Annotated in this window: 38 protein-coding genes (2 of these 38 only partly in view); 19 read left to right on the top strand and 19 right to left on the bottom strand. The window is 59.6% G+C overall.

Features of this window, described 5'->3' with window-relative positions; all coding sequences use genetic code 11:
• The 6 genes from phoU to ACIPZE_RS15845 all read right to left on the bottom strand — a co-directional run.
• A protein-coding gene (gene phoU / locus ACIPZE_RS15870) for a phosphate signaling complex protein PhoU (RefSeq protein ID WP_007954334.1) crosses the window boundary here: on the bottom strand, nucleotides 1–491 show its 5' portion. Its footprint begins 271 nt before the window's first position; only the first 491 of its 762 coding nucleotides appear in the window; the start codon lies at nucleotides 489–491; its stop codon lies off the left edge, out of view.
• A 71-nt stretch (nucleotides 492–562) separates the two neighbouring features.
• Entirely contained in the window at nucleotides 563–1396 is an 834-nt protein-coding gene (gene pstB, locus ACIPZE_RS15865; RefSeq protein WP_129386683.1) for a phosphate ABC transporter ATP-binding protein PstB, read from the bottom strand.
• 132 nt (nucleotides 1397–1528) lie between these two features.
• Entirely contained in the window at nucleotides 1529–3199 is a 1671-nt protein-coding gene (pstA, locus tag ACIPZE_RS15860) for a phosphate ABC transporter permease PstA (protein WP_283438294.1), read from the bottom strand.
• A gap of 16 nt (nucleotides 3200–3215) precedes the next feature.
• Nucleotides 3216–5501, bottom strand: coding sequence for an ABC transporter permease subunit (locus ACIPZE_RS15855; RefSeq protein WP_400773752.1), 2286 nt, complete (start codon nucleotides 5499–5501; stop codon nucleotides 3216–3218).
• A gap of 285 nt (nucleotides 5502–5786) precedes the next feature.
• Nucleotides 5787–6788: a phosphate ABC transporter substrate-binding protein PstS gene (locus tag ACIPZE_RS15850; protein WP_085708814.1), complete on the bottom strand. Its 1002-nt coding sequence runs from the start codon at nucleotides 6786–6788 to the stop codon at nucleotides 5787–5789.
• A gap of 240 nt (nucleotides 6789–7028) precedes the next feature.
• Entirely contained in the window at nucleotides 7029–8327 is a 1299-nt protein-coding gene (locus ACIPZE_RS15845) for an MFS transporter (protein WP_283438293.1), read from the bottom strand.
• A gap of 376 nt (nucleotides 8328–8703) precedes the next feature.
• Here ACIPZE_RS15845 and ACIPZE_RS15840 point away from each other — a divergent pair, with 376 nt between their 5' ends.
• Both ACIPZE_RS15840 and ACIPZE_RS15835 read left to right on the top strand, forming a co-directional pair.
• Nucleotides 8704–9108 (top strand): acyl-CoA thioesterase, encoded by a 405-nt coding sequence (locus ACIPZE_RS15840; RefSeq protein WP_003229628.1) that lies wholly within the window; start codon nucleotides 8704–8706, stop codon nucleotides 9106–9108.
• A gap of 57 nt (nucleotides 9109–9165) precedes the next feature.
• Nucleotides 9166–10065 (top strand): D-hexose-6-phosphate mutarotase, encoded by a 900-nt coding sequence (locus ACIPZE_RS15835; protein ID WP_283438292.1) that lies wholly within the window; start codon nucleotides 9166–9168, stop codon nucleotides 10063–10065.
• Between the two features lie 83 nt (nucleotides 10066–10148).
• Here the strand turns inward: ACIPZE_RS15835 and ACIPZE_RS15830 are convergent, their stop codons facing one another.
• The 5 genes from ACIPZE_RS15830 to ACIPZE_RS15810 all read right to left on the bottom strand — a co-directional run bounded on the left by ACIPZE_RS15830 (nucleotide 10149) and on the right by ACIPZE_RS15810 (nucleotide 13959).
• Nucleotides 10149–10685 carry a DUF3299 domain-containing protein gene (locus ACIPZE_RS15830; RefSeq protein WP_400773749.1) on the bottom strand — a complete coding sequence of 179 codons (537 nt, stop codon included), beginning with the start codon at nucleotides 10683–10685 and terminating at the stop codon, nucleotides 10149–10151.
• A 93-nt stretch (nucleotides 10686–10778) separates the two neighbouring features.
• Nucleotides 10779–11024 carry a GlsB/YeaQ/YmgE family stress response membrane protein gene (locus tag ACIPZE_RS15825; protein WP_003229635.1) on the bottom strand — a complete coding sequence of 82 codons (246 nt, stop codon included), beginning with the start codon at nucleotides 11022–11024 and terminating at the stop codon, nucleotides 10779–10781.
• A 110-nt stretch (nucleotides 11025–11134) separates the two neighbouring features.
• Nucleotides 11135–12217, bottom strand: a complete 1083-nt coding sequence (locus ACIPZE_RS15820; RefSeq protein WP_283438290.1) for a 5-(carboxyamino)imidazole ribonucleotide synthase — start codon at nucleotides 12215–12217, stop codon at nucleotides 11135–11137.
• Between the two features lie 10 nt (nucleotides 12218–12227).
• Entirely contained in the window at nucleotides 12228–12719 is a 492-nt protein-coding gene (purE, locus tag ACIPZE_RS15815; RefSeq protein WP_007954291.1) for a 5-(carboxyamino)imidazole ribonucleotide mutase, read from the bottom strand.
• 331 nt (nucleotides 12720–13050) lie between these two features.
• The gene (locus ACIPZE_RS15810) at nucleotides 13051–13959 is read right to left on the bottom strand and encodes a LysR substrate-binding domain-containing protein (RefSeq protein ID WP_129386702.1); all 909 of its coding nucleotides are present in this window, start codon (nucleotides 13957–13959) and stop codon (nucleotides 13051–13053) included.
• A 180-nt stretch (nucleotides 13960–14139) separates the two neighbouring features.
• Here ACIPZE_RS15810 and ACIPZE_RS15805 point away from each other — a divergent pair, with 180 nt between their 5' ends.
• The 9 genes from ACIPZE_RS15805 (at nucleotide 14140) to ACIPZE_RS15765 (ending at nucleotide 36324) form a co-directional block, all read left to right on the top strand.
• Entirely contained in the window at nucleotides 14140–15564 is a 1425-nt protein-coding gene (locus ACIPZE_RS15805; protein ID WP_129386705.1) for an aspartate ammonia-lyase, read from the top strand.
• A 486-nt stretch (nucleotides 15565–16050) separates the two neighbouring features.
• The gene (locus ACIPZE_RS15800; RefSeq protein ID WP_400773745.1) at nucleotides 16051–17496 is read left to right on the top strand and encodes an alanine/glycine:cation symporter family protein; all 1446 of its coding nucleotides are present in this window, start codon (nucleotides 16051–16053) and stop codon (nucleotides 17494–17496) included.
• A 170-nt stretch (nucleotides 17497–17666) separates the two neighbouring features.
• On the top strand, nucleotides 17667–18671 hold the full coding sequence (locus ACIPZE_RS15795) for an asparaginase (RefSeq protein ID WP_400773743.1): 1005 nt from the start codon (nucleotides 17667–17669) through the stop codon (nucleotides 18669–18671).
• Between the two features lie 131 nt (nucleotides 18672–18802).
• Nucleotides 18803–23443 carry a hypothetical protein gene (locus ACIPZE_RS15790; protein WP_400773740.1) on the top strand — a complete coding sequence of 1547 codons (4641 nt, stop codon included), beginning with the start codon at nucleotides 18803–18805 and terminating at the stop codon, nucleotides 23441–23443.
• Between the two features lie 96 nt (nucleotides 23444–23539).
• Nucleotides 23540–24532: an AraC family transcriptional regulator gene (locus tag ACIPZE_RS15785; protein WP_400773738.1), complete on the top strand. Its 993-nt coding sequence runs from the start codon at nucleotides 23540–23542 to the stop codon at nucleotides 24530–24532.
• A gap of 205 nt (nucleotides 24533–24737) precedes the next feature.
• A complete protein-coding gene (locus tag ACIPZE_RS15780; protein ID WP_283438285.1) occupies nucleotides 24738–25763 on the top strand; it encodes a histone deacetylase family protein in 1026 nt (341 codons plus the stop codon).
• On the top strand, nucleotides 25760–26860 hold the full coding sequence (locus tag ACIPZE_RS15775; protein WP_283438284.1) for a polyamine ABC transporter substrate-binding protein: 1101 nt from the start codon (nucleotides 25760–25762) through the stop codon (nucleotides 26858–26860). Before ACIPZE_RS15780 ends, ACIPZE_RS15775 begins: the two co-directional genes overlap by 4 nt.
• A 149-nt stretch (nucleotides 26861–27009) precedes the next feature.
• The gene (locus ACIPZE_RS15770; RefSeq protein ID WP_400773735.1) at nucleotides 27010–31584 is read left to right on the top strand and encodes a dermonecrotic toxin domain-containing protein; all 4575 of its coding nucleotides are present in this window, start codon (nucleotides 27010–27012) and stop codon (nucleotides 31582–31584) included.
• 141 nt (nucleotides 31585–31725) lie between these two features.
• The gene (locus ACIPZE_RS15765) at nucleotides 31726–36324 is read left to right on the top strand and encodes a hypothetical protein (RefSeq protein WP_400773732.1); all 4599 of its coding nucleotides are present in this window, start codon (nucleotides 31726–31728) and stop codon (nucleotides 36322–36324) included.
• Nucleotides 36325–36337: 13 nt separating this feature from the next.
• On the opposite strand, the gene ACIPZE_RS15760 is transcribed toward ACIPZE_RS15765, so the two are convergent.
• Complete coding sequence (locus tag ACIPZE_RS15760) at nucleotides 36338–37891, bottom strand: PLP-dependent aminotransferase family protein (RefSeq protein WP_400773730.1); 1554 nt, start codon at nucleotides 37889–37891, stop codon at nucleotides 36338–36340.
• 92 nt (nucleotides 37892–37983) lie between these two features.
• On the opposite strand from ACIPZE_RS15760, the gene ACIPZE_RS15755 reads away from it, so the two are divergent.
• The 3 genes from ACIPZE_RS15755 to ACIPZE_RS15745 are packed head-to-tail and all read left to right on the top strand — an operon-like array spanning nucleotide 37984 to nucleotide 39754.
• Nucleotides 37984–38607: an FMN-binding negative transcriptional regulator gene (locus ACIPZE_RS15755; protein WP_283438280.1), complete on the top strand. Its 624-nt coding sequence runs from the start codon at nucleotides 37984–37986 to the stop codon at nucleotides 38605–38607.
• A gap of 10 nt (nucleotides 38608–38617) precedes the next feature.
• Nucleotides 38618–39064: a GNAT family N-acetyltransferase gene (locus ACIPZE_RS15750; RefSeq protein ID WP_283438279.1), complete on the top strand. Its 447-nt coding sequence runs from the start codon at nucleotides 38618–38620 to the stop codon at nucleotides 39062–39064.
• A gap of 12 nt (nucleotides 39065–39076) precedes the next feature.
• The gene (locus tag ACIPZE_RS15745) at nucleotides 39077–39754 is read left to right on the top strand and encodes a GNAT family N-acetyltransferase (protein WP_283438278.1); all 678 of its coding nucleotides are present in this window, start codon (nucleotides 39077–39079) and stop codon (nucleotides 39752–39754) included.
• Here the strand turns inward: ACIPZE_RS15745 and ACIPZE_RS15740 are convergent, their stop codons facing one another.
• Together ACIPZE_RS15740 and ACIPZE_RS15735 are read right to left on the bottom strand one after the other, a co-directional pair.
• Nucleotides 39755–40051: a helix-turn-helix domain-containing protein gene (locus tag ACIPZE_RS15740; RefSeq protein ID WP_400773725.1), complete on the bottom strand. Its 297-nt coding sequence runs from the start codon at nucleotides 40049–40051 to the stop codon at nucleotides 39755–39757. It lies immediately after the preceding gene.
• Nucleotides 40048–41400 (bottom strand): HipA domain-containing protein, encoded by a 1353-nt coding sequence (locus tag ACIPZE_RS15735; RefSeq protein ID WP_400773723.1) that lies wholly within the window; start codon nucleotides 41398–41400, stop codon nucleotides 40048–40050. The genes ACIPZE_RS15740 and ACIPZE_RS15735 overlap by 4 nt, the downstream gene beginning before the upstream one ends.
• 228 nt (nucleotides 41401–41628) lie before the next feature.
• Between ACIPZE_RS15735 and ACIPZE_RS15730 the strand changes: the two genes are divergently transcribed.
• On the top strand, nucleotides 41629–44586 hold the full coding sequence (locus ACIPZE_RS15730) for an autotransporter domain-containing protein (RefSeq protein WP_400773722.1): 2958 nt from the start codon (nucleotides 41629–41631) through the stop codon (nucleotides 44584–44586).
• Nucleotides 44587–44785: 199 nt separating this feature from the next.
• Nucleotides 44786–46231, top strand: a complete 1446-nt coding sequence (locus ACIPZE_RS15725; RefSeq protein ID WP_400773720.1) for an autotransporter domain-containing protein — start codon at nucleotides 44786–44788, stop codon at nucleotides 46229–46231.
• A 179-nt stretch (nucleotides 46232–46410) separates the two neighbouring features.
• Here the strand turns inward: ACIPZE_RS15725 and oadA are convergent, their stop codons facing one another.
• Nucleotides 46411–48219, bottom strand: a complete 1809-nt coding sequence (gene oadA / locus ACIPZE_RS15720; protein ID WP_283438274.1) for a sodium-extruding oxaloacetate decarboxylase subunit alpha — start codon at nucleotides 48217–48219, stop codon at nucleotides 46411–46413.
• A gap of 101 nt (nucleotides 48220–48320) precedes the next feature.
• Nucleotides 48321–49736 carry an acetyl-CoA carboxylase biotin carboxylase subunit gene (locus ACIPZE_RS15715; RefSeq protein WP_053125176.1) on the bottom strand — a complete coding sequence of 472 codons (1416 nt, stop codon included), beginning with the start codon at nucleotides 49734–49736 and terminating at the stop codon, nucleotides 48321–48323.
• A 190-nt stretch (nucleotides 49737–49926) separates the two neighbouring features.
• Between ACIPZE_RS15715 and ACIPZE_RS15710 the strand changes: the two genes are divergently transcribed.
• On the top strand, nucleotides 49927–50889 hold the full coding sequence (locus ACIPZE_RS15710) for a LysR family transcriptional regulator (protein ID WP_283438273.1): 963 nt from the start codon (nucleotides 49927–49929) through the stop codon (nucleotides 50887–50889).
• Here the strand turns inward: ACIPZE_RS15710 and ACIPZE_RS15705 are convergent.
• The 3 genes from ACIPZE_RS15705 to ACIPZE_RS15695 form a co-directional block, all read right to left on the bottom strand.
• Entirely contained in the window at nucleotides 50831–51034 is a 204-nt protein-coding gene (locus tag ACIPZE_RS15705) for a PA3496 family putative envelope integrity protein (RefSeq protein WP_093429603.1), read from the bottom strand. The genes ACIPZE_RS15710 and ACIPZE_RS15705 overlap by 59 nt on opposite strands.
• Before the next feature lie 152 nt (nucleotides 51035–51186).
• Nucleotides 51187–52053, bottom strand: coding sequence for a transcriptional regulator HexR (gene hexR / locus ACIPZE_RS15700; RefSeq protein ID WP_007912071.1), 867 nt, complete (start codon nucleotides 52051–52053; stop codon nucleotides 51187–51189).
• Nucleotides 52054–52180: 127 nt separating this feature from the next.
• Nucleotides 52181–55051 (bottom strand): bifunctional diguanylate cyclase/phosphodiesterase, encoded by a 2871-nt coding sequence (locus tag ACIPZE_RS15695; protein ID WP_283438272.1) that lies wholly within the window; start codon nucleotides 55049–55051, stop codon nucleotides 52181–52183.
• 257 nt (nucleotides 55052–55308) lie between these two features.
• On the opposite strand from ACIPZE_RS15695, the gene uvrD reads away from it, so the two are divergent.
• The gene (uvrD, locus tag ACIPZE_RS15690; RefSeq protein ID WP_129386771.1) at nucleotides 55309–57492 is read left to right on the top strand and encodes a DNA helicase II; all 2184 of its coding nucleotides are present in this window, start codon (nucleotides 55309–55311) and stop codon (nucleotides 57490–57492) included.
• Between the two features lie 115 nt (nucleotides 57493–57607).
• Nucleotides 57608–57671: the 5' end (the start) of an EamA family transporter gene (locus ACIPZE_RS15685; RefSeq protein WP_016984014.1), read on the top strand. Its footprint extends 377 nt past the window's final position; 64 of the gene's 441 nt are visible here — the first part of the coding sequence; the start codon lies at nucleotides 57608–57610; the stop codon falls past the right edge of the window.

Below are 57671 nucleotides of genomic sequence, written 5' to 3'. Positions count from 1 at the left end.
TTGTCGTATTGCGCCACCGACAACGCCAGATCGGCGTCGAAACGGGCGAATGCGTCCAGCGCATCGCGAACCATGTTGCGCACCTGGTCGCCGATATGGCGAACCTCGACGTAACCGCGTGGCGCCTCACCTTCTTCGCACAGCTGAATCGCGCGACGGGCAATCTTGGTCGCTTCGTCGCCGATGCGCTCCAGGTCGATCACCGACTTGGAGATGCTGATGATCAGACGCAAATCGGACGCCGCCGGCTGACGACGGGCGAGAATGCGCAGGCATTCTTCGTCGATGTTGCGTTCCATCTGGTTGATCTGGTCGTCGATCTCACGCACCTGCTGAGCCAGACCGGAGTCGGCCTCGATCAACGCAGTCACCGCGTCATTGACCTGCTTCTCGACCAGTCCACCCATGGCCAGGAGGTGGCTGCGCACTTCCTCAAGCTCAGCGTTGAACTGCGCGGAGATGTGGTGGGTAAGGCCTTCTTTACTAATCATGTTGGCGTCCTTGGAGCGTCCGGTAAGGTGCGGTGGGCCGCAGCGTCAATTCTGTGAATAACCCGCAACTGTCAGCCATAACGACCGGTGATGTAGTCTTCGGTCTGCTTCTTCGCCGGATTGGTGAACAGGGTATCGGTATCGCCGAACTCCACCAGTTTGCCCATGTACATGAACGCCGTGTAGTCGGACACCCGCGCGGCCTGCTGCATGTTGTGCGTAACGATGACAATGGTGAACTTGGATTTCAGCTCGTAGATCAGCTCTTCGACTTTCAGCGTCGAGATCGGGTCGAGGGCCGAGCACGGTTCGTCGAGCAGCAGCACTTCCGGCTCAACCGCGATGGTGCGCGCGATCACCAGACGTTGTTGCTGACCACCGGACAGGCCGAGTGCCGATTCGTGCAGACGGTCTTTGACCTCGTCCCACAGTGCCGCGCCTTTCAACGCCCACTCGACTGCTTCGTCAAGGATGCGTTTCTTGTTGATGCCCTGAATGCGCAGGCCGTAGACCACGTTTTCATAGATGGTTTTCGGGAACGGGTTGGGCTTCTGGAACACCATGCCGACGCGACGACGCAACTCTGCAACGTCTTCGCCTTTGCGATAGATGTTGTTGCCGTACAGGTTGATCGCGCCTTCGACGCGGCAGCCGTCAACCAGGTCATTCATGCGGTTGAAGGTACGCAGGAGCGTAGATTTACCGCAGCCGGACGGGCCGATGAAAGCGGTTACGCGCTGTTTCGGGATGTTCATGCTGACGTCGAACAGCGCTTGTTTCTCGCCGTAGTACAGGCTCAGGCCGGGTACTTCGATGGCCACGGTTTCCTGCGCCAGGTTGAGGCTCTGCTTGTCGCGGCCCAGGGCAGACATGTTGATGCCGTGGGTATGTGTTTCGTGCTGCATGGGAGGCTCCCTGTGCTGACAAATTCGGTTCGGTTTATTGTAGGAGTGAGCCTGCTCGCGATTCAGGCGCTGCGGTTTATCTACGAAACCGCGGTGTTGCCATCGCGAGCAGGCTCACTCCTACATAAGAGATCAGCTGTCCAGTGCTTTGTATTTTTCGCGCAGATGGTTGCGGATATACACCGCCGACAGGTTCAACGTGGCGATCACCAGCACCAGCAGCAGCGCCGTGGCGTACACCAGCGGACGCGCCGCTTCGACGTTCGGGCTCTGGAAGCCGACGTCATAAATGTGGAAGCCCAGGTGCATGATCTTCTGGTCCAGGTGCAGGTACGGGTAGTTGCCGTCCACCGGCAGCGACGGCGCCAGTTTCACTACACCCACCAGCATCAGCGGTGCCACTTCACCGGCGGCGCGAGCCACGGCGAGGATCATGCCGGTCATCATCGCCGGGCTGGCCATCGGAATCACGATCTTCCAAAGGGTTTCAGCCTTGGTCGCGCCGAGGGCCAGCGAGCCTTCACGTACGGTGCGTGGAATACGTGCCAGACCTTCCTCGGTCGCCACGATCACTACCGGCACCGCCAGCAGTGCCAGGGTCAGCGAGGCCCAGAGCAGACCCGGTGTACCGAAGGTCGGCGCCGGCAGCGCTTCCGGGAAGAACAAGCGGTCGACCGAACCACCCAGCACGTAAACAAAGAAGCCCAGACCGAACACGCCGTAAACGATCGCCGGTACGCCAGCGAGGTTGTTCACCGCGATACGGATGATCCGCGTCAGGGTGTTCTGCTTGGCGTATTCACGCAGGTACACCGCTGCCAGCACGCCGAACGGAGTGACGATCATCGCCATGATCAGGGTCATCATCACGGTGCCGAAGATTGCCGGGAAGATCCCGCCTTCGGTGTTCGCTTCACGCGGGTCGTCGGAGAGGAATTCCCAGATCTTGCCGAAGTAGAAACCAACCTTGGTGAAGGTGCTCATCGCGTTCGGCTGGTAAGCGTGAACCACTTTGCCCAGACCGATTTCAATCTCTTTGCCGTTGGCATCGCGAGCAGTCAACGCATCGCGGTTGAACTGTGCATGCAAGTCAGACAGACGAGCTTCGATGTCCTGATAACGTGCATTCAGCTCGGCACGCTCGGATTCCATGTCCGCTTGCGCGGTGGCGTCGAGCTTGCCTTCCAGTTCCAGTTTGCGACCGTGCAGACGGATGCGTTCCAGCCCTGCGTTGATTGCACCGATGTCGGTTTTTTCCAGCGATTTCAGTTGTGCAGCCAGACCATTCACGCGGTTGATCCGCGCCTGCAGCTCAGGCCACGCAGCCTCGCCCTCGGCGATGACTTTGCCGTCCTGTTTGACGTTGACCAGATAGCCGTAGAAGTTGCCCCACTCGCGACGTTCGATCGCCATCAATTCTGGCGGCGTGGTCTGGTTGGTCAGCCACTCGCCGACGATCCAGGTGAAGTCATTACCGTTCAGATCACGGTTGCCGACCTTGATCAGCTCGCGGGTCATGAATTCCGGGCCAACCTCAGGCACCGGCAAACCGGCGCTCTTCAGACGGGCACGGGGCACTTCTTCTTTCTGCACCACTTCACCGATCACCAGGTGATTGGCTTGGCCCGGTACGTCGTAGTTGGCGTGGATCAGGTCCGCCGGCCAGAAGTGGCCCAGACCGCGTACGGCAATCACTGCCAGCAGGCCAATGGTCATGATGACCGCGATGGACACCGCGCCACCGCTGATCCAGACGCCCGGGGCGCCGCTCTTGAACCATCCTTTCAGGGAGTTCTGTTTCACAGACTTCTACCTTTGCTTAAAGCGACGAGTATTTCTTGCGCAGACGCTGACGAATCAGTTCTGCCAGGGTGTTCATGACGAAGGTGAACAACAGCAACACCAGCGCCGAGAGGAACAGCACGCGGTAGTGGCTGCCGCCGACTTCCGACTCGGGCATTTCCACCGCAACGTTGGCAGCCAGGGTGCGCAGGCCTTCGAACAGGTTCATTTCCATGACCGGGGTGTTACCGGTGGCCATCAACACGATCATGGTTTCGCCGACTGCACGGCCCATGCCGATCATCAGCGCCGAGAAAATCCCCGGGCTGGCGGTCAGGATCACCACGCGAGTCATGGTCTGCCACGGCGTGGCACCGAGGGCCAGCGAACCGAGGGTCAGGCCGCGCGGCACGCTGAACACGGCATCCTCAGCGATCGAGTAGATGTTCGGGATGACCGCAAAACCCATGGCCAGACCGACCACCAGAGCGTTGCGCTGGTCGTAGGTGATGCCCAGGTCGTGGGAGATCAACATGCGCATGTCACAGCCGAAGAACCCGTTCTCCATGAACGGGCTCATGTACAGCGACAGCCAGCCCACGAACAGGATCACTGGAATCAGCAGCGCACTTTCCCAACCGTCCGGGACTTTCAGGCGGATCGATTCAGGCAGGCGGCTGAAGGTGAAACCGGCGACCAGAATGCCGATCGGCAGCAACATCAGCAGGCTGAAAATGCCCGGCAGATGCCCTTCGACATACGGCGCGAGGAACAGGCCGGCGAAGAAACCGAGGATCACCGTCGGCATCGCTTCCATCAGCTCGATCACCGGTTTGACCTTGCGGCGCATGCCCGGGGCCATGAAGTAGGCGGTGTAGATCGCCGCGGCGACGGCCAGTGGCGCGGCCAGTAGCATCGCGTAGAACGCCGCTTTCAGGGTGCCGAAAGTCAGTGGCGACAGGCTCAGTTTCGGTTCGAAATCGGTGTTGGCTGCAGTCGATTGCCAGACGTATTTAGGTTCGTCGTAGTTCTCGTACCAGACCTTGCTCCACAGCGCGCTCCACGAGACTTCCGGGTGCGGGTTGTCGAGCAGCAGCGGTTGCAGCTTGCCGCCGGCTTCGACGATCACGCGGTTGGCGCGCGGCGACAGGCCGAAGACGCCTTGGCCATCGACCACCTGATCAACCAGCAATGTGCGGTGCGCAGTGCTGTGGAACACGCCGAGCTTGCCGCTGGCATCCAGCGCGAGGAAGCCTTTGCGGCGCTCTTCGGCGGTGATTTCAACGATCGGCGTGGTGCCCATCTGGAAGGTGCGGATCTGCTTCAAACGCAGTTCGCCGTCGGTGTCGCGGGCCATGAACCACTGGGCCAGACCACCCTTGGAGTCGCCGACGATCAGCGAGATGCCACCGACCAGTTGCGTGGTCGCGGTGACCTCGGCGTCAGCGTTTTCCAACAGTTTGTAGCGACCGTTGAGGCTCTTGTCGCGCAGGCTGAAGACGTCGGCCTGAGCGCGACCGTTGACCACGTACAGCCACTGCTGGCGCGGGTCGACGAAGATGTTTTTCACCGGCTCGGTCATTTGCGGCAGATCGATTCGCTTCTGCTCGTTGGTGACTTCACCGGTCATCATGTTTTCTTCGCTGCTCAACGACAACACGTTGAGTTGCGAACCGGTCGAGCCGACCAGAATCAAGGTGGTGTCGGTGGCGTTGAGGCTGACATGCTCCAGTGCACCGCCGCTTTCGTTCAGCGCGATCGGCGTGTTGCCGTACGGATATTCAACCGCCGGGGTGATGGTCTTCTTGCCATCGGGGTAGCTGACTTTATAGGTGTGACGGAACACCAGCGCCTGACCGTTGGACAGGCCCACCGCCACCAGCGGATGGCCTGGCTGGTCTTCACCAATCGAGGTCACGGTTGCACCCGCTGGCACTGGCAGATCGACGCGCTTCAGTTCAGCGCCACTGTCGATATCAAAGAACAGCGCCTGGCCTTTGTCGGAAACGCGCATGGCCACCTGATTCTGCTCTTCGAGCGAAATCATCAGTGGCTTGCCGGCGTCCTGCATCCACGCGGGGGTGATGGCATCTTTCGCGCTCAGGTCGGCACCTTTGAACAGCGGCGCAACCACGTAGGCGAGAAAGAAGAAGATCAGGGTGATGGCCGCCAGCACCGCGAGACCGCCAACGAGGACGTACCAGCGGGTGAAGCGATCCTTGAGCGCGCGAATGCGGCGCTTGCGTTGCAGCTCAGGCGTATTGAAATCAATGCGCTTGGGAGGGGAAGTCGTAGTCATTGGGGAATTGGCCAGATCATTCATGCGCACACCCTAGCGATCCTGTATGACAGAAAGATGACAATGCAGTGACGCACCAAATCCACCGCCAGCGGGTACTGGAGGAGGATCAAAGAATTCGAAGGTTCGCGGTGTCCGTGGGACCTGTACGGAACCGTTTGAAACCTGTGCAGGAGCTGACGAGGGCACCGAGGCTGCGATCTTTTGATCTTGCAGTCAAAGGCCAGATCAAAAGATCGCAGCCTCGTTTCACTCGTCAGCTCCTACAGGGGTTCCGGCAGATCCGGGGGTTAGCCCGGATCTACGGTGTTACTTCTTTGCGACTTCAGCGCCGCCTTCTTGCAGACCCAGGTCAGCCAGTGCTTTTGCAGCAACCTTGGCTGGCAGCGGGATGTAGCCGTCTTTCACCACAACTTCCTGGCCCTGTTTCGACAGCACCAGCTTCACGAACTCAGCTTCCAGCGGGGCCAGAGGCTTGTTCGGGGCTTTGTTGACGTAAACGTAGAGGAAACGCGACAGCGGGTACTTGCCGTTCAGAGCGTTTTCTTCGCTGTCTTCGATGAACTCAGTGCTGCCCTTCTTCGACAGCGCAACGGTTTTCACGCTAGCGGTCTTGTAGCCGATGCCCGAGTAACCGATACCGTTCAGCGAGGAGCTGATCGACTGCACTACCGACGCCGAACCTGGTTGTTCGTTGACGTTTGGTTTGTAGTCGCCTTTGCACAGGGCTTCTTCTTTGAAGTAGCCGTAGGTGCCGGATACCGAGTTACGGCCGAACAGCTGAACTGGCTTGTTGGCCAGGTCGCCGGTCACGCCCAGGTCGCCCCAGGTTTTCACGTCGGCTTTGGCGCCGCACAGACGGGTCGACGAGAAGATCGCATCAACCTGTTCCATGGTCAGGTGCTGGATCGGGTTGTCCTTGTGTACGAAGACAGCCAAGGCGTCCACAGCAACCGGAATAGCGGTTGGCTTGTAGCCGTACTTCTGCTCGAAGGCCGCCAGTTCGGTGTCCTTCATCTTGCGGCTCATCGGGCCCAGGTTGGAGGTGCCTTCAGTCAGCGCAGGTGGCGCAGTGGCGGAGCCAGCGGCCTGAATCTGGATGTTTACGTTCGGGTATTCTTTTTTGTAGTTCTCAGCCCAGAGGGTCATGAGGTTGGCGAGGGTATCGGAGCCGACGCTGGACAGGTTGCCCGACACACCAGTGGTCTTGGTGTAGCTCGGGATCGACGGGTCAACAGCGGCGAACGCGTTGGCGGTCGCAACGCCAGCAGCGACAAAAGTCATTGCCGCCATCAAACGCTTCAGTTTCATGCCTTACTCCTAGCAGATAGGGTGTGTTAAGTCGGGGCCAAGTATCAGCAGGCCGTGTGAACACTCTATGGCTGAAATATGACAATTGGATGAAAGGCCAGCATGTCGCAACAGATCGTTCCCACGCTCTGCGTGGGAACGCCGCCATGGACGCTCTGCGTCCGCATTTGAGAGGTGACGCGGAGCGTCACAGGATGCATTCCCACGCGGAGCGTGGGAACGATCAGGCGGGAGAGAAAATCAGCGCCCCTTCTTCCAGAGCCACGCCCCCACCAGAATCCCCATCGCGCACAGCACCGCCACATAGTAGGCAGGCCCCATCGCGCTCTCCTTCAGCAGCAGGCTCACCACCATCGGCGTCAACCCGCCAAAGATCGCGTAAGCCACGTTGTAGGAGAACGACAACCCGCTGAAACGCACTACCGGCGGAAACGCTTTAACCATCACATACGGCACCGCACCGATGGTGCCGACCAGAAAACCGGTCAGCGCATACAGCGGGAACAGCCAGTCCGGGTGATCGGCGAGGCTGTGATAGAACGTCCACGAGCTGATCAGCAAGCCCAGGCAACCAAACACAAATACCCGACCGGCACCGAAACGATCCGCCAGCGCACCGGAAATGATGCAGCCGATGCTCAGGAACACGATCGCCAGACTGTTCGATTGCAGCGCTTGCGTCGGCGTGAAGTGATAGACCGTTTGCAGCACGGTCGGCGTCATCAGAATGACCACGACGATGCCAGCGGAGAGCAGCCAGGTCAGCAACATGGAGATCGCAATCGCGCCGCGATGGTCACGCAGCACGGCGCGCAGCGGTACTTCTTCAGCCAATGCCTTGCGCTGTTGCAGTTCGGCGAACACCGGGGTTTCGTGCAGCCAGCGGCGTAGATACACCGAGAACAGGCCAAACACACCACCCAGCAGGAACGGAATCCGCCACGCGTAATCGGAAACTTCGGCAGGCGTATAGATGCTGTTGATCGCGGTGGCGACGAGCGAGCCGAGCAAAATGCCGGCGGTCAGCCCGCTGGTGAGCGTGCCGCAGGCGTAACCCATGTGTTTTTGCGGGACGTGTTCGGAAACGAAGACCCACGCGCCCGGCACTTCCCCGCCAATCGCGGCGCCTTGAATCACCCGCATCACTAGAAGAAGGATCGGCGCCCACATGCCGATCTGTGCGTACGTTGGCAGCAGCCCCATGATCAAGGTCGGCACGGCCATCATGAAAATGCTCAGGGTGAACATCTTCTTGCGCCCGAGCAGATCGCCGAAGTGCGCCATGACGATGCCGCCCAGCGGCCGCGCGAGGTAACCGGCGGCGAAGATGCCGAAGGTCTGCATCAGGCGCAGCCACTCGGGCATGTCGGCCGGGAAGAACAGCTTGCCGACCACGGTGGCGAAGAAAACGAAGATGATGAAGTCATAAAACTCCAGCGCACCACCAAGGGCGGACAGCGACAGAGTCTTGTAGTCATTGCGGGTCAACGGTCGTGCGGGTTGCTCGGGCTGCGCGAGGCTCGAAGGCGCTGTGGTCATGGCAAGGGCTTCTCTTATAGTCGGATCTGCCGCCACAACAACGCTGGCGGTGGCTTGGGCAGGTTCGGCACCATAGCAAATTGTTCGAAAAAGCACATAGAGGCGCGTATTTGACGGTCGAAATGAGAACCGGATGGTCGTCGCGGAGTCTACCGACCGATATACTCGCAACCTGCTCCGGTTTGTAGGGGGTTGCTGTGCGAAAACGTCGTTGGCCCGGCCTTTGCTCGGGATTAGCCGGTTTCGCAGAGTTTCTCCTTAGGCGCCTGATGGAAAACGTGACGAACGTAGTATGTTCGGTGCTGAATCGTTTTTCCCGAAGACGGCTACCACCAGCAATACCAACGAAGAGTCACGGGTCAGAGGCACCCTCGGCATGATAGAACTCGAACAAGAAGATCCGATCCCGCAAGGCGACCTGGCCTTGCAAATCACCGCACTTCCACGTGAAACCAACGGCTTTGGCGATATTTTCGGCGGCTGGCTGGTGGCGCAGATGGATTTGGCCGGCACCGCAATGGCCAGCCGTGTCGCTGGCGGCCGCGTCGCGACCGTTGCCATCGATCGCATGGCGTTTCTCGTACCGGTCGCTGTCGGCGCGCAATTGTCCTTTTATACCCAGACGTTGGAAATCGGCCGCAGCTCGATCCAGATGATGGTCGAAGTGTGGAGCGACGACCCGTTGTCCAGCGAGTGGCGTAAAGTCACCGAAGCGGTCTTCGTCTTCGTTGCCATCGACGGCAGCGGTCGCACTCGCTCGGTTCCACCACGCGCGCGTTAAACCTCGCGGCCGTTTGACGGTCGATTGTTGTCCTTGTTTCTGATCGAGAGCTGTCCCATGAACACGCCCAACGTTGAAGCGGTGAAACTGGATGAACTGAACTGCTGGCGCATTCGCCACGGTCAGGCCGAAGTGCTGGTCGCCCAGCAGGGCGCGCACATCCTCAGTTATCAGATCGATGGCCAGCCGCCGATCATCTGGCTCAACGACAAGGCCGTGTTCAAGACCGGCAAAAGCATCCGCGCCGGCGTGCCGGTATGCTGGCCGTGGTTCGGCAAGTTCGAACGCAACCCGCAGAGCGTGCAGGCCATGTACACCGGTGAGCAGCCGGCACCCGCGCACGGTTTGGTGCGGGCGATGGATTGGGAGCTGGGTGGCATCGAAGCCGAAGAACATGGCATCAAAGTCGAGTTCAAACTGCCCTACCCCGACGGTGGCCTGCCAGACTGGCCGCATCAGGTCGATCTGAGCCTGACCCTGCATTTGTCCGAACAACTGAGCTTCAGCCTGACCAGCCATAACCGTGGCAATGACACCGTCAGCCTGAGTCAGGCGCTGCACACGTATTTCGCAGTCAGTGATGTGCGCCATGTGCATGTCGACGGTGTCGATGGCTTGAATTACATCGAGACGCTGGATGACTGGAAGACTCACAGCCAGCAAGGCGATCTGCGTTTTGCCGGTGAGACTGACCGCATCTACGTCGATGCCCCGCCGCAATTGAGCATTGTCGATCCGACCTGGGAACGGCGCATCGTGCTGACCGCCACCGGCTCACGCGCGGCGGTGATCTGGAACCCGTGGATCGATCGCGCCGCTGCATTGGCCGACATGGACAACGATGGCTGGCAGCGCATGTTGTGCATCGAGACGGCGAATGTGCTGGATGACATCGTCACGCTGGCGCCGGGGGCGAGCTATACCATGGGCGTTATTGTCGCCAGCAAAGCGCTTTAAGATCAAAAGATCGCAGCCTTCGGCAGCTCCTACATTGGAATGCATTTCCCTGTAGGAGCTGCCGCAGGCTGCGATCTTTTGCTTTAGAGATCAGATTCCTTCACCACCCGCACCTTGTCCGCTTCCAGCGCATACGCCGCATCAGCCAGATTATTGCTGACCTTCTCGACCTTCAGCGTGCCGGTCACCCACAACGGCGTGTAGATGTCGTTCAGCTTCAATCCCTTCGGATAACGCACCAGCACCAGTTGATTCGGCGGCGGTGGTGGCACGTGGATGCAGGCGCCCGGGTAGGGCACGAGGAAGAACAGCGTGCTGCGGCCCTTGGCATCGGACTCCAATGGCACCGGATAACCGCCGATGCGAATGTGTTTGTCGTTCATCGATGCCACGGTTTTGGTCGAATACATCACCGCCGGCAGACCTTTGGCCTGCTTCATTCCGCCCTTCTCGGTGAAGGTGCCGGTGGCTTCCGGGGAGTTGTGGTCGATTTCGGGCATGGCCTCGAGGGCCTTTTGATCCGACTTGGGCATCAGTTCGAGCCAGTCGGTTTCCGGCAGTTCGCCGGCGTGGGCCAAACCGCTGCCCAGAAAAAGGAGAGTCAACAGAAGACGGCGCATGAAGGTGCTCGGTAAAGAAAGGAAGGATCGTTGAATCGCCGAGCATTCTAGCCCTCCCGGCCACTTTGGCAGAGAGGGCTTTGTCGCTTTGGATCAGTTCTTTTTGATCAGGCCGTAGATCACCAGCAACACGATCGCGCCGACCAGTGCGCCAATGAAGCCTGCGCCCTGACCTGCCTGATAGATGCCCAGAGCCTGGCCGCCGTAAGTGGCTGCCAGTGAACCGCCGATACCGAGCAGGATGGTCATGATCCAGCCCATGCTGTCATCGCCCGGTTTCAGGAACCGCGCCAGCAGGCCGACGATCAAGCCGATAAAGATGGTTCCGATAATTCCCATGGCAATTCCCTCTCAATAGTAGATATGCGAAGCCTAGTCAGACTTTGGCATCCTGCCATGAGAGAACGGCGGCCCCTGAATGGTTCCGCCGCTGCCACATGAAACTGTCGTTACTCGGCGATCAGCGCTTCGACCTTGACGATCTGCGCCTGCAGCGTGGCCATGTCGGCGCAGCGCAGGTTGGCGTGACCGACCTTGCGCCCGGCCTTGAAGGCTTTGCCGTAGTGATGCAGATGGCAATCTTCGATGGCGATGACCTTCTCAACCGGCGGCACAACGCCAATGAAGTTGAGCATTGCGCTCTCGCCAACCTTGGCCGTCGAACCCAACGGCAGGCCGGCAACGGCGCGCAGATGGTTTTCGAACTGGCTGCACTCGGCGCCTTCGGTGGTCCAGTGCCCGGAGTTGTGCACGCGCGGGGCGATTTCGTTGGCCTTGAGGCCACCGTCGACTTCAAAGAACTCGAACGCCATCACGCCGACGTAATTCAACTGCTTGAGCACACGGCTCGAGTAGTCTTCGGCCAACGCCTGCAACGGGTGATCGGTGCTGGCCACCGACAGTTTGAGGATGCCGCTGTCGTGGGTGTTGTGTACCAGCGGATAGAACTTGGTTTCACCATCGCGGGCACGCACGGCGATCAGCGAGACTTCACCGGTGAACGGTACGAAACCTTCCAGCAGGCAGGCAACGCTGCCCAGCTCGGCGAAGGTGCCAACCACATCTGCAGGTGTGCGCAGGACTTTCTGGCCCTTGCCGTCGTAACCCAAAGTACGGGTTTTCAGCACGGCCGGCAGACCGATCGAAGCGACGGCGGCATCCAGATCGGCTTGCGATTGGATGTCAGCGAAAGCCGGAGTCGGAATGCCCAAGTCCTTGAACATGCTCTTTTCGAACCAGCGATCACGAGCGATGCGCAGGGCTTCGGCGCTTGGGTAGACCGGGACGAATTGCGACAGGAATGCCACGGTTTCGGCCGGGACGCTTTCGAATTCGAAGGTCACCAGATCGACTTCATCGGCCAATTGGCGCAGATGATCCTGATCGCCGTAATCGGCCCGCAGGTGTTCGCCCAAGGCAGCGGCGCAAGCGTCCGGCGCAGGGTCGAGAAAAGCGAAGTTCATGCCCAGCGGAGTGCCCGCCAGGGCCAACATGCGACCCAACTGGCCGCCACCGATTACACCGATCTTCATCTCAACAACCTCAGGCAATACGTGGGTCTGGATTGTCCAGGACGCTGTCTGTCTGCTCGGCACGGAAGGTTTTCAGTACCGCGTGGAACTGTGGGTGCTTGGCGCCGAGGATGCTCGCCGAGAGCAGCGCGGCGTTGATCGCGCCGGCCTTGCCGATAGCCAGGGTGGCGACCGGAATGCCCGCTGGCATCTGCACGATCGACAGCAGCGAGTCGACGCCCGAGAGCATGGCCGACTGCACTGGCACGCCCAGTACCGGCAGGTGGGTCTTGGCCGCACACATGCCTGGCAAGTGGGCTGCGCCACCGGCACCGGCGATAATCACCTCGATGCCACGGCCTTCAGCCTCTTCGGCGTACTGGAACAGCAGATCCGGGGTGCGGTGGGCAGAGACCACTTTGACCTCGTACGGGATGCCGAGCTTTTCCAGCATATCGGCGGTGTGGCTAAGGGTGGACCAATCGGACTTGGAGCCCATGATCACGCCAACCAGTGCACTCATCGTCGCGCCTCTTCTCTCTGGAGCGCCCGCAGGCGCGTCATAAAACAACAAGCCACGCAGGTTGCGTGGCTTGATTGTACGAAAAATGGCCGGACGTGCCGGCCGAAGGCCGCGCAGTATACCGCAATGAAAGCAATAAACAGCCCCCTGCGCGACCATCTGTCATCTGCCGCAAATGCCCGGTTTTATTGACCTGAAGGTCAGCGCCGCAACACCGCAAATCCCCTGTAGGAGTGAGCCTGCTCGCGATGGCGGTGTATCAGTCACATCATCGTTAAATGTGCAGACGCTATCGCGAGCAGGCTCACTCCTACAAGGGGTCCGCGGTGGGTCAGGAAGCTTGTGCAGCGCCGCCTTCGAGCTTGCGCCACAGCAGGCGCACGTTGGCCTTGCGCACCAAGGCGCAGCGATAGAGGCGGATCTCCAGTGGCACATGCCATTGCGGGCCGCCGCAGACCACCAGTTCACCGCGAGCCAGTTCCGCGCGCACGCTCAGCTGTGGCACCCAGGCAATACCCAGTCCTTCCAGCGCCATGCTTTTCAAGCTGTCGGCCATCGCCGTTTCATAGATGGTCGTGAAGCGCAGCTGACGCTGGCGCAACAATCCATTCACCGAGCGGCCAAGAAACGCCCCGGCGCTATACGCCAGTAACGGCACGCTGGCCTCCCCCTCCAGATCGAACAGCGGCTTGCCCTCGGCATCCGCCGCGCACACTGGCAACATCTCGGTCTGGCCCAAATGCAGCGACGGGAAAATTTCCGGGTCCATCTGCATCGCCGCGTCCGGGTCGTAGAACGCCAGCATCAGATCGCAACCACCCTCCCGCAACGCATGTACCGCGTCACCGACGTTGGTCGCGACCAACCGCGTGGCGATGTTCAAACCTTCATTACGCAACTGCGCGATCCAGCGCGGGAAGAAGCCCAGCGCCAGCGAATGAGCGGCAGCGACTTGCATCACTTCGCCCTGCCCGCCTTCCAGATGGTGCAGATGGCGCAGCACTTCACCGAGCTGTTCGACCACCGTGCGCGCGGTCACCAGAAACAGCTGCCCCGCCGCCGTCAGTTCGACTGGCGTGCGTGAGCGATTGACCAAGGTCAGCCCCAGCGCAGCCTCCAGGCTGCGGATCCGCCGACTGAATGCGGGCTGGGTCACGAAGCGCCGTTCGGCTGCTTGCGAGAAGCTGCGGGTGGCGGCCAGAGCACTGAAGTCCTCAAGCCATTTGCTTTCCAGATTCATCACGTCCTCCCGGACACGCACCAAAACAGGTCACACGTCTGCCGCGCACGCGGCGTCACATGGGCATTATGCCGAATGTGCATAGGCCAGTGCTTAACAGCATTGGCCCAAAAATTCGCACAAGCCTAGCATTCGCAGCGTTCCGGCACAGACCGGGTCCATATCGAGATGATTTCTATCATGTCCTCCGCTGCATCTTTCCGCACAGAAAACGACCTGCTTGGCGCCCTCGAAGTACCGGCTCAAGCGTATTACGGCATCCAGACCCTGCGAGCGGTGAACAACTTCCGTCTCTCCGGCGTTCCGATTTCGCATTACCCGAAACTGGTTGTCGGTCTGGCAATGGTCAAACAGGCCGCTGCTGACGCCAACCGCGAGTTGGGTCACCTGAGCGAAGCCAAGCACGCTGCCATCAGCGAAGCCTGTGCCCGATTGATCCGCGGTGATTACCACGAAGAGTTCGTGGTCGACATGATTCAAGGTGGCGCCGGTACTTCCACCAACATGAACGCCAACGAAGTGATCGCCAACATTGCACTCGAAGCAATGGGCCACGAGAAAGGCGAGTACCAGTTCCTGCACCCGAACGACGACGTCAACATGGCGCAGTCGACCAACGACGCCTACCCAACGGCAATCCGTCTGGGCCTGCTGCTCGGTCACGACACCCTGCTGGCCAGCCTCGACAGCTTGATTCAGGCGTTCGCGGCCAAGGGCAAAGAATTCGATCACGTCCTGAAAATGGGCCGTACCCAACTGCAAGACGCCGTGCCGATGACCCTCGGTCAGGAATTCCGTGCCTTCGCCACCACCATGGGCGAAGACCTGGCCCGTCTGAAGACGCTGGCCCCGGAACTGCTGACTGAAGTGAACCTGGGCGGCACCGCGATCGGTACCGGCATCAACGCCGACCCGCGTTATCAAGCGCTGGCGGTTCAGCGTCTGGCACTGATCAGCGGTCAACCGCTGGTACCGGCGGCCGACCTGATCGAAGCGACTTCCGACATGGGCGCCTTCGTCCTGTTCTCCGGCATGCTCAAGCGCACCGCGGTCAAGCTGTCGAAGATCTGCAACGACCTGCGCCTGCTGTCCAGCGGCCCACGCACCGGCATCAACGAAATCAACCTGCCAGCGCGTCAGCCAGGCAGCTCGATCATGCCTGGCAAGGTCAACCCGGTTATTCCGGAAGCCGTGAACCAAGTGGCCTTCCAGGTCATCGGTAACGATCTGGCGCTGACCATGGCAGCCGAAGGCGGTCAACTGCAACTGAACGTGATGGAGCCGCTGATCGCTTTCAAGATCTTCGACTCGATCCGCCTGCTGCAACGCGCCATGGACATGCTGCGCGAGCACTGCATCGTCGGCATCACCGCCAACGAAGCGCGCTGCCGCGAACTGGTCGAGCACTCGATCGGTCTGGTCACCGCACTGAACCCGTACATCGGCTACAAAAACGCCACCCGTATCGCCGGTCTCGCCCTTGAAAGCGGCCGCGGCGTGCTGGAACTGGTGCGCGAAGAAGGTCTGCTCGACGAAGCCATGCTCGCCGACATCCTGCGCCCGGAAAACATGATTGCTCCGCGTCTGGTTCCGCTCAAAGGCTGAACCGACACGTTACTTGTAGCACCGCTCACCAGGTCGAGGGACTAGACACCTCTCACCTTTTGAGGGCTTGGGGATTATTCCCCAGGCCCTTTTTTTTAACTTCTTTGCGGGCAGGTCGTTAGATGTTTTGTGTATTTGATACCGCCAAGATCGCAGCCTTCGGCAGCTCCTACATTGATTGACGTACACCTGTAGGAGCTGCCGAAGGCTGCGATCTTTTGATCTTGCAGCAACCTCGTTTCGTCGCTTGCACCACTACCGTGCAGACGGGCGCGCCACTGATCGGTATAGTGCCGCCCCTCTTCGCGTGAGCGGTCGTCGGTAACGAGGCCATAACCCATGCGAAACCCGAACTAATAACAAACCCGCGAAATGGATCGGGGACGAAACCCTCGCCTCACCTGTTGTGCCGCGCGCAAACCGGTGTAACGCGATGTTTCCGACCTTCCAGCATTTGCTTACACAATAAACAGCGAGGAAAAATCCATGCTCGAAGTCATTAACGACTTCCTCTCAGGGAAAGTACTGATCGTGCTCATTGTCGGGCTCGGTAGCTACTTCACGATTCGCTCGCGTTTCGTTCAACTGCGTCATTTCTTCCACATGTTCGCGGTGTTCCGCGACAGCCTCAAAGGCAGCGCCGGGCAACTCAGCTCGTTCCAGGCCTTGATGCTCAGCCTTGCCGGCCGTGTCGGTGCAGGCAACATCGCCGGTGTCGGCATCGCCGTGACCCTCGGTGGTCCGGGTGCGGTGTTCTGGATGTGGGTGACCGCACTGGTCGGCATGTCCAGCAGCTTCTTCGAATGCACCCTGGCTCAGGTCTACAAGCGTGCGGAAGGCGACGGTCTGTACCGTGGTGGCCCGGCCTACTACATCCAGCACGGCCTGAAGCTCAAAGGCATGGCGGTGGTGTTTTCCGTCCTGCTGTTGGTTACCTACGGCTTCGCCTTCATCGGCCTGCAGTCCTACACCGTGACCCACTCGCTGCAGAACGCCTTTGAATTCAACCCACAACACACCGGTATCGTCCTGGCGGTGCTGCTGGCCATCACTTTCATCGGCGGCATCAAGCGTATTGCCTCGGTGTCCGACCTGCTGGTTCCGATCAAGACGCTGGCCTATATCGGCGTGACCTTGTACGTGATCGGTACTCAGATCGAACACGTGCCGGCCATGCTGGAAACCATCTTCAAGAGCGCCTTCGGCCTCGACCCGGCCTTTGGCGGCCTGCTCGGCAGCGCCATCGTCATGGGCGTGAAGCGTGGCGTATTCGCCAACGAAGCGGGTCTGGGCAGTGCGCCGAACGTCGCCGCCGTGGCCGCCGTAAAGCACCCGGGCGCGCAAGGCGTGGTTCAGGCCTTCAGCGTGTTCCTCGATACCTTCGTGATCTGCACCTGCACCGCGCTGCTGATCCTGTTGTCGGGCTTCTACACCCCGGGCTTCGAAGGTGACGGCATCGTCCTGACCCAGAACTCGCTGGCCGCCGTGGTCGGTGACTGGGGTCGCATGTTCGTCAGCGTCGCACTGTCGCTGTTCGTCTTCACCTGCATCCTCTACAACTACTACCTGGGCGAGAACAGCCTGCAGTTCCTCACCCGCAACCGCGCCGCACTGATGATTTTCCGTGGCCTGGTGCTGGCGCTGGTGGTCTGGGGTTCGATGCAGGATCTGTCGACCGTGTTCGCCTTCGCCGACATCACCATGACCTGCCTGGCCTTCGTCAACCTCGTGGCCCTGGCCATGCTGTTCAAGGTCGGCATGCGTGTGATGCGCGACTACGACGGGCAGCGTCGCGCCGGCGTCAAACAGCCAGTGTTCGACTCGAGCAAATTTGCCGATCTGGACCTCGACCTGAAAGCCTGGCCGACTCCGTCTGCCGCTGACGCCAAGGCCGAAGCCGAGCCGCAAGGCGTCCCTGCAGCGCAACGCTGACAGGTGAATGGCGGGCGCATCCCCTGCGCCCGTCAGTTATTGTGATGCAATAACTTGTAGGAGTGAGCCTGCTCGCGATAGCGGTTCATCATTCAACATTTATGTTGGCTGAAAGACCGCTATCGCGAGCAGGCTCACTCCTACAGGAACTCATCGTTTCGGAGAATCCTATGAACCCTTCGACTTATCCCGCCGCCCAACACGTCATGGTGCTCTACACCGGTGGCACCATCGGCATGCAGGCCAGCGCCAATGGCCTGGCCCCGGCGTCCGGTTTCGAAGCGCGGATGCGCGACTACCTGCACAGCCAGCCTGAACTCGCCGTGCCACACTGGCGCTTCCGTGAGATGTCGCCGCTGATCGACAGCGCCAACATGACTCCGGCCTATTGGCAGCAACTGCGTGAAGCGGTGGTCGATGCCGTTGACGTGCAAGGCTGCGACAGCGTGCTGATCCTGCATGGCACCGACACCCTGGCCTACAGCGCCGCAGCGATGAGCTTCCAGTTGCTCGGCCTACATGCCCGCGTGTGCTTCACCGGTTCAATGTTGCCAGCCGGCGTGACCGACAGTGATGCCTGGGAAAACCTCGGCGGCGCACTGGTCGCGCTTGGCCAAGGCCTGGCGCCAGGCGTGCATCTGTACTTCCATGGTGAACTGCTGGACCCGACCCGTTGCGCGAAAGTGCGCAGCTTTGGCCGTCATCCGTTCAAGCGCCTGGAGCGTCAGGGCGGCGGAGTCAAAGCCACCTCGATTGCTGCGTCATTGAACTACAACCAGCCGAAACAACTGGCCAGGGTTGGCGTGCTGCCACTGTTTCCAGGCATAGGCGCCGAGATTGTCGATAGCCTGCTCGACAGCGGCATTCAGGGCTTGGTGCTGGAGTGCTACGGCAGCGGCACCGGACCGAGTGATAACGCCGAATTTCTCGCCAGCCTCGGCCGCGCGCGCGACAACGGCGTGGTGGTGGTGGCGGTGACGCAGTGCCATGAAGGCGGCGTCGAGCTGGATGTGTATGAAGCCGGCAGTCGGTTGCGTAGCGCCGGCGTGCTGTCGGGCGGCGGCATGACCCGTGAAGCGGCGTTCGGCAAATTGCATGGTTTGCTCGGCACCGGCCTGGAAAACGCCGAAATACGTCGCCTGATCGAACTCGACCTGTGTGGCGAACTGAGCTGATCGCTCCGACTGTCAGGATTAAAACCGCACAGCATATATATCTACCACCATCGCTCGATTGTGCCCCCATAGCATGAAGCAACCCCGAGGCCTGGCCTCGGGAAGCTCCATCACCAATGCAGGGACGCACGATGATTTCATCCAGCTCAAGCTCCACTCCACAAGCCGTCAGCGACGCCAACCCCCTTGAAGCGCTGATCACTCAACTCAGTGTCGGACCCGACTTGCGCGATGTGGCGGCCGTCCTGCTGCGCCAGCATTTGCGCGAAATGTATCCCGCGCTGGATCTGGATCCCGGCAGCACAATGGTCGGCAGCCCGGCCTGGGCGCTGATCGACGACCAGATAGTGGCCGGACCTACGGCTTATCAGGCACTCACTGAAATTCTCGCCAGCCAGGTCGTGCACGGCATCCCGGCCTTGTACATCGAAGGCGAGCACTTTCTGGCGCAACAACCGATCAGCGAACCCGCCGTACATTTGCCGGTGCGAATCGACGAGATCGCCAACCTGCTCAATCTGTTGGCACCCGTGATGCTTACGGCCTTCCAGGAACAGCAACTGATGTTCTGGAACAGCCCCGGCAACAGCTCCGGGCCACGCTGGCATGCGTTGTCCGACACCCTGCGCAAGCTCTGGAACGTCAATCAGGTAAAAGGCTGGAGTGATGCTGACTGCGCGATGGCCCGCACGCTTTATCAAACTCCGGCGCAAGTCGACAGAAAACCCGACGATCTCTATCAGATCAACGCGTACCTGATCGCCATTGACCTGGTCGATGGCGACAACATCAAGCATCTGAACGAAGTTTCGATGGTCGTGTTGATCGGCAAACAGAAAACCGAGACAGTCATCCTTGCCCACTCATTACTCAACGGCTACCAGAAGTTCGATTCTCTGGAAAAGCTCGGAGCAACGCTGCCCGAGCATATCAACGCCGCCGAAACCTACCACAATTTGCAATGGCGGCTGCTCGAACCTCTCGGTAGTATTTTCGACTATCAGGCTTGTGCATTGGTCTCCATTCAAATCGATGTGATCGGTTCGCTGGATTTTTCCGACAGCGTTGCAACCGAAAGCGAAAAACCGTTATACACATCGACACCTGAAGTGCATGAGTCTGCGAAAAAAAACAGTCCGGGCCTGGACTGGTTCAGGGACGCCCTGCCCGACTGGCTGAGTAACGCTTCCCTGCCGGACCTGAACAACTACTCTCGCCACCTGAAGGATCTGGCCGCGTTAAACAGTCAGAGCGCTGGAAAATCCTATCTGGATGGCATCCTGCCGATCAGCGAATATGCGTTGAGCCAACTGAATACCCTGCATGCCCAAACCCTGCTTGAGCACGCTGAACAATTGCGCACCGCACCCGAACTGGAAACGGCGCTGGAGTCGCTTCAACTACGGGTGAAAAGCCCGGTGATCTGGGGCACGTTTACCGTTCCGGGAAAGATCGACACCTACAACTTCAGTGTCGTCGAGCTGGCCTTGCATAATCTGATCGCGGTCCCCCCTCTGGGCAACAAAACCCTTGTCTCAACGCGTGACAAGACGTTGCCTTCATGGCTGACCGTGGATTATCTGGAAGATCTCGTTACCCGCGCGGACATCGGTACAACCTACCCGGCGCTGATCAAAAAACAATTGCTCGACAGCACGTCGACAGTGGCTGCCCGACAGACTCTTTTCGCCCGACACTTGCGCATCCAGCTACCGTTGCTGGCCCTGCAATGCAAGATTCGCGGCGAGGCTGGTATTGATGCGCGTGGATACCGCTATGCCATGGCCGTGCTGGAAACCGACAGTAAAAATCGTGTAGTCGAGGATCAGACCATCGTCATGCGTGCGCTGGCCTTTATTCCCAAGCGCAGAACTGACGGCACCGAGGACGAAGTCGCCAACATGTTCGTGATCGGTCCCGAAGACCCGACAGCCGGGCCATGTCTGTTGTATCGCCCGATGCTCGACCAGCCCCTGAGCCAATATCCGTCCACCAGCAACTTGCTCTACGCCATCCAGCAATCGTCCAGCCTGCGCGACTCGGTGCTGGCCTGGTTGCCGGACAACGCCCGCAGCGACTACGCCAACTATGTTTTCCCCGGCACCTTGCCGTCACCTTGGTCAGTCACCGAGTTTCTGATCGATTCCAGCAAACTCATCATGATGAGCGGGCCGATCGGCCTGAGTTCAAAAAAGCTCGCAGGCGATCTCCCCACCGCGCTGTTCAAAGCCAACGCGCAGGCAATGGTTGAGCTTGCCGACCGCCAGTCGGTATCGAACAGCGAAAATCGCTGGGCCAGTTTCAAGCGTGCAGGCTGGATACTGTTCAACGGCGTCCTGCCGTTTCTTGGGCGCGTCGCTGGCGTCGCCACGTGGATCTGGCAGATCATGGATCAACTGCAAGCACTTCAAGACGCCCATGAACAAGGCGACAAACCCGAGCAATGGGCAGCGCTCACCGATGCGCTGCTCAATCTGGCCATGGCGATCACTCTGCATATCGCCGCCCGCAGTCCGCAAACCCCACGATCCCGTCAGGAATCAGTCACCTCAAAGCCGACGAAAGATCCGCTGCCTTCAGTACCGGCACGCACCCTCAAGCAACTCGACAAGGGCGCTCCCCACGAAGTGACAGACTTGCAGCAGACGCTGAACATCAGCGGAGCGGTGAATCAAACGCCGACCAGCCTGAGCCTCGTCCTGAACCGCTTCAAGATCACGCGCCCGGAAGGACTGGGAGCCGCCAGTACAGAAAAAGGCCGCTATCTTCATCTCTATCGCCAGGGTAAAAAATGCTACGCGCCGGTAGGCAAGGACTGGTACGAAGTCACGGTAGATGAGAACGGCACGGTGATGATCATCGATGCGCAAACAGTCACACGTTCGGGTCCTGCGCTGCTCAGCAATCTGCGCGGAGAATGGTTCGTCGATACCCGATTGCGCTTGCGCGGCGGCGGCTCAACCAGCATGACGCGTGCGGCTGAAGCCGAAGGTAAATTGGAGGCGGACAAACTGCGCACCCGGCTGGAGGCATTTGAAAACCGCAAAGCGACTGCGCAGCAAGAACTTGAAAAAGCCCATCAGGCGATGAGCACGGCCACCACCGAAACGGCTGCGACTCACCGAGAACAATTCCTCAAGACGCTGGAAACACAACGAGCCGCCTATGGCGAAGCCTTGAGCGATCTCAAGGCATTGCATGTGTTTTCGCCAACGGCCGACTATCAGCAGAAATCCCTCGGCTACCTCAAGGCTCAACTTGAACTCACGCATGCCGGCATTCGTGAAGCATTGACCGTCTTCACGCCAAAATTGCGCAGCGTACTGAATCATCTCGAACGGCAGGCCGAAGCCCGGGAGGATCGACAAATTGCCGAGGCGCGACAGATGATCACGCTCAATCAGGACATGATTACCCGACTTGAGAATATTCAAGCTCGAATGCAAGAGCTGAAAACGTTCAAAAGGGATGGGTTGCACCTGATTCAACACACCCGCAGAACACTTCCGGCGTATTCGATCGACGACCTCAAAGCGTTGCAGGTGACGCTGGCGCGCAACACTTGCCTGGCCGAACACTCAGTGGCAACGGCCGCCGAAGCCTGGCGCATCCTTGACCAGATTGTCGACACCGCCGACATTGCCGTGCAGGCATTGCGCGACACACTGGAGGAGCGCAGCGTCGCCCGGCTCGACGAGCGCATTGATAGCCTCAACGACCTGATCGAGCAGTTCAACGTGCTCGATGAACGTCTTGGGGACTTCAACACCACCTACGCCGAACAGGTGCTTGAAGAGCCCTTTGCGCGGTTACGCGGACAACTCGATCAGCTCAACCGCAACGCAAAACGCAATCTGGTACTGGTACTTGAAGAACGGGATACCTTGAGACGCCAGCCAGTGCTACCTCCACAATCGCTGCGGCCAAAGAAGAAGTTCATCCATACACGCTACAACGGCATGCTGATCGGTGAGCCACGCCTGACTGGACAGGGACTGGAAACCGATCTGGTCGACATCAAGTCACCTCTTACCAACAAGGTGATTGCCACGTTCCATCAGAAGACACCCGGAGTCTGGGTTGAACGTGTAAGCAATACGTCACCCAAGATCCCGACCCCCGCACTTGAAACCAGCCTGAACAAAGGACAGACCTTGCTCGATACGCTGGCAGCGTTTACTACCCGCATGGATGAACTCATCAAACAGCCGGGGCGCTCGCCGCTCGGTGTCGAGTTTCTGTTTCATCAACAGGCCCTGCAACTGGAACACATCAGTAGTGCCATCGACCAGGCACTGACAGACAGCAACGCCACCGAGAGCAACCTGCGCTCGGCCGCAGTCATCAACAAAAAGCTCAGCGATGCCGTCGACGATCTCCACCTGAAGGCCAGCACAGCCCTGCTGAAAATGACCAAAGAGCAACCACCCACGCTGATGGCGGTTTCGCGACTACAGAAAAACAACGCAATCAATATCGCCAAAACCGTCACCCGGCGACGCCTCAAAGGTGCCAAGGCACTCTATCTGGACGAATACACCGTCACCGACCGGACCACACGCAAAGTGCTCTGGTATGCGCACTTCCTTTATTCGACTTCGTGGGTGCCGAACAAGTCGTTCCTTTATGCACGCCTCAAAACCCCGCTGGAGCAGCAACAGGCGCAGGAGTCCAATAGCATCCGCGGACTGAGTGGCACACAGCGGCTGGCCTACTATCGCAGCATGATCGGCCTGGATCAGGCGCAAACGTTGTTTTTCAACAGCGATTGAGTCGCGCAGACGAACCTCGCGAACGCCCGCCAACGCGCGGGCGTCTCGCGCGGCACGCTACTTGCTCGATTCCTGCGAACCCGAACGGAGGCCACCATGCTGCACTCCCATCTCACCACCCTCAACGCCGTTTCTCTGATCCTCAACACCTTCAAGGCCGAAGGCTTGTCGAGCGAAGCGTTACTGGCCGGCAGCGGCATCAGTGCGGCAGATTTGCACCGGGCCGACACGCGCATCACCACCAATCAGGAGATGCAGGTCTGCGCCAACGCGGTCGCTCTCAAACACGACATCGGCCTTGAATTGGGTCGGCGCATGCACGTTTCCTGTTACGGCATTCTCGGTTACGCACTGCTGACCTGTGCCACCTTCGGTGACGCATTGCACTTGGCAATCAAATATCCGGCGCTGCTGGGAACACTTTTCGAACTGAGCCTGGAAGACGACGGCCAGCGCGTCTGGTTCGTGGCAGCCGACTACCGCGAAAGTCCCGCTATGGCGGTATTCAATGCCGAGTTCTGCCTGGTTTCGCTGAAACTGATCTGTGACGACTTGCTCGGCCATCCACTGCCGCTGCTCGCGACACGATTCGAACACGCTGCACCGGATTACCGCCACAGCTACGCCGAACACTTCGACAGCCCGTTGCACTTCGCTGCCAAGGACAACGCCTTTGCCTTCGACCGGCGCTGGCTCGATCAGCCGTTGCCACTGGCCGATGCCATCACCCACCAGGCGATGGCCGAGCGCTGTCGCAAGCAAAACCTGGAGTTTACCGGGCGTCAGGCCTGGCTCGGACGCATCCGTCAGTTGCTCTGTGCCCAGTTGAACCCCGCGCCGGGCCTGGAAGGTCTGGCGCAGCAAATGAACTGTTCGCCGCGCACCCTGCGCCGGCATCTGAAGGACATGGGCAGCAGTTACCAGGAACTGCTCGATGAACTGCGCTTTGAACGGGCCAAGCAGATGCTGTGTGAGGATCAACTGCCGATTTACCGTATCGCCGAAACCCTTGGCTTCAGCGAAACCGCGAGTTTTCGCCACGCATTCGTGCGCTGGAGCGGTGTCGCCCCCAGCCAATTCAGGGCTTGAAAGTCAAAAGATCGCAGCCTTCGGCAGCTCCCACAGGGATCGGTGCAGGAGCTGCCGAAGGCTGCGATCCTTTGATCCTCAGGGGGCGAATTTCGGTCAGGATTTTTGGCCATATCGATCCCTTTTTGGCCTTTCCTGCCGTTCTCCGATTCGCCTCGCACCGCAACACTGGGGGCAACCGAATCAGCCCTGCGGAGAACAACAAATGCTGACGATCTACTCAGACGATCACCACCTGCACCATGGCCGCTGCGAACTCATCGATGGCCAGCTCAAACCGTGCTTCGAAATGCCGTCGCGCGCCGACCACGTACTGCAACGGGTGCAAAACCAGAACCTCGGCCCGGTCGAGGCGCCGAAGGATTTCGGTCTCGAACCCATCGCGCGCATTCACAGCCGCGACTACCTCGACTTCTTCAAAGGTGCCTGGGATCGCTGGACCGAATTCAACACCGACGGTGATCTGCTGCCCTACACCTGGCCGGCACGCACCCTGCGCGCAATCAAACCGACCAGCCTGCATGGCCAACTCGGTTATTACAGTTTCGACGGCGGCGCACCGATCACCGCCGGCACCTGGCAAGCGGCGTACAGCGCAGCGCAAGTTGCCCTGACTGCGCAAGCGCACATCCAGGCTGGCGCGCGCAGTGCCTTCGCCCTGTGCCGTCCACCGGGACACCACGCCGCCAGCGATTTGATGGGCGGTTATTGCTACCTCAACAACGCCGCCATCGCCGCTCAGGCATTCCTCAATGCGGGCCACAAGAAAGTCGCGATCCTCGACGTCGACTATCACCACGGCAACGGCACACAGTCGATTTTCTACGAGCGTAGCGATGTGCTGTTCACCTCGATCCACGGCCACCCGGAAGCGGAATTCCCGTTCTTCCTCGGCTACGACGATGAGCACGGCGAAGGTGCCGGTGAAGGTTTCAACTTCAACTACCCATTGCCGGCCGGCTCCGGCTGGGCTGCCTGGAGCGCGGCACTCGAGCAGGCTTGCGCCGAGATCGACCGTTACGGTGCCGACATCATTGTCGTGTCGCTGGGTGTCGATACGTTCAAGGACGATCCCATCTCGCAGTTCAAGCTCGACAGCCCGGACTACCTGGCGATGGGCAAGCGTATTGCCGCCCTCGGCAAGCCGACGCTGTTCGTCATGGAAGGTGGCTATGCCGTCGAAGAAATCGGCATCAACGCGGTGAACGTGCTGGAAGGTTTCGAACAATGAAAACCCTCAAGCAGGTCATCGTGCCGGCCTTGTGCGCCGCGCTGCTGAGCGGGGTCGTCCACGCTGAAGAACGCACGTTGCGCGTCTACAACTGGTTCGACTACATCACGCCCAAGGCCCTTGAAGACTTCAAGGCACAGAACACCCAGACCAAACTGGTCTACGACATCTTCGACACCAACGAAGCGCTGGAAGCCAAGCTGCTCACCGGCAATTCCGGGTACGACGTGGTAGTACCGTCCAACGTGTTCCTCGCCAAGCAGATCGAAGCCGGGGTGTTCCAGCCGCTGGATCGCAGCAAGCTGCCGAACTGGAACCACCTCGATCCGAAACTGATGAAGCTGATCGAAGCCAACGATCCGGGCAACAAATTCGCCGTGCCGTACATGTACGGCACCATCCTGATCGGCTTCAACCCGGCCAAGGTAAAAGCTGCGCTGGGCGACAATGCGCCGGTGGACAGCTGGGATCTGATCTTCAAGGAAGAAAACATCAGCAAGCTCAAGCAGTGCGGCGTCGCCCTGCTCGATTCGCCGTCGGAAATTCTGCCGCTGGCCCTGCAACACTTGGGTCTCGATCCGAACAGCAAGAACCCGGCGGATTACGCCAAGGCTGAAGCGCTGTTGATGAAGATCCGTCCGTACGTGACTTATTTCCATTCGTCCAAGTACATGGCCGATATCGCCAACGGCGACATCTGCGTGGCGGTCGGCTATTCCGGCAGCTTCTCGCAAGCCGCCAACCGCGCCAAGGAAGCCAAAAACGGTGTGGTGGTCGATATGCGCCTGCCCAAGGAAGGTGCACCTATCTGGTTCGACATGCTCGCGATTCCCAAGGGCGCGAAGAACACCGAGGACGCCTACACCTTCATCAATTACCTCTTGCAACCAGCGGTAATCGCACCGGTCAGCGACTTTGTCGGCTATCCGAACCCGAACAAGGACGCCACCGAACGGGTCGATCCGGCGATCCGCAACAATCCCAACCTGTACCCGACGGATGCGGCGATGAGCACGCTGTACACCCTGCAACCGTTGCCTCGTGATGCCGAGCGGGCACGCACGCGGGCCTGGACCAAAATCAAATCAGGGACTTGAGAGCTCCGCCAGAAAAGACCCGCGCACCTGCGGGTCTTTTTTTGCCTGCGATAACTATGTACCACCTGCCGCCATGGCCACTGACCTAACGTGCTGTCGTCCGGCGCTGCGCATCGCAGCGGCCGCAAACGTCAGCCAAGGATATGGTCATGTCAGAGAAACCGGCGCCCAGCGCCATCGATGTACTCAGCCAACTGGTGAGTGGCCCGTCGCTCAGTGAAGTGGCGGCGAACGCCTTGCTTCCTGCCCTTGTAAAGTCCTACCCGCAACAGGTCATCGATCCGACATTGGCCATTGTTGCCACGCCGTCCTGGCACTTCGATGGCCGGAAAATCGTCGCGGGGCCCTACCATTTCGAGTCGCTCACCGATGCACTGGTACGGCTGGCCCTGTCTGGCACCGCGATCACGCTCATCGACGGCGAACATTTTCTTACCGAACAACCGGACGTCATGCCTTGTGTCCAGTTACCCGTAGACATCGAAGCGGTTGGCGCCTTGCTCAACGAACTCGCCCCGCTGCTGCTCACGGCGCTGGAAGAACAGCAGATCGACTACTGGAACGAAACCATCAGCCCTTCCGTACCGCGCTGGCACCAACTTTCAGAGACCTTGCAGCAGGTCTGGAACGTCAGCGCCGACAACGGTTGGGATGCCGATCAACGGGCAATGGCGCTAGGCGTTTTCAAGAACCCGGACAAAACCGAACGAGCGCTCGAGGACACCTATCAGACTCGTACCTGTCTGATCGATCTTGATCTGGGCGATACCACCGACCGTAGCCATCTCAATGTCCTCGACACGGCCGTTCTGCTCGGCAGCAAAGGCGAACGGACCATCATCCTCACGCATTCGGTGCCTCAGGGTTTCCAATGCTTCGACAGCTTCACCGAACTGGAAAAGTCCTTGCAGTGGCCTCTGCAGCCCGGCGCCGATGCGCTTCAAGTGCAATGGCGGCTATTCGAGCCTACCGGCAATTTTTTCGATCAGCAAGCCTGCGCGCTGATTGCGCTGGAAGCCCAGGCGATCGGCGAGGTCGACTTTTTCCAAAGTCGAAATGACTCGATTGCTCTCGCCCATCTGGGCAGCGGCGCCAGTCCGGGCGCCGAGTCAAACCTGTCCCGCCGCTTCACCCACACCGAACACGCCCTGCCGTCCTGGCTGGACAATGCCTCGCCCGCAGACCAGACCCGCTATAGCCGGCACCTGCTGGATCTGGTCGCCGTGCAGCAGCAGAATTCGGGCAAGAGTTTTCAGAGCGAAATCCCCGACATCCAGGCCTTTACCCTCGACAAGCTGCAAAAGGCGATTGATCGCACACCGACCCAGGACTTCAAGCTGCAAGACGTGGAAATAACCGATACCAGCGTTGTGGTCTGGGGCACGTTTGTCGCACCAGAACAGCCGCAGACCCTGACCTTGTCGCTGGTCGATCTGGCGCTGCAGAATCTCGCCGGTCTGCCACTGGGCGATCTGTCGGTGCGCTACCGCAACAGTTCGACACCGGTGCCGACATGGATGACCGCCATCTACCTGAAAAACCTGGTCACGTCGGTCGATATCGGCAAGACCTATCCGCAGTTGCTCGAGCAGCGCCTGGTCGAAAACAAAACCCAGGCTGCACGCCTGCAGCAGCTCTACAGTCGTCAATTGCCCGTTGAATTGTCGTTGCTGGCGCTGCAACACAAGATCCGCGGCGAAGCAGGTATTGATGAACAAGGTTATCGCTACGTCGTGGCGGCGCTGGCCGTAGAACCGACGGACAGGCGTGTCGATGGCGAGGATATCGTCGTGCGTCCTCTGGCGTTCGTCAAAAGCGATAAGGCCAGCGATAGCGCAGACGAAGTGCTCAACATGTTCGTGATCGGCCCACGCGATGCGCACAAGGGCCCTTGCCTGCTCTATCGCCCGTTGTTCGATGTACCGCTGCTGCAATACCCGTCAAGGACAAATCTGCTGTATGCGATCAAGCATTCGACCACACTGCGCCAGTCGGTACTGGCCTGGTTGCCGGACAAGGTACGCTTCGATTATTCGCAATACGTTTTTCCCGGAACGCTGCCTTCGGTGTGGACCATTCCGCAACTGTTGATCGACCCAGGCTCGGCGACAGATGACCGTGCAAACGTGACTATGTCTGGCCAGGTGATCGAGCCGGAAGTATTGGCAAGCCTGTTCAAAACCAACGCCGAGGCACTGATCACTTTGGCCGATCGCGTGTCGGTGTCGAATGTCGAAGCCCGCTGGGCCACACTCAAGCGCGGTGGCTGGGCACTGTTCAATGCGGCGCTGCCGTTTCTGGGGCGTAGCGTCGGTACTGCGGCGTGGATCTGGCAAATAATGGACGACCTGCAAGAGGTCACCGATGCACAAAACCAGCAGCAACCCGTGCCCTGGACCGCGCTGACCGACATCCTGCTGTCGCTGGGCATGGCGCTCGCGCATCGAGCGGCGACACGCAAGCAACCGCAGCGAGCGCGATCCGGCGTTCTCCCCGAGAAACCCCCTCCAGCCAGCAAACCCGCAGCGCCCGCGAGCATTCGCTTCAGTCGTCTTGCGGATATCAGCGGCGCTGAACTGCCGGGCGATCACGAGCTGTCGCTGCACGTGCTCGGAGCCCTGGAACAATCGTCTTCGAACCTGGGCACGGTACTCGACAGCCTGAAGGTGGACCGACCGGAACCACTGGCAACAGCCGCGACCGAAGGCGCGTACCGCCATCTTCGCAGCGCCGGGCAAAAGTGGTATGCCGAGGTCGGCGAACGCTGGTTCGAAGTCGGTCTCAATGACAATGACGATGTGCAGATCATCGATACGCGCCAGCAGCCAACCCGCTCCGGGCCGCTGTTGATCGTCAATGCCCGGGGGCAATGGTTTGTCGACTTGCGCTTGCGCCTGCGCGCCGGCGGCCTCAACAGTCAGCGTAAAAAATTGCTGAAACAGAATGCGAAGAAGTTAGAGCAGAAAAAACGCGACATTGCTGTATTCGACGCCGGTCTGGCTGGCAAGCGCAGCGAGTTGGTCAACGTTCGACGCGCCATGCTGGAGGCCACCGAACAAAATGCTGAAAGCGCCCGGCAGACGTTTCTCGATACGCTCGACGCTCAAGCAAAGGAGTACAGCGCTAACATCGACAGCCTGAAAGCGCTGAATCTTCTTGAGGCGATACCCAACTATCGCGGTGCAATGATCGAGCGGCTTTCCCTGCAATTGTTCCTCATGCAGAGCTGGATCGACGAGACTTACACAGCATTTCGCGAAAGTCTTGCACAGACACTCGTGCTTCTTGATGAGGACGCCAGCGAAGCTGCTGCAGAGCGCTCCAAACCTTTCGAAAAGATGTCTGACCTGACGAAGGGCATCATCGAGAAAATCGAATTTGCCCACAACCGTTTCGCCGAGCTGAACCTGCTTGGCAAAGAAGCCGTCGACGTCATCCGCGAGTACAAGGCCAGGCTGCCAAAGTTCTCGCTGGAGGACCTGAAGCTGTTGCAAATCACTTTGGGTCAGGAACTGTGTCTGTCGGCCGAAACGGGAGAGTCTCGTGAGGGTGCACGTGCCGCCCTGGAGAATCTCGTCGAGGATGCCTCTCTGAACATTCAGAGCGTGCTCGACCTGAGCGCGGAAGAAGGTTTCAACCAGCTCGGTGAGCGCGTCGAGGCGATGAACAATCTGGTGGAACAGTTCGAAGTCATCGACCAGCGGTTTGGCGACCTTGTCAGTGAATATCCGCAATATCTGGTCAGCGAACGCCTTGAGCAGGTGAAACGCCACGTTGGCGAATTTCAACAGAATGCTGTACAGCAGCTGTCCAACCTGTTGCGCGAACAGCGCTTGGTAGAGCCAGTTGCCGGGCCGTCAAAATCGTCGACGCCGCCAATGCGTAAAATCATCAAGACCCGCTACAAGGGCACACTGGTTGGTCAGCCCAGGCGCAGTGGTGGTGGGCAGGACGGCGATCTGGTCGATGTAGTGGCCCCATTGACCGGTAAAGTGATTGCCACCTTTCACGAGAAAACCCCGGGCAACTGGGTCGAGAGGGTTCCTGCCAAACCGGTCGGATTGCCAAGGCCTGGGCCTGGGCTCTCGAAGAGCCTGCAGAGCGCCAGGGAATTGCTCGACGAACTGCCAGCCTTCAGGCAGCGCACCCAGTCACACATCGCACGGGCGCAACGCAATCCTACGGAGATCGAGGAGATCTATTACCTGCACGCCACGCGTCTGCGCGATGCCATGGACAAGATCGACAAAGCACTCACCTCTGGCAATCACGTCGAAAGCAAAACCGCTTCCGCTACCGAAGTGCGTCAGCAACTCGAAAGAGAAGCCACGGCACTTTATGCCAGAGGTCGAACGGCCCGGATCGAAATCACCAAACAACAGCCCCCGACTGCGGCGCGAGTCGAATGGTTGTACAGCAAGCAAGAAGTGACGATTACTCGATCCACCGAACGCCGCCGGCTCAAAGGCCCGCGCAAAGACTATCTGCTCGAATACCCGATTCTCGACAAACAGAGCGGTAAAGTCCTGTGGTACGCCCACTTCCACTATGCCAACCCTGACGATCCGTTGCCGTCATTCACCGCCGCGCATTTGAAAACCGTCGAACAGCGCCGGCTGGGCGGTGCCTATGTCGAGCGCGAAGGCCACAGCAATCAGGAACTGATCGCCATCCACCGCAGCGCCATCAGCCACACCCAAGCCTCGACATTGTTCTTTTCCTGACCTCGCACACGAATCAGTGGCCCGCCCTGTGCGGGCTTTTTTCATCCTATATATATCTACCACCAGAGCGGTTGGACGCCTCGTTAATGTTCGGTGCAGCGGCAGTTGCCGCACCGTCCACCTTCTGACCGGTATCTACCAATGAGTGAAACAACCCGAACGATCATCACCCCGCCCCTGCTCAAAAAAAGCCGACTGGTGGAACAAACCAGTGGCGGACCGACCTTGCAAGAAGCGGCTGTAGAGATGCTGCGCAAAGCCCTGAAGAAAAACTTTGCGCAATTGCTGGTCGCTCCGGACGACATCATGTTGATGACGCCTGTCTGGCACCAGCAAGGGCAGAAAATGCTCAGTCACAGCAGCCGATTCGAATCCCTGCCACACGTATTGGCGCGCTTGGCGTTTACCGGTGAGACCGCCAACTACATAGAAGGTGAACACTTTCTGACGTTGGCGCCCGAGATGGAAGACCCGGTCCATTTACCCGTCGGTATGGATGCGATCAGTGCAATGCTCAACGAAAATGCGCCGGCATTGTTTCTTGCTTTCGCCCAAAACCAGTTGGATTACTGGAACGCCACCGAAGAAGAAATACCGCGCTGGCAACAGTTGGCTGACACCCTGAAAGAAACCCTTGATGTGCAGTCGATCAAAGGCTGGGATACCAACGAATGCAGGCTTGCACGCCATGTCTCGGCATTCCCGGACAAGGCTTCGCGCGCAACAACCCACGCAGGCCTGTCGGATGTGCGTGCCAGTCTGATCGATCTCGACCTCGCCTTCGAGCTGGCAGAAGCCAATCAGACCCGGCATCTGATGGTCGCCGGCGCGCTGGTGTTGACGGCGAAGCTCGGCAGCCGGGAACTGGTCACGATGTACACCATCGATGAAGGCTTTGAATCGTTCAGCTCGCTGGCGGAGCTGGGTGCCACCCTGCCTGAGCGAATCGACATGGAGCTGAGCGGTCAGACCCTGAAATGGCGACTGTATGAACCCGATGGCAATATCTTTGATGCCTTGGTTCGGGCACTGGTGAGCTGCCAGATCGATTCGATCGACGCGCTTGACCCGATGAGCCGCTCGCCGCTGGTCAGGTTCATTTCGCCTCAAGAGCACAGTGGCCGTGAGGAGATAGCCGGCGATGTACGCGTTGGACTTCTCGACGAAGCCATCCCCGACTGGCTGATTGCCGGATCACTGGACGATATCCAGACCTACAGCGGATACCTGACGGAATTGGGCAGGCTCAGAGACGCCGACAGCGATGCATTCGACGTCAACAAGATTGCACTTATCGCCGACTATGCCCAACAGCAGATGCGCGAAGCCATTACTGCCGCCAGGCCCGCCAAAGAAACAGCACTACTGCGTCCGGATCAAGTACGGATCACCGTCACCCAGAGCTTTGAGGCCGGCGGATTGACCCTGCCCGATCCCTTCAGCACTCGCGTGCAGACACTTGGCGAATTCGCTCTGCATAACATCCGGCCCTACCTCGCCAAGATCGCCTACGCTGATGCGACGCCCACACCGGGCTGGCTGACCGTGGATCTGCTGGTGCGTCTGGCAGGCAAGGTCAACATCGGCGAAAACTATCCGAAGCTGATCAAAACCAGCTTGATCGACGATGCGCCTCAGGCGCGACTCTACAAGGCCCGCTATTGCCGGCAGTTACCCCTGTTGCTGCCGCTGCTGGCGCTGGAGTGCAAACTCAAGCGCCAGGGCGATGTCGACGAGCAGGGCTACCGCCAGGTTCGCCAGCTGGTCAAATCGATTGCCGATAACAGCGCCGTCGCTGACTGGCCCGTGCAGATCCGCCCCTTGGCGTTCATGCCGCGCTTTCGTTTGGGCAGCACCCCCGACACCGTCGCGAACATGTACATCATCGGCCCACCTGCGGGTAAGGACGGCCCCTGCCTGCTTTATCGGCCACTGCTGGATCAACCGTTGCGGCAGTTTCCCTCCGCGCAAAACATGCTGTATGCGTTCTACCAATCCGGCGAACTGCGTGACTCGGTATTGGCCTGGCTGCCCAACCGATCCTTGAGTTTCGACTACGCCCAATACGTTTTTTCGAGCGGCCTGCCCTCGCCGTGGACCCTTACCGAGCTGGCTTTCGAACCCTTCATCCATCTCGATCTGACGGCCGCCGTAAACCTCGCGGACACGCCGCTGAGCGCTGACATTTACACGAGCCTGTTCACCAGCCACAGCCAGGCGCTGGCTGATCTTGCCGATCGCCAGTCTACCTCCAATGCCGAGCGCCGCTGGGCGATCCTGGCAGACAGCAGTTGGGCGATTTTTGGCGTCGCTGCCAATTTTCTCAGCGGCCCGGCAGGCACCGCTGTCTGGGTCTGGCAAACCATCGCCCAGATCCAGCAGGCGCAGGATGCCCACGAGCAGGGTGATACGTCTGCTCAATGGTCATCGATCGGTGATGTTCTGCTGACGCTGGGCATTCTGCTTGGGCAACGCATCGCTGTTCGCCGGCTTCGGCTTTCCAGCCCGGTGAGTGAAAAAACAGCGCTCAAGCATGCGTCGGGCACAGAATTGCCCCCGCCTGCGCCGCTGCTGCGCAAGGAACCGAAGATTACGCATGACAACACGCCCCTCACGACCCCACTGCCCGCGGCTCATCTTTCCCTGTTGGCGCCGGCGAAACTGACGCGCATCGACTCGCAAAGCGCTTTTTTGAAAACCATCGATCATATGAAGGTGACCAAGCCTTCCCTGCCCGAAGGAGCGCGTCCCAACGCCGATCATCTCTATGCGTCCGAAGGCAAGCTCTATGCCCAGGTTGGCGAGCGCTGGTTTCAAGTCAGCGCACAAGTCGACGAGCCTGTATTCGCCCTTGATCCGGCCGACCCTGCTCATCCGGGTTTGAGCATCCGTTTCGACACGCAAGCTGCTCGCTGGCACTGGGAACTGAGGTTGCGCTTGCGCGGCGGTGGACCGACCGGGAGGATCGAGGCGCTACGCCGCGAGAAGGCCAAGCGCAAGGCTGACACGTGGCAGGAACTGCATCGGTTCATCGAACAGGAAGCCGGACGCAAGGCCGACCTGAGCGAAGCCTTGAAACCCCTGGACGAGGCTGACGCGCAAGCACCGATGTCCGAGGCTGAAATCACGCTCTACATCACCAAGGCCGATGAACTCGCCAATTCCTACACCGGGGCGCTGGCAACACTGGAGCAATGGCGTGAAGCGGGCGGCGCCGGAGTGTTTTATCAGTCGCAACTGATGCGCATGACCGTTGAACAGCATCGTTTCCTCAGCGGCTGGATGCGCATGAAGCTGCGCGAATACGCGAAAATCGTTGCGCCACAGCTCAACACCGCAGAGCCAGCGCAACCTCATTCACGCAAGACCCAGATGACAGCGGCTCGAAACGCCATCGCCGTGAGCGACGAGATGGTCGAGCGTCTCGATCTACTGCACGCCTCGCTCGAAAGGTTGAACCATCACTCCGGCGTCGCTCAGAAAATCGCTGACGACCTCCGGAGGCTGCTGCCGTCATTCTCGCGTCGGGATCTGCACGCCAATGAAATCGGCATGTCCATCGAACTGTCATTGCGCGAGGCACCAGACAGCACTCTGGATCCGCTGCGACAGTTAATTGTGCCGGTTTTCGAGGGTGCGGCCGAAGCCGGGCATGCCTTGGTCGAGAGGCGCAACACGCCACAACCCGCCGAAACACAAGAACTGGCAGTGGTGAGGCTCAGTGCTTTGGTCGACCGCCTGGCAGATGCCGGGCGGCGCCTGCAAGACGTCTTCGACAGCTCCGCCGCCCGTCTGGAAACCCAACGTTTCCAACGGGTTCAGCAGTTGGTGAACGCGTTTCATGAGTTAGCCCGTGAGCGCCTGCTCAAGGCATTGCCGGAGCCGGAAGAACTTCCGGTTGCGGCGATGGCCAGACTCGAACCGGTCCCGTCGTCTTCGCGCGCGGCAGGTCGGGTCAACCGGGCACGGCCACAGGTCATTGAACCTCGCAGGGCTGTTCCAGAACCCGCGCCGGTGGTCGAGCAAATGCCTATCGTGCGCGCTCCGGCCAGGCGCATTTTACCTGTAGCGGCTCTGGGCGACGAACCGCTGGTGGACAACGCCATGTCGATGATCGCCGGACTCGAAGCGTTCATCAAACGCCTGCGCATCGATGCGCAACGACCGTCGCGAATTCCGGCTGACATGAAAGATCTGTTCGATCAACAGGCCACTCGCCTCGATCAGGCGGCGGTGAGTGTTGATGACCTATTCGCGCGCAGGCGTGCCGATTTTCCGATTGCAACCCTGGCTGCCGAACTGCGCACGGCCGCGACACGTTTGCGCGGTGAAGGCATCAGCGTCTACAGCGGTATGCTTACCGGACGCAGGCCGCGAGAAAGCTATCTGCAATGGTTGCACGAACACGATCTGGTGCAGATCGTCAGAGACGAGCGTGGTCGCATTCGCACGAAACAACGCAAGGACTTTTTCCAGGAGTATCGAATCCTCGATATCAGGCGACAGAACAAACCCCTTTGGGTCGCGCACTTTCATTACGATAATCTGGCTGATCCGGCTGAGCGGTTCACTGCCGCGCACCTGAAGTTTGCCGACAGTTATCTGCAAAGTCTGCCGAGCAAATCGCGTCAGGACCTGGAGCACTTCGATGCGGTGGACAATCTGCTGCGCCGGATCGTCACTCCGGCGGTGCGGGATCTGTTTCTTCATCCACAACAGGCGGGCCCCGCCGAAGCGTAAAACCCAGATGCGGTCACTCCCACCAGACACTGCGCAAGCGTGCCAGAGCCGCTTCAATTTGCGGCTCCGGCACCGCGGCGAAACCCAGTACCAACCCGGCGCACTGCTGCGCCGGCCGAGGTGAGTCGGGTAACCAATAGCTACTCAGGCCATTGACCTCGACACCCACCTGTTCGGCCAGGGCGATCAGCTCGCGTTCGCGGGCAACGCTCGCCACCGGTACCGTCAGGTGCAAGCCTGCGGCTACCGCCGGCAAGCTGCCAACGCCGGCGATATTTCCCGGCCAATGCGCCAGCAAGCAGTTGCGCCGACTAAGGGCAGCACGACGCATGCGCCGGATGTGCCGTTGAAAGTGCCCAGCGGCCATGAACTCGGCCATCACCGCCTGCGTGCTCACCTCGGAATGGCGCACATCCACCGCTCGCCGCCTGGCGAAAGCTTCGACCAGCCCGACCGGCAACACCAGATACCCCAGACGCAATGCCGGAAATGCCACCTTGCCGAATGTCCCGACGTAAATCACACGGCCCTGACGATCCAGCGCCGCCAGTGGGGCCAGTGGTGCGCCGCTGTAACGATACTCGCCGTCGTAATCGTCTTCAATGATCCAGCCTTGGCTGCGCTCAGCCCAGGCGAGCAGCTCCAGCCTGCGCGCCAGGCTCATCACAACTCCGGTCGGGTACTGGTGAGACGGGGTGACATAGGCCAGCCGACAATCGGCAACTTCAGCCAATGCACGACAATCGATGCCCTCTTCATCCACCGGTACACCGTGCAAGCGACCGCCCGCTACCGCGAAGGCGTGACCGGCGGCCCGGTACCCCGGATTTTCGATTCCGACCGCATCGCCCGGCGATACCAGCAGCTGTGCACAAAGGCTAATGCCCTGTTGCGCACCACTGGTGATCAGAATTTGCTCAGCAGAGCACTGCATGCCGCGCGAACTGCGCAAATAGGCCGCGATCATGCCGCGCAATCGCGCGTCGCCAGCCGGATCGCCATAACACAGTTGCTGTAAATCCGGTTTACGCCAGAAAGCCGCGTTGAGCTTGGCCCAGACCTCAAAAGGAAACAGGTCAAAGGCTGGTACACCGACCCGAAAAGCACGCGGGGGACCACTCGGCGGCAGGGCCAAATGGTTCTTTTCGATGCGCGCAAATGTATCGCTGTGGATAACTTTACTGGATGAAACAACAGGTAAATCCAGCCAATTTGTGGATAAGGCTGTGGGTAAGCCTGTTGAAAACCCTGTGGATACTTTTGTGGATAGTTTTTTCGACGAGCTTGGCGCTTGGGGTAATTGCGCAACGTAAGTGCCGTCCCCTACTCGCCCTTCGATGAACCCCTCGGCATACAGCTGATCGTAGGCGCGCACCACGCTATTGCGAGAGATGGCCAATGCCTTCGCCAGATCGCGACTGGCCGGTAATCGCGTGCCGCTGGCCAGACGCCCATCCAGCACGCGCAGGCGCAAAGCCTGATAGAGCTGACGACTCAAGCCCTGACGGCGATCAAGCTCGATTCCGGCCGGATTGAATGGCATCGAAAGAGGAGTTTGCTCAAGCATGGCAATGGACCTATGAAATTACTCATCAATGGCTCTTACAACAGACCAATAGCCTGCCTAGGATGCAGGCATTCGCCAAGGAAAATCTGTCCATGTACACGCCGCGCGCCTTCGCCATCGAAGAGCTGTCCCAACTGCACGAACTGATCCTCGCCACCCGTCTCGCCATTCTCGTCACCCACGGCGAAAACGGCCTGCAAGCCAGCCATGTGCCGGTGCTGCTGCATTGCGAGCAAGGCGAGTACGGCACGCTGTACGGACACCTGGCCCGCGCCAACCCGCAGTGGAAAGACCTGCGCGATGGCGCCGAGGCCATGCTTATTTTTGCCGGTGCCGATGCCTACGTCAGCCCGGGTTTCTACCCGAGCAAAGCCGAACACGGCAAAGTCGTACCGACCTGGAACTACATCGCCGTGCACGCCTACGGCCACGCCGAAACCTTCAGCGATGGCGGGCGCTTGCTCGACATCGTCAGCACCCTTACCGACCGCCACGAGGCCGGCCGCGCCCAGCCGTGGTCAGTCGCCGATGCGCCCGCCGATTACATCGACGGCATGCTCAAAGCCATCGTCGGTTTCGCCATTCCCATCGACCGTCTCGAAGGCAAGCGCAAGCTCAGCCAGAACCGCAGCGCCGCAGACATTGCCGGCGTGCGCGCAGGCCTGGCCGTCAGCCCCGAAATCAACGACCAAACCCTCGCCCAATTGATGCGCTAAGGAAATCACCATGAGTCAGATCGACATTCGCCAGGTCAGCGCCGCCGACCGCGCCGCATGGCTACCGCTGTGGCAGGCCTACCTGGGTTTTTACAAGGGCGAACTGCCGGACGCCGTGACCGACAGCACCTGGCAACGTTTTCTCGACCCGAGCGAACCGACCCACGCGGCATTGGCCTGGGCCGACGGCAAAGCGGTGGGCATGGTGCATTACATCTATCATCGCTCGAACTGGAGCATCGAAAACTCCTGCTACTTGCAGGATTTGCTGGTGGCTGAGCAAACCCGTGGCACCGGCGTCGGCCGCCTGCTGATCGAACACGTCTACGCCACGGCCAAGGCTGACGGCTGCTGCAAAGTGCACTGGCTGACCCACGAAACCAACGCCACCGCGATCCAGCTCTACGAGCGCATCGCCGAGCGCCCGGGTTTCATCCAGTTTCGCAAAGCCATTTAAGGAGACGCACGCATGAGCATTTCACCGGCCGACTGGAAAGGCGTCCCCGCCCCCACCGCCACCCTGCTTGAAGGACGCTTCATCCGTCTGGAACGACTCGACCCGGCGCGTCACGGCGACGAACTGTTCGCCGCACTCGAAGGCCCCGGTGCCGATCCGAAACTCTGGGATTACTTGCCCTATGGCCCGTTCCCGCAACGCAGCGCGTTCAACGACTGGCTGAACAACCACGCGGCCGCGAGCGACCCGTATTTCTTCAGCGTCATCGATCGCGCGACTAACCAGGTGCAAGGTATCCTCAGCCTGATGTCAATCGTCCCGGCCCAAGGCCGCATCGAAATCGGCCACGTCACCTTCGGTGCGCCGATGCAGCGCTCGCCGAAAAGCACCGAGGCGGTGTACCTGCTGGGCAAATACGCCTTCGAACTCGGCTACCGCCGTCTCGAATGGAAATGCAACAACGGCAACGCCCGCTCCAAATACGCCGCCGAGCGCTTGGGCTTCAGCTTTGAAGGCGTGTTCCGCCAGCACATGGTGGTCAAAGGCCAGAACCGCGATACTGCGTGGTATTCGATTCTGGATTCGGAATGGCCGGTAATCGGCGCAGGCTTCGAACGCTGGTTGAGCGATGAAAACCAGACCCCGACCGGCCAGCTGAAAGGGTTGGTCGAGTGCCGTAACAAGAGCTGATCAAACAGCGGTGCGGGTCCACCTTTTGCTCTGGCGAACCCGCACAACACCCATTTCCAACCCAAACGGGCGAAAGACGGCATTGAGCGATTTCAGTGTCTGATTGCCCTCGCCGTGTTCGATATGCACCAGCGTACGAACTGAAATTTTGCACATCTTCGCAAACTGGGTCTGATGCAGACCGGTCACTTCCACACGTAAACGGCGAACGGCTTCGCCGATCTCCAGCGCTCCTTGGGCCAGCGACTCTTGAATGTTTTCGATGAGCACAGTGCGCTCGGCTACCGTCATGCTCATTTCAGATCCCACTCTTTCAAACGTTGCTCCAGATTTTTCAGGTGGATGCCAGGGTGGTTCATCGTTCTGTCGGGCAACCCACTGGCCATCAATATGTCGGGAAGCGCCGCCAGACGCTGGGCATCTTCACGCAAGCGCTCAAAAGAGTTCGGCGCGTCAGCCAAGGCTGCCAACGGGTCTTCTGGATCGGAAATGTCAGCCAGTGCGCGGCAAACTCCACGCCAATCGACTTCGCCGGCTCGCTCCAGATCTTTCGACCATTTGGTCGTGCGCGTCAGGCCTTCGGGATCCATAACCATGGGGGCCAAGTCATAAATCGGCGCCAATCGGAACGATTCGGCCTGACGCAGGATCGCGATGTTTCGACCGTGGTTATCATTGTTGCCGAGAATTTTGTTTATCAGGTCTCGTCGTAAATAATCTGCCACGAGCTCGGGAATTTGCGCTGCTTGCCCCGCATCGCGCCAGAGTCCGGCAAGCATACGGATGACATCCATATGGTTCATCGCACTTCCCGGTATTGTCACTTCAGCCATTGAGTAAATTGATTCAACAGCAATGCGGCTAACTTCGCCGTTAGTGACTTTGCGATCAAAGCGATGCATCCACAGACTCGGTTTGCTCGCCTCCTCCAATGCCAAACCTTCTACTGCGATCGTTTCAATGCCGAGTGCCTGCAGCGCCTTGTAGTAATGGAATTCGCTTCGCAGGATGTCTTGATCAATGACACCGCCTTTGTTTCTGGAAAACTTTACAAACCAGTGCTGCCTGACCTCTTCATCGTCCAATACCGCGTCGGGATACAGAAGACCGGCCTTGCTCTCAGCCAACAACAGCTTCGGTGCTTCACCACCTGCCCCTGTAGCGCCACCAATCGCCGCGCCCAGCTCATAGGCATATTCAAGAAAACGGCTGTCGCGGAGGACAACATCCTCACGCTTAAATCCAAGTGGCTCACGCTCATCGACAACCTCGGCCGACTCTTTTATGCGCATATTGCCGATGGGGGCCGGGGTGCTACGACCGAGCAAATAAAGATCAGCGCTAATATCAGCCGGTTTCTCTTGCCCCAGTCTTGCAAGCAGAAATTTTTTAGCTGCTCCTGCAGGAGCAATGTCATATAAAAATGCGGGCGTGTTGGAACGTCGCCCTTCCCAATCCAACGGATACAGCGCACTCACAGCATTTGAAAACGGGGATTTTACGGCTTCAATATTTTCGACAAGGTATGCCGTCTCGTAGCCAAAACTGCAGCGACTTTCGAACCCTTTTTCAGGATCGTCGAAACTCAGAATCATGGCGTCGCGCCATTTTCCTTCGTTGAATATCTGTAATGTCAGGTTGTACATGACTTTGCACCTGCATTTAAATGCATTCCAACATGGATTTTGTTAACCATGGATGCAATATAGTGCATCTCTTACAACAGTAGGAGGACTAAATCTGCAACAAAATGCAGATATAGCTCTCCTCAGCACTACCGAACGCAAAATAATGCAGATAAAGCATCGACATCATTCTGTAAAAACCCTTCGCTATACAGGTCGGCCCGCTTATAACAAAAAGGCCGCCAACACATGCCCTTCCCGCCGCAGCGTCTGTCCCTCGCCATCGCCCTGCTGATCTCAGCGACCGCCGTCCACGCGAAAACCGTGCAGATCGATACTGCCACCACTACCGCGCAAACCCTCGGCGGCAGTGACACGCTGACGATTTCGGCGCCGGGCAGCATCACCAACAGTGGCAAGACCGTCAGCCTGAAAGACAAAACCAGCGGTGCCGGTGTCGTGATCGATAACGCTGGCAAAATCGTTTCCAGTGGTGGTCGGGCGATCGACAGCAGCGGGGATCTGACGCAAGCGCGCAACTACAAGATCTACAATCGCAGCGGTGGGCAGATTCTTGGCGCCAACGATGCTTTGCGCATCGACAGCAACTTCGTCAGCGGCAGCCTGTTGATCGACAACAGTGGCGTGATTCGCTCGACCACTGGTCAAGGTCTGGACCTGGATGCCGTGCGCAGCGACGGGGTGCAGACCTCCATCATCAACCGCGCAGGCGGACTGATTCGCGGCGATGCCAGCGATGGCATGAAGACCGGCGCCAACGCGACCATTACCAACTACGGGGAAATCTCCACCGGTGACTCGCACAACGCCGACGAGAAGTTCGACGGCATCGATATCGACAGCGCCAGCGGCGTCAGCGTGACCAATTACGGAGTGATTTCCGGCGGCCGTCACGGCATTACTACCGACCTCGGCGCGACGCTGGTCAACTACGGGCAGATCACCGGTCGCAATGGTTCCGGATTCGGCTCCGACGGCGATGGCACCGTGATTAACCACGGCACCATCACCGGTGCTTACTCAGGCTTGCAGGCGAACGGTGACGGCGATGGCGTGGACATCGACAAGATCGCTCACATCGAGAACTACGGCACCATTCAGGGTGTCGGCGCGGGTGGCGTGGACAAGGGCGGTTTCGCCAATGGCAGTGAAGGTATCGCCCTCGGCGGCGGTTACATTCTCAACGCCAGCAAGGCACTGATCAGCGGCGCCGACAGCGCCATTCTGGTGGATGATGGCAGCGGCGGTTCAGGGCTGGCGGCGACCACACTGGAGAACTTCGGCACCATTCAAGGCCTCAACGGTTTCGGCGTGAAACTGGTCGGCGAGTTCGCCGACAGCGTGATCAACGGCGGCACCATCAGCGGCAGCAACGGCCTGGCGCTGGACCTGGGCGGCGGCAACGACAATCTGACCTTGCGCAATGGCAGCCGCTTCATCGGCGTGGTCGATGGCGGCAGCGGTTACGACCGCGTGGTGATGGACGATGTGGCCGGCGGCAGCTTCGGCGCCAGTCGCAACTTCGAATGGCTGGAAGTCAGGCAAGGTGCGTGGACACTCACCGGCAGCGGTGATTTCAGCGACGGCGGCGCCGTGCGCAATGGCGCAACGCTGATCAACCAGGGCGGCATCGCCGGCAGCCTGACCGTCGACGCGGGCGGCGTGTATGCCGGTGGCGGTTCAGTGGGCAGCCTCAACGTCAACGGCACCTTGCGCACCGATACCGGCCTTGGCCGCGCGTCCATCATTCACGACTTGAACATGGGCAACTCGTCCACGCTCGCCTACGGCGTCAATGCCGATGGCAGCAGCGCGCCGCTGCAGGTCGGCGGCATCGCCAATCTGAACGGTGCGACCCTCGCGGTGAATCCCGGCGCCGGTACTTATCCGTGGCAGAGCCAATACACCGTGTTGCAGGCCGCGCAGGTCAACGGCACGTTCGGCAAGGTCACCAGCGATTACGCGTTTCTCACGCCGACGCTTGCCTACACACCAACCCAGGTCGATCTCACGTACACCCGCAACGACGTCGCCTTCAATCAATTCGCGGCGACCGGCAACGCCAGCAACGCCGCCAACAGTCTCGCCTCCATGAGCAAGAACAATGCGCTGTACAATGCCTTGCTCAACACCACCCAAAGCACGGCCGGCGCGGCGATCGAGCAGTTGGCCGGCGCGAGCAACGCAGACCTGACCAGCGCCACACTTGGCACCAGCAACCAGGTCGGCAACAGCATGCTCTCGGCCATGCAACAAATGGGCGGCAGCCCGGGCCTGATGGTTGGCCTCGATCAGCGGGACACACCGGTGCTGGCAGCCAATGGTGTACCAACCGAGGCGCGCAATCTGAATGATCCAAATGCTCGCGGCCGGGTCTGGCTGCAAGCTATTGGCGGCTACGGCAAGCTCGACGGCGAACACGGCAGCAGTGGTCTGGAACAACGCAGCAAAGGCAGCGTGCTCGGCGCGGACTGGTCGCTGAATTCAGCATGGCGCCTGGGCATTCTCGGTGGTTATTCGAAAACCGATCTGGACGCGACCGGCGTCGATGGCAACGTCGAGAGCTGGCACGCCGGCGTCTACGCACTGCGTCAGAATGGCCCAATCTCTCTGCGCCTCGGCGCGGCGTACAGCGGTCATCAAGGTGAAAGCAAACGCACCATCGCCTTCAACGGCTTCAGTGATCGGCCCAAAGGCGACTACGACGCCGACAGCCAGCAAGCCTTCGCCGAACTCGGCTACGCCATGGGCAGCGGCCGCCTCAGCGCCGAGCCGTTTGCCAGCGTCGGTTATCAGCGCTACCACCGCGACAGCTATCAGGAAAAAGGCGGCGCCGCGGCTCTGCACGTCGACAGCCAGACTCAGGATAACTTCAGCAGCACTTTCGGCTTGCGCCTGGCGCACCTGAGCAGCCTGGACAACGGCATGAGCGTGACCCCGCGCATGACCGCCGGCTGGAAACACACTTATGGCGACGTCGGCAGCTCGACACGCCAGGCGTTTGTCACGGGTGGCACGGCATTCACCGTCGACGGCAGTTCACTGGATCGTGACAGTCTGGTGCTGGAAGCGGGGCTGGACGTAGGCATCTCTGCGCGACAGTCCCTGGGCGTGGGCTACAGCGGCGAAATTGGCAGCAACAGCCGCAATCACGGATTGATCGGGCAATGGCAGATGAGTTTTTGAGAGCTGAACAGTTGGCGCGGTCTGGATCGGTTGTAGGAAAAGGCGACGCCGACATCAATTAAAAGCGTCCACTGTGGATCTGGTGGGAGATTTCCACAGAACGATCCGACATCGCCTGCAATGCTCAGGGAAGCGGCCGACATCGGATTTTTTGCCAAGCTCATAGAGTCGAGTCTTCTGTCTAAAGAGGCTCGACTCGATGCTCGCTCAACCTACATTTCGCCCTCACCATCTTGCATTGGCGCTTGCGCTGACCGTGGGATGGACCGAAGTCTCCCGCGCCCAACAGCCCGACACACAGGTCGTCGAGAACGCTGTTGAAAACCAGCCCAAAAAGCCTCGTAAAAAAACACCCAAACCTCCTGCCGAATCGTCGCCGCAGGAACAGGTAGTCGACCAGGGCACAACCCACGCCGCTCCTCAATCACCTGGTAATCCTGCGCCGGATCGGATGTCGCGCACAGAAACACCAATCAGCGAGAACGCGCAGAAACTCGCCGACAGCATTGAGGAAAAGCGCGCTGCACCACTAACACCTCAACAACCTCAGAAACCCGAGACAGCCGCCGCACTGACGAAAACGGTCCCTCCTGCAGCACCCGCAAACTCCGCGATCACGGCTCTGCTCGACAGCAACCACGCAACGCCGGCTGTGGCACTCGAACAACTCGCGGCCGGCAGCAACGCCAACCTCGCCAAAGCCACATTGAGCAGCGTTACACCGGTGAGCACCAGCATGCTCTCGGCCATGCGCCAACTGGATAATCGCCCGGAGGCACGGTACGGCGCCGGCAACTCGCCTCGTCGCGCCTCAGCTGCTGCAGACTCAGGACGCGTATGGATTCAGGCGCTGGGCCAGGACGGCAAGGTCGATCGCGACACAGACAGCGCACTCACGCACGCCACTCAAGGAGTGGTCATGGGCGCGGACTGGCGTATCAATGAGCAATGGCATGTCGGTCTGGCCGGCGCGAAATCACAAACGCAATTCGACGCCCGGCAATACGACGGCGACCTCGACAGCTGGCACCTCGGCGCTTATGCCGTGCGCCAGGATGGACCGTTGGCGCTGCGCCTCGGCGTTACCTATGCCAGCCATGACGGCGAGAGCAAACGGCGCGTGGCATTCAACGGTTTCACTGATCGACTCAAGGGCCATTACGACGCCAACACCCAACAAGCCTTCGCCGAACTGGGGCTCAACCTGGGGCGCAACAACGTCGTGTTCGAACCGTTCGCCGGCCTCGGCTACCAACGTTATCAACGCGACAGCCATACCGAAAAAGGTGGCGATGCCGCACTGAAAATCTTCGGTCAAACCCGTGACAACCTCAGCAGCACCTTGGGCTTTCGCACGGCGAAAATCGGCAGACTGGATAACGGCATGAGTCTGACCCCGCGATTCAGTGCCGGCTGGAAACACACCTTTGGCGAGATTGAAAACGACACCCGTCAGCAACTGGTAAAAGGTGGCAAACGCTTTGACATCGCCGGCGCTGCTCTGGATCGAAACAGCCTGTCGGTGGACGCCGGCCTCGACCTCGGGCTATCGGCAAATCATACGATAGGCGTTGGTCTCACTGGCGAGATGGGCACTGAAAGCCGAACTCACGGAATGACAGGCCAATGGCGCATGGCGTTCTAACCAACGCAATCGCTGTAGGAGCTGCCGCAGGCTGCGATCTTTTGATCTTGTTTTGGATTAATAACAACCAAGATCAAAAGATCGCAGCCTGCGGCAGCTCCTACAGGGTAAAAAACACAGTAAAAAAAGGGGAGCACATGCTCCCCCGAGGTTTAAAACGTTGGATCGCGGCCGTTATCTCAGCCTTCGATCTCGATCAGGATTTCGCCCGGGTTGACTCGATCACCCTTGGCCACATGAATCGCGGTGACCTTGCCGGCGATGGCGGCCTGGACTTCGGTTTCCATCTTCATCGCTTCGGTGATCAGCACCGCCTGGCCGGCCTTGACGGTGTCGCCCTCCTTGACCAGCACATCAACGATGTTGCCCGGCATGGTGGTGCTGACGTGGCCCGGTGCCGAGGCTTGCTTGCGCTTGCTGCTGCCGCCACTGACGAATTCGTTGAGCGGTTCGAACACCACTTCTTCCGGCATGCCGTCGATGGACAGGTAGAAGTGACGTTTGCCTTCCGCCTTGACGCCAACACCGGTGATGTCGACGCGGTAGGTTTCACCATGGACATCAATGACGAACTCGGTCGGTACGCCTTCACCGCCCGCTTTCGTCACACCGCCAGCCTCTGGAATCGGCAGCAGCACTTCAGGCGTCAGGGTGCCGGCGGCACGCTCTTCGAGGAACTTGCGGCCGATGTCCGGGAACATGGCGAAGGTCAGCACGTCTTCTTCCGATTTGGCCAGTGCGCCGATATCGGCGCGCAGCTTGGTCATTTCCGGCTTGAGCAGGTCGGCCGGGCGCACGTCGATGACTTCTTCGCTGCCGATGGCCTGGCGACGCAGCTTCTCGTTGACCACGCCCGGCGCCTTGCCGTAGCCGCCTTGAAGGTAGAGCTTCACTTCGTTGGTGATGGTTTTGTAGCGCTCACCGGCCAGCACGTTGAAGAACGCCTGAGTGCCGACGATCTGCGAAGTCGGTGTCACCAGCGGTGGGAAGCCGAGGTCTTCACGCACGCGCGGGATTTCCGCGAGCACTTCGCCCATGCGGTTCAGCGCGCCCTGCTCTTTCAACTGGTTGGCAAGGTTGGAGATCATCCCGCCCGGCACCTGGTTGACTTGCACGCGGGTGTCGACGGCGGTGAACTCGCTTTCGAACTGGTGGTACTTCTTGCGCACGGCGTAGAAGTACAGGCCGATCTCTTGCAGCAGTTCGAGGTTCAGACCGGTGTCGTACTCGGTGCCCTTGAGCGCAGCAACCATCGACTCGGTGCCTGGGTGGCTGGTACCGGAAGCGAAGCTGGAGATCGCGGTGTCGATGTGATCGGCACCGTTTTCGATTGCCTTGAGCTGGCACATGGTCGCCAGACCGGCCGTGTCGTGCGAGTGGATAAACACTGGCAGCGACTGCTCGGCTTTCAGCGCACGTACCAGTTCACCAGTAGCGTACGGGGTCAGCAGACCGGCCATGTCCTTGATCGCCACGGAGTCGCAACCCATGGCTTCCATCTGCTTGGCTTGCGCCACGAACGCATCGATGGTGTGCACCGGGCTGGTGGTGTAAGCGATGGTGCCTTGGGCATGTTTGCCAGCCGCTTTCACCGCTTCGATGGCCACGCGCAGGTTACGCACGTCGTTCATCGCGTCGAAGATGCGGAACACGTCGATGCCATTCACCGCAGCTTTGGCGACGAAGGCTTTGACCACATCGTCGCTGTAATGGCGATAGCCCAGCAGGTTCTGCCCGCGCAGGAGCATTTGCAGACGCGTGTTAGGCAGCGCCGCGCGCAGTTGGCGCAGACGCTCCCACGGGTCTTCTTTGAGGAAGCGGACGCAGGCGTCGAAGGTCGCGCCGCCCCAGCATTCCAGCGACCAGTAGCCGACTTTGTCGAGCTTGTCGCAGATCGGCAGCATGTCTTCGGTGCGCATGCGGGTGGCGAGCAGCGATTGGTGAGCGTCGCGCAGGATGGTGTCGGTAACGAAGATCTTTTTAGTCATTGGTATCTCCTCATAGCGGCAAGCTTCAAGCTAAAAGCTGCAAGAAAAAGCCAATCTGCTTTAACTTGCCGCTTGCAGCTAAAAGCTCGCAGCTGTTTCATTCATAGGCCTGCGTGGGCGGCGATGGCGGCGGCGATGGCCAGGGCCAGCTCTTCGGGTTTGCGCTTGATCGAGTAGTTGGTCAGTTCCGGGTGGCTTTCAACGAAGCTGGTATTGAACTGGCCGCTACGGAATTCCGGATTGCGCAGGATTTCCTGGTAGTACGCGGCGGTGGTCTTCACGCCCTGCAGACGCATGTCATCCAGCGCTCGCAGGCCACGGTCCATCGCCTCTTCCCAAGTCAGTGCCCAGACCACCAGTTTCAGGCACATCGAGTCGTAGAACGGCGGAATGGTGTAGCCGGTGTAGATCGCAGTATCGGTGCGCACGCCCGGACCGCCGGGGGCGTAGTAACGGGTGATCTTGCCGAAGCTCGGCAGGAAGTTGTTCTTCGGGTCTTCGGCGTTGATGCGGAACTGCAAGGCGAAACCACGGTGCTGAATGTCTTCCTGTTTCACCGACAACGGCAGGCCGGAGGCGATGCGAATCTGTTCGCGGACGATGTCGATCCCGGTGATCTCTTCGGTGATGGTGTGTTCCACCTGCACCCGGGTGTTCATCTCCATGAAGTACACCTCGCCCTCGGCGAGCAGGAACTCCACGGTGCCGGCATTCTCGTAACCCACCGCCTTGGCCGCACGCACCGACAGGTCGCCGATGTAGGCGCGCTGTTCCGGGGTCAGTTGCGGGCTCGGGGCGATTTCGATGAGCTTCTGGTTGCGACGCTGGATCGAGCAATCACGCTCGAACAGGTGCACGACGTTGCCGAAGCTGTCGCCGAGAATCTGCGCTTCGATGTGCTTGGGATTGACGATGCATTTTTCCAGGAACACTTCGGCAGAACCGAAGGCCTTGGTCGCTTCGGAAATCACCCGAGGGAAATTCTGTTCGAGTTCTTCACGGCTGTTGCAGCGACGGATGCCACGACCGCCACCACCGGAGGTGGCCTTGAGCATGACCGGGTAACCGATGCGGTCGCCCTCGACCAAGGCTTCTTCGATGTCGGCCACGTTGCCTTCGGTGCCCGGCGTCACCGGTACGCCGGCCTTGATCATGCTGCGGCGCGCTTCGGTCTTGTCGCCCATGCGGCGAATGACTTCCGCCGACGGGCCAATGAATTTGATTCCGCGTTCGGCGCAGATGTCTGCCAGCTCAGCGTTTTCCGAGAGAAAACCGTAGCCCGGGTGCAGGGCATCGCAGCCGGTTTCTACCGCCAGGTTCACCAGCTTGCGCGGGTTGAGGTAACCGGCCAGTGGCTCGGCACCGATGCTGTGGGCCTCGTCCGCACGCTTCACATGCAACGCATGACGGTCGGCGTCGGAAAAAATCGCAACCGAGCGAATGCCCATTTCGGCGCAGGCTCGCACGATTCGTACGGCAATCTCACCACGGTTGGCGATCAGGATCTTTGTTATCACTTGGAGGTTCCCTTGAGCCGGTGGCACCACGACCTGCTAGACCCAGGTCGACGCGTGACCAAATGTTTCAATTTAGTCGCAGGTCCACACTAGCGCTCATGAGGGATTAACAAAAATGAATAAAAATTGGGTCAGGCATAAGTAAAGACTTATAGTTGAAACATCAGCCAGCCGTCAGAGCCTATAAAAAATGCGTAAGTCCTTGATGCGTATGACATTGCGTCAATTGCAGATCTTCAACGAAGTGTGTGATTTACGCTCTTACAGCCGCGCAGCCGAGGAAATGTCTCTCACGCAACCGGCCGTAAGCCTGCAGATTCGCCAGCTCGAAGAGCTGATCGGGCAGCCATTATTCGATTATGTCGGCAAAAAACTCTACATGACCGAAGCCGCTGAAGCACTTCAGCGTGCCAGCCGAGACATTTTCGGCCGTCTGGAAAACCTCGATATGCAGCTGTCGGACATGCAGGGATCACTGCAAGGTCAGCTGAAACTGGCGGTGGAATCCAGTGCCAAATATTTCGTCCCGCATTTGTTCGCAGCGTTCAAGCGCCAGCACCCGGAAGTCAATCTGCAACTGACCGTGGTCAACCGCGGCCAAGTGATTCGACGGCTTTCGGACAATCGCGACGATCTGGTGATCATGTCGATGGTGCCGCAGGACATGGGCCTGGAATTCCTGCCGTTCCTCAACAACCCGATTGTTGCCGTGGCGCGCCCGGATCATCCATTGGCACACATGGGCCCGCTGCGCTTGCAGGATCTGGAACCCTACACGCTGCTGATCCGCGAGCCCGGCTCGGGTACGCGACTGGCTTGCGAAGAGTATTTCAAAGAGAAGCGCGTGCACTTCACCCAGACCCAGGAAGTGGCCTCGGCCGAAGCTCAGCGCGAATGCGTGGCGGCGGGTCTGGGCCTGGCGCTGTTGACGCGCCACGCCCTGAACCTAGAGCTGGCGACCGGCGGACTGGTGGAGCTGCCGATCGAAGAACTGCCGCTGCTGCGTAGCTGGTGCCTGGTGCAAGCCAAGGCGAAACGCCTGTCACCGGTGGCGCACGCCTTCCTGGCGTTTATTCGCAGCGAACGTGTGCAGATCAGCGCGTTGGTTGAGCGCTTCGACGGGAAGCTGCCGGTGCTGCCTGCCAGTGATTGATCTCGGGAAAGTCGCCGATTTCGGCCTGAAGCTGGCGAAGTTCGAAGCGATCTTCGATAGCGCGACGGAATTCCATGCGGCGCTGGTCTTCTTGCTGACGACGGGTTTTCGCGGCGCTGTTGCGTTCTTCGTAGGGCTGAGCCATTTCGAGTCTCCCAAGGCGATGACGGGAGTTTCACGATAGGCGCGAGGGATGACGGTTTGATGAAAGTAACCGTCGTGAAGCAAAAGATCGCAGCCTTCGGCAGCTCCTACATTGACCGTGTAGGAGCTGCCGAAGGCTGCGATCTTTTGATCTTAATCATCCAGAGCTTTGGCGGCCTTTGGGGACAAGCGCAAGCTGCGCAGGCTGCGCTTCACGCTCTTGAGGTGATTAACCAGACTCGGCCCACGCGCCATCGCCACGCCCATCGCCAGCACATCGATCACCACCAGGTGGGCGATACGCGAAGTCAGCGGTGTATAGATTTCGGTGTCTTCATGCACATCGATCGCCAGATTCACGGTCGACAGTTCGGCCAATGGCGTCTGGCTCGGGCACAGGGTAATCAGCGAAGCGCCGCTCTCGCGCACCAGATTGGCGGTGATCAGCAAATCCTTGGAACGCCCCGACTGCGAAATGCAGATCGCCACATCGGTCGGCTTCAACGTCACCGCCGACATCGCCTGCATGTGCGGATCGGAATACGCCGCCGCCGTCAGCAGCAAACGAAAGAACTTGTGCTGGGCATCCGCCGCCACCGCGCCGGATGCGCCGAAGCCGTAGAACTCGACACGCTGCGCTTGCGACATCAACGTCACCGCGCGCTGCAACTCAACCGGATCGAGCTTCTCGCGAACCTCCATCAACGTGTGCAACGTGGTGTCGAAAATCTTCAGGCTGTAGTCGGCGACCGAGTCGTCCTCATGGATCGCGAACTGGCCGAAGCTGGCACCGGCGGCCAGGCTTTGCGCCAGTTTGAGCTTGAGATCCTGAAAACCGGAGCAACCGATGGCGCGACAGAAGCGCACGATGGTCGGCTCGCTGATGCCGACGCTATGGGCCAGGTCGGCCATGGAACTGTGCATCACCGCCGCAGGGTCAAGCAGCACGTGGTCGGCGACCTTGAGCTCCGACTTGCGTAACAGGTGACGTGACTGGGCGATGTGTTGCAGCAGATTCAAGGGGCTGGACTCTTCTTATGGGCAAGGATGTAGCACGCTTGTAGTTATACTACATGAATTGGCTTTTTGCCTGCTCAATGCGTAACTCGATGTCCCCATATCAGGCGCGATGAGGTGCATGTAGCCCTTAAAGCGGTTTTTCCTGATTACGCAAAAGCCCGGCCAGAGCAGTCGCCTCCACCGGCCGACTGATCAGATAACCCTGCACTTCATCGCAACGTTCGGCACGCAGGAATTCCAGCTGATCCTGCCGCTCGACGCCTTCAGCCACCACTTTCAGCGACAGTCCGTGAGCCATGGCAATGATCGCGCGAGTGATCGCCGCGTCTTCACTGCCTTCACCCAGCCCGCGAATGAACGCCTGATCGATCTTCACGTAATCCACCGGAATCCGCTTGAGGTAACTCAATGACGAATAGCCGGTACCGAAGTCGTCGATGGCCAGTTTCACGCCAAGATCGCGCAATTGCTGGAACGTCGCGATGATGTGCTCGACGCTGTCGAGCAACTGGCTTTCGGTCAATTCCAGTTCCAGGTAGTGCGGCGCCAGCCCGGTTTCTTCCAGCACTTGCCGCACCAGACTGACGAGTTTGCCCTGACGCAACTGGTGCACCGACAGGTTCACCGAAACGCGGATCGGCGCCAGGCCTTGGCGCTGCCATTCGCACGCCTGCCAGCACGCCTGACGCAAGACGAATTCGCCGATCGGCCCGATCAGACCGGTTTCCTCGGCCAGCCCGATGAAATCCCCCGGCGGCACCCGGCCCATGGTCGGATGATCCCAGCGCACCAGCGCTTCCGCCGCATTCAAGCGCCCGCTCTCCAGGCACAGCTTCGGTTGATAGAACACTTTAAGCTGCTTGTCTTCGATGGCTTTGCGCAGCTGGTTTTCCAGCTGCAAGCGTTCAAGGGTGCTGGCCTGCAAACTCTCTGTGTAGAACTGGAAGTTGTTGCCGCCGAGGTGCTTGGCATGTTGCATGGCCATGTTCGACTGGCTGACCAGCGCGGAAATTTCCCGGGCGTTGTCCGGCAGCATGCTGATGCCCATTGAGGCGCTGACCACCAATTCATGTCCTTCGACGGTCAGCGGCAAGCGCAGCTTGCTCGACAAGCGCGTAGCGACCCGGGCCAGACTCGACAGGTTGCCGTAGGCATCGAACAACACTGCGAACTCATCACCGGACAAGCGCGCGATGGTGTCGGCCTCCGGCAAGGCGTTAACCAGTCGGCGCGCCATTTTCTGCAGTAACTGGTCAGCAACTTCGTGACCGAGGCTGTCGTTGAGCAACTTGAAGCGATCGAGATTGATGTGCAGCAACGCCAGGCTGCGCCGGCCCTGACGCGAACGCTGATGTGCTTCGTGCAGACGTTCGCGGAACAACGAACGGTTGGCGAGCCCGGTGAGTTCGTCGTAATGGGTCAGGTAACGCATGCGCTCTTCGGATTCGCGCCGCGCCGACAGATCGGCGAAGAAGCCGACGATGTGACTGACATTGCCGCGACTATCGCGCACTGCATTCAGTTGCAGCCACTGCGGATAGAGCTCGCCGTTTTTGCGGGTTTCCACCAGTTCGCCCTGCCAACTGCCGTGCTGTTCCAGCGCGTGGCGAATGGCGACGTAATGACGGCGTGCATCGCGGCTGCACGGCAACTCCACAACATTGCGCCCGAGCATGTCGTCGATGTCGTAACCGGTGACGCGGCTGAACGCCTGATTGATCGCGATCAACGCATAGTTCGGGTCGAGAATGACGATGCCTTCGCTGGCCGCTTCAAACACCGTCGCCGCCAGGCGCTGCTGTTCTTCGAGGCTTTTGCTGGCACTGATGTCGCGCCGGGTGCCCACCATGCGGATCACCCGTCCGTTGTCGCTGCGCTCTACCGCACGACCACGGTCTTCGATCCACACCCAATGGCCATCGCCATGACGCACGCGGTACTCGATCTGATAATCCTCGGTGCGGCCCTTCAAATGCTCGATCAGTGCGTGTTTGAGGGTTGGCACGTCCTCCGGGTGCAGTCGCGGTTTGAGGTCGCGCAGCAGCGCCGTGACATATTCCGGCGCAAGACCGAACAACTCCTGAATCTGCGTGTGGTGAACTTCGTCGGTTTGCAGGTTCCAGTCCCACAAGCCCAGTTCGCTGGCTTTCAATGCCAGCGCCAGGCGCGCCTCGCTTTTGCTCAGGGCCTGATTGGCCGCGTCCAGTTCGCGACTGCGCTGGGCGACGCGGTGTTCGAGTTCGACCTGCGCTTCGCGCAGCTTGCCCTCGGCGCAACGTCGATGTTCGATTTCCTTCGCCAGTTCCTGATTGAGCTGCTCGCTGCGCGACTGGGTGTGCTGCAAGTGTTCGATCAGGTGCTGATTCTGAAAGCGCCGCAGCAAGCCGCGATCAATCAGGCGATTGACCTGCCACGCCACCACGCTCAGCGAGCCGAGCAAAATCAGCCCGAGCCAGCCCCAACCGCGTGCCTGTTCGTCGCCGCCCCAAAAGAGAAAGCCGATCGCCGGCAACAGGCACGGCAAGGTAAACGACAGAAACGCCGGCAGGCTCACCGCATAGGCAACACTGGCCGACAGCGTTGCGGCGCCGATCAGACCGAACACCCAGGCTTGTTGCATGAAGTTGTCGGCAGGCACCAGCGCGATACCGGCGCCAGCGAGGGTCAGGCCGGTCATGGTCGAGCCGAGCAGGAACATGCGAAACCAGATCGGCTGGGCCTGGCGATCGGGGATTGCCGAATCGAACGCTGCGACCTGGATCACACGCAATGCGACCAGCGACAGCAACCACACCAGCCAGACGCTGACCACGAAGTAGCGCTGCGGGCTCCAGAGCAGAGCGGCGCAGACCAGACCATTGATCAACATGAAAAGTGTGGGCAACAACGAGCCCTGATACAGCAGGCGCGTGCGCTCGACCGCCATTTCGGTGGCGTAGCGCTTGCGGACAACCCGGGGTTCCACAGAGGGGCCCGACAGTTCGGAGCTGAGGGTCATGGGCAACGTTCTTGTTCTTATAAGGAGGGCGTGCGCCCGAAACGTGGACGGAGCATACACAAGCCGATCCCGTTGCCAAACTGCTCCAGATCATAATTTGCGCAAAACTTTTCCCCCCTCAGGCACCGCTGAAACCCGCAGAGCCAAGCGGGCCAACGCCTGTCGCCGGTGACCGACCGGTCGTCATCGACGGGAGTTTCATCGGCTAATGCAAAGCTCGGTTTGCCCGGGCCTGCGGCGCACCCTAGAATGCCCCGATGCGCGATGATCTCTCCCTTCTGCTGAACTCCCTCAACGATGCCCAACGCCAGGCCGTAGCAGCCCCCGTTGGCCGTCAGTTGGTCCTGGCCGGTGCTGGCTCCGGTAAAACCCGAGTGCTGGTGCACCGTATCGCCTGGTTGATCCAGGTCGAAAACGCCTCGCCCCACTCCATTCTGTCGGTGACCTTCACCAACAAGGCCGCTGCCGAGATGCGTCATCGCATCGAGCAGTTGCTGGGGATCAACCCGGCCGGCATGTGGGTCGGCACCTTCCACGGCCTCGCGCACCGCTTGTTGCGGGCGCACTGGCAGGAAGCGGGCTTGAGCCAGACATTCCAGATTCTCGACAGCGACGACCAGCAACGGCTGGTCAAGCGGGTGATCCGCGAGCTCGGTCTCGACGAGCAACGCTGGCCGGCGCGCCAGGCGCAATGGTTCATCAACGGGCAGAAAGACGAAGGTCTGCGTCCGCAACACATTCAGGCCAGCGGCGATCTGTACCTGGCGACCATGCGCGGCATCTACGAAGCCTACGAGGCTGCGTGTCTGCGTGCCGGCGTTATCGATTTCTCCGAATTGCTGCTGCGCGCCCTCGACCTGTGGCGCGATCACCCGGGCTTGCTGGCGCATTATCAAAAGCGCTTCCGCCATATTCTGGTGGACGAGTTCCAGGACACCAACGCCGTGCAGTACGCCTGGTTGCGTCTGCTCGGCAAGGGCGGCGACAGCCTGATGGTGGTGGGCGACGACGATCAGTCGATTTACGGCTGGCGCGGCGCGAAGATCGAGAACATTCATCAGTACTCGTCGGACTTCGCCGATTCGGTGACCATTCGTCTGGAGCAGAATTACCGCTCCACCGCCGGCATCCTCAAGGCAGCCAACGCCCTGATCGCCAACAACACCGGCCGCCTCGGTAAAGAGCTGTGGACCGACGGCGGCGACGGCGAAGCAATCAATCTGTACGCCGCGTTCAACGAACACGACGAAGCACGCTACGTTGTCGAAACCATCGAAAGCGCGCTGAAAACCGGCTTGGCGCGCAGCGATATCGCGATTCTGTACCGTTCCAACGCCCAATCACGCGTTCTGGAAGAAGCGTTGCTGCGTGAGCGTATTCCGTATCGAATCTATGGTGGTCAGCGCTTCTTCGAGCGTGCGGAAATCAAGAACGCCATGGCCTACCTGCGTTTGCTCGAAGGTCGCGGCAACGATGCAGCGCTGGAGCGAGTGATCAACGTCCCGGCCCGTGGCATCGGCGAGAAAACCGTCGAGGCGATTCGCGAGCACGCGCGCCACAGCGATGTGTCGATGTGGGAAGCGATGCGCCTGCTGGTCGCCAATAAAGGCCTGACCGGTCGTGCAGCGGGTGCGTTGGGCGCGTTTATCGAGCTGATCGAGAACCTCGCGGCCAAGTGCATGGAGATGCCGCTGCACTTGATGACGCAGACTGTCATCGAGCAATCCGGCCTCATTGCTTATCACGAAGCGGAAAAAGGCGAGAAAGGCCAGGCTCGGGTAGAAAACCTTGAGGAACTGGTCAGCGCTGCGCGCAACTTCGAGAACAACGAAGAAGACGAAGAGCTGACGCCACTGGCGGCATTTCTCGGCCACGCTTCACTGGAGGCCGGCGACACACAGGCCGACGAGCACGAAGACAGCATTCAGTTGATGACCCTGCACAGCGCCAAAGGTCTGGAATTCCCTTACGTGTTCCTCGTGGGCATGGAAGAAGGCTTGTTCCCGCACAAGATGAGCCTGGAAGAACCGGGCCGTCTTGAGGAAGAGCGGCGTCTGGCCTACGTCGGCATCACCCGGGCGATGCAGAATCTGGTGATGACCTATGCGGAAACCCGTCGCCTTTATGGCAGCGAAACCTACAACAAGGTCTCGCGTTTCGTACGCGAGGTACCGAAAGGCCTGATTCAGGAAGTGCGTTTGTCGAACAGCGTCAGCCGTCCGTTCGGCGGTAACCAGTCGATGAGCGGCAGCAACCTGTTCGCCGGCAGTGAAATTCCGGACACCGGTTTGAGCCTCGGTCAGGCGGTACGCCATTCGATCTTCGGCGACGGCGTGATCCTCAACTTCGAGGGTGCGGGTGCGCAGGCGCGGGTGCAGGTCAACTTCAGCGAAGGCAGCAAGTGGCTGATGCTCGGCTACGCCAAGCTGGAAGCTATCTAAAAGCGAAAAAAGATCGCAGCCTTCGGCAGCTCCTACAGGGGATTGTGTGTATCTGCAGGAGCTGCCGAAGGCTGCGATCTCTTGATCTAAACCCACCCGGAACAGGGCAGTGCAAATGGGCTCAGGCTTCTTTTCCTCCTGGACATTCTGGGCCTTGCTCTCGGCCACTTTCGCCGCAT

This window comes from Pseudomonas sp. NPDC089741, from assembly GCF_044748825.1.
GTDB lineage: Bacteria > Pseudomonadota > Gammaproteobacteria > Pseudomonadales > Pseudomonadaceae > Aquipseudomonas > Aquipseudomonas helmanticensis.
The sequence above is the reverse complement of the archived record's forward strand: the minus strand, read 5'-3'. Positions and strand labels throughout refer to the sequence as shown.

What these genes read in the sequence shown, in the direction of transcription:
- pstB (WP_129386683.1), bottom strand. Translation starts at nt 1,396, where the DNA reads ATGCAGCACGAAACACATACCCACGGCATCAACATGTCTGCCCTGGGC.
- ACIPZE_RS15855 (WP_400773752.1), bottom strand. Translation starts at nt 5,501, where the DNA reads ATGAATGATCTGGCCAATTCCCCAATGACTACGACTTCCCCTCCCAAG.
- ACIPZE_RS15850 (WP_085708814.1), bottom strand. Translation starts at nt 6,788, where the DNA reads ATGAAACTGAAGCGTTTGATGGCGGCAATGACTTTTGTCGCTGCTGGC.
- ACIPZE_RS15845 (WP_283438293.1), bottom strand. Translation starts at nt 8,327, where the DNA reads ATGACCACAGCGCCTTCGAGCCTCGCGCAGCCCGAGCAACCCGCACGA.
- ACIPZE_RS15840 (WP_003229628.1), top strand. Translation starts at nt 8,704, where the DNA reads ATGATAGAACTCGAACAAGAAGATCCGATCCCGCAAGGCGACCTGGCC.
- ACIPZE_RS15835 (WP_283438292.1), top strand. Translation starts at nt 9,166, where the DNA reads ATGAACACGCCCAACGTTGAAGCGGTGAAACTGGATGAACTGAACTGC.
- ACIPZE_RS15830 (WP_400773749.1), bottom strand. Translation starts at nt 10,685, where the DNA reads ATGCGCCGTCTTCTGTTGACTCTCCTTTTTCTGGGCAGCGGTTTGGCC.
- ACIPZE_RS15825 (WP_003229635.1), bottom strand. Translation starts at nt 11,024, where the DNA reads ATGGGAATTATCGGAACCATCTTTATCGGCTTGATCGTCGGCCTGCTG.
- ACIPZE_RS15820 (WP_283438290.1), bottom strand. Translation starts at nt 12,217, where the DNA reads ATGAAGATCGGTGTAATCGGTGGCGGCCAGTTGGGTCGCATGTTGGCC.
- purE (WP_007954291.1), bottom strand. Translation starts at nt 12,719, where the DNA reads ATGAGTGCACTGGTTGGCGTGATCATGGGCTCCAAGTCCGATTGGTCC.
- ACIPZE_RS15810 (WP_129386702.1), bottom strand. Translation starts at nt 13,959, where the DNA reads ATGAATCTGGAAAGCAAATGGCTTGAGGACTTCAGTGCTCTGGCCGCC.
- ACIPZE_RS15805 (WP_129386705.1), top strand. Translation starts at nt 14,140, where the DNA reads ATGTCCTCCGCTGCATCTTTCCGCACAGAAAACGACCTGCTTGGCGCC.
- ACIPZE_RS15800 (WP_400773745.1), top strand. Translation starts at nt 16,051, where the DNA reads ATGCTCGAAGTCATTAACGACTTCCTCTCAGGGAAAGTACTGATCGTG.
- ACIPZE_RS15795 (WP_400773743.1), top strand. Translation starts at nt 17,667, where the DNA reads ATGAACCCTTCGACTTATCCCGCCGCCCAACACGTCATGGTGCTCTAC.
- ACIPZE_RS15790 (WP_400773740.1), top strand. Translation starts at nt 18,803, where the DNA reads ATGATTTCATCCAGCTCAAGCTCCACTCCACAAGCCGTCAGCGACGCC.
- ACIPZE_RS15785 (WP_400773738.1), top strand. Translation starts at nt 23,540, where the DNA reads ATGCTGCACTCCCATCTCACCACCCTCAACGCCGTTTCTCTGATCCTC.
- ACIPZE_RS15780 (WP_283438285.1), top strand. Translation starts at nt 24,738, where the DNA reads ATGCTGACGATCTACTCAGACGATCACCACCTGCACCATGGCCGCTGC.
- ACIPZE_RS15775 (WP_283438284.1), top strand. Translation starts at nt 25,760, where the DNA reads ATGAAAACCCTCAAGCAGGTCATCGTGCCGGCCTTGTGCGCCGCGCTG.
- ACIPZE_RS15770 (WP_400773735.1), top strand. Translation starts at nt 27,010, where the DNA reads ATGTCAGAGAAACCGGCGCCCAGCGCCATCGATGTACTCAGCCAACTG.
- ACIPZE_RS15765 (WP_400773732.1), top strand. Translation starts at nt 31,726, where the DNA reads ATGAGTGAAACAACCCGAACGATCATCACCCCGCCCCTGCTCAAAAAA.
- ACIPZE_RS15760 (WP_400773730.1), bottom strand. Translation starts at nt 37,891, where the DNA reads ATGCTTGAGCAAACTCCTCTTTCGATGCCATTCAATCCGGCCGGAATC.
- ACIPZE_RS15755 (WP_283438280.1), top strand. Translation starts at nt 37,984, where the DNA reads ATGTACACGCCGCGCGCCTTCGCCATCGAAGAGCTGTCCCAACTGCAC.
- ACIPZE_RS15750 (WP_283438279.1), top strand. Translation starts at nt 38,618, where the DNA reads ATGAGTCAGATCGACATTCGCCAGGTCAGCGCCGCCGACCGCGCCGCA.
- ACIPZE_RS15745 (WP_283438278.1), top strand. Translation starts at nt 39,077, where the DNA reads ATGAGCATTTCACCGGCCGACTGGAAAGGCGTCCCCGCCCCCACCGCC.
- ACIPZE_RS15740 (WP_400773725.1), bottom strand. Translation starts at nt 40,051, where the DNA reads ATGAGCATGACGGTAGCCGAGCGCACTGTGCTCATCGAAAACATTCAA.
- ACIPZE_RS15735 (WP_400773723.1), bottom strand. Translation starts at nt 41,400, where the DNA reads ATGTACAACCTGACATTACAGATATTCAACGAAGGAAAATGGCGCGAC.
- ACIPZE_RS15730 (WP_400773722.1), top strand. Translation starts at nt 41,629, where the DNA reads ATGCCCTTCCCGCCGCAGCGTCTGTCCCTCGCCATCGCCCTGCTGATC.
- ACIPZE_RS15725 (WP_400773720.1), top strand. Translation starts at nt 44,786, where the DNA reads ATGCTCGCTCAACCTACATTTCGCCCTCACCATCTTGCATTGGCGCTT.
- oadA (WP_283438274.1), bottom strand. Translation starts at nt 48,219, where the DNA reads ATGACTAAAAAGATCTTCGTTACCGACACCATCCTGCGCGACGCTCAC.
- ACIPZE_RS15710 (WP_283438273.1), top strand. Translation starts at nt 49,927, where the DNA reads ATGCGTAAGTCCTTGATGCGTATGACATTGCGTCAATTGCAGATCTTC.
- ACIPZE_RS15705 (WP_093429603.1), bottom strand. Translation starts at nt 51,034, where the DNA reads ATGGCTCAGCCCTACGAAGAACGCAACAGCGCCGCGAAAACCCGTCGT.
- ACIPZE_RS15695 (WP_283438272.1), bottom strand. Translation starts at nt 55,051, where the DNA reads ATGACCCTCAGCTCCGAACTGTCGGGCCCCTCTGTGGAACCCCGGGTT.
- uvrD (WP_129386771.1), top strand. Translation starts at nt 55,309, where the DNA reads ATGCGCGATGATCTCTCCCTTCTGCTGAACTCCCTCAACGATGCCCAA.